54 protein-coding genes and 1 riboswitch (2 of these 55 only partly in view) are annotated in these 56,655 nt (G+C 63.2%); of the genes, 32 read left to right on the top strand and 22 right to left on the bottom strand.

The features are described 5' to 3' along the window. The 5 genes from ruvC to BLW25_RS01170 all read left to right on the top strand — a co-directional run. Positions 1–142: the end of a crossover junction endodeoxyribonuclease RuvC gene (gene ruvC, locus BLW25_RS01150; protein ID WP_092901263.1), read on the top strand. 371 nt of this gene lie to the left of the window's left edge; 142 of the gene's 513 nt are visible here — the last part of the coding sequence; the start codon falls outside the window, past its left edge; the stop codon is at positions 140–142. A 13-nt stretch (positions 143–155) separates the two neighbouring features. Further along, positions 156–839 carry a Holliday junction branch migration protein RuvA gene (ruvA, locus tag BLW25_RS01155; protein ID WP_092895598.1) on the top strand — a complete coding sequence of 228 codons (684 nt, stop codon included), beginning with the start codon at positions 156–158 and terminating at the stop codon, positions 837–839. Positions 840–920: 81 nt separating this feature from the next. Next, on the top strand, positions 921–1,832 hold the full coding sequence (gene htpX / locus BLW25_RS01160; protein WP_092895600.1) for a zinc metalloprotease HtpX: 912 nt from the start codon (positions 921–923) through the stop codon (positions 1,830–1,832). A gap of 170 nt (positions 1,833–2,002) precedes the next feature. After that, positions 2,003–3,034 carry a Holliday junction branch migration DNA helicase RuvB gene (gene ruvB, locus BLW25_RS01165; protein WP_092901266.1) on the top strand — a complete coding sequence of 344 codons (1,032 nt, stop codon included), beginning with the start codon at positions 2,003–2,005 and terminating at the stop codon, positions 3,032–3,034. A 133-nt stretch (positions 3,035–3,167) separates the two neighbouring features. Further along, positions 3,168–3,353 carry a zinc-finger domain-containing protein gene (locus tag BLW25_RS01170; protein ID WP_092895602.1) on the top strand — a complete coding sequence of 62 codons (186 nt, stop codon included), beginning with the start codon at positions 3,168–3,170 and terminating at the stop codon, positions 3,351–3,353. A 223-nt stretch (positions 3,354–3,576) separates the two neighbouring features. Here BLW25_RS01170 and polA read toward each other — a convergent pair whose 3' ends face one another. Beyond that, complete coding sequence (gene polA / locus BLW25_RS01175) at positions 3,577–6,393, bottom strand: DNA polymerase I (RefSeq protein WP_092895604.1); 2,817 nt, start codon at positions 6,391–6,393, stop codon at positions 3,577–3,579. A 112-nt stretch (positions 6,394–6,505) separates the two neighbouring features. Here polA and BLW25_RS01180 point away from each other — a divergent pair, with 112 nt between their 5' ends. From BLW25_RS01180 to BLW25_RS01225, 10 genes are all read left to right on the top strand, one after another. Next, positions 6,506–6,916 carry a metallopeptidase family protein gene (locus tag BLW25_RS01180; protein WP_092895606.1) on the top strand — a complete coding sequence of 137 codons (411 nt, stop codon included), beginning with the start codon at positions 6,506–6,508 and terminating at the stop codon, positions 6,914–6,916. 152 nt (positions 6,917–7,068) lie between these two features. Then, positions 7,069–8,010, top strand: coding sequence for an MBL fold metallo-hydrolase (locus BLW25_RS01185; RefSeq protein WP_092895608.1), 942 nt, complete (start codon positions 7,069–7,071; stop codon positions 8,008–8,010). Between the two features lie 163 nt (positions 8,011–8,173). Beyond that, positions 8,174–9,517 (top strand): glutamate--tRNA ligase, encoded by a 1,344-nt coding sequence (gene gltX, locus BLW25_RS01190; RefSeq protein WP_092895610.1) that lies wholly within the window; start codon positions 8,174–8,176, stop codon positions 9,515–9,517. 112 nt (positions 9,518–9,629) lie between these two features. Next, positions 9,630–11,033 carry an MATE family efflux transporter gene (locus tag BLW25_RS01195; RefSeq protein ID WP_092895612.1) on the top strand — a complete coding sequence of 468 codons (1,404 nt, stop codon included), beginning with the start codon at positions 9,630–9,632 and terminating at the stop codon, positions 11,031–11,033. A gap of 113 nt (positions 11,034–11,146) precedes the next feature. Further along, positions 11,147–11,251: riboswitch (glycine riboswitch) on the top strand. A 156-nt stretch (positions 11,252–11,407) separates the two neighbouring features. Further along, on the top strand, positions 11,408–12,529 hold the full coding sequence (gcvT, locus tag BLW25_RS01200; RefSeq protein WP_092895614.1) for a glycine cleavage system aminomethyltransferase GcvT: 1,122 nt from the start codon (positions 11,408–11,410) through the stop codon (positions 12,527–12,529). 19 nt (positions 12,530–12,548) lie between these two features. Beyond that, positions 12,549–12,908, top strand: a complete 360-nt coding sequence (gene gcvH / locus BLW25_RS01205) for a glycine cleavage system protein GcvH (protein WP_092895616.1) — start codon at positions 12,549–12,551, stop codon at positions 12,906–12,908. Positions 12,909–13,052: 144 nt separating this feature from the next. Then, positions 13,053–15,899: an aminomethyl-transferring glycine dehydrogenase gene (gcvP, locus tag BLW25_RS01210; RefSeq protein WP_092895618.1), complete on the top strand. Its 2,847-nt coding sequence runs from the start codon at positions 13,053–13,055 to the stop codon at positions 15,897–15,899. Positions 15,900–16,039: 140 nt separating this feature from the next. Continuing rightward, on the top strand, positions 16,040–16,744 hold the full coding sequence (locus tag BLW25_RS01215) for an AzlC family ABC transporter permease (RefSeq protein ID WP_092895620.1): 705 nt from the start codon (positions 16,040–16,042) through the stop codon (positions 16,742–16,744). Further along, on the top strand, positions 16,741–17,079 hold the full coding sequence (locus BLW25_RS01220; protein ID WP_171909447.1) for an AzlD domain-containing protein: 339 nt from the start codon (positions 16,741–16,743) through the stop codon (positions 17,077–17,079). Before BLW25_RS01215 ends, BLW25_RS01220 begins: the two co-directional genes overlap by 4 nt. Before the next feature lie 36 nt (positions 17,080–17,115). Beyond that, positions 17,116–17,433, top strand: coding sequence for a DUF3775 domain-containing protein (locus BLW25_RS01225; protein WP_092895624.1), 318 nt, complete (start codon positions 17,116–17,118; stop codon positions 17,431–17,433). Positions 17,434–17,443: 10 nt separating this feature from the next. Here BLW25_RS01225 and xylB read toward each other — a convergent pair whose 3' ends face one another. The 8 genes from xylB to BLW25_RS01265 are packed head-to-tail and all read right to left on the bottom strand — an operon-like array spanning position 17,444 to position 27,040. Then, positions 17,444–18,889 carry a xylulokinase gene (gene xylB / locus BLW25_RS01230; RefSeq protein WP_092895626.1) on the bottom strand — a complete coding sequence of 482 codons (1,446 nt, stop codon included), beginning with the start codon at positions 18,887–18,889 and terminating at the stop codon, positions 17,444–17,446. 54 nt (positions 18,890–18,943) lie between these two features. Continuing rightward, a complete protein-coding gene (locus BLW25_RS01235; protein WP_092895628.1) occupies positions 18,944–19,885 on the bottom strand; it encodes an ABC transporter substrate-binding protein in 942 nt (313 codons plus the stop codon). Positions 19,886–19,920: 35 nt separating this feature from the next. Further along, positions 19,921–20,907 carry an ABC transporter permease gene (locus BLW25_RS01240; protein WP_092895630.1) on the bottom strand — a complete coding sequence of 329 codons (987 nt, stop codon included), beginning with the start codon at positions 20,905–20,907 and terminating at the stop codon, positions 19,921–19,923. After that, entirely contained in the window at positions 20,904–22,415 is a 1,512-nt protein-coding gene (locus tag BLW25_RS01245) for a sugar ABC transporter ATP-binding protein (RefSeq protein WP_171909448.1), read from the bottom strand. The genes BLW25_RS01240 and BLW25_RS01245 overlap by 4 nt, the downstream gene beginning before the upstream one ends. Beyond that, positions 22,412–23,545, bottom strand: a complete 1,134-nt coding sequence (locus BLW25_RS01250; protein WP_216279308.1) for a Gfo/Idh/MocA family protein — start codon at positions 23,543–23,545, stop codon at positions 22,412–22,414. Before BLW25_RS01250 ends, BLW25_RS01245 begins: the two co-directional genes overlap by 4 nt. 15 nt (positions 23,546–23,560) lie before the next feature. Continuing rightward, positions 23,561–24,613, bottom strand: a complete 1,053-nt coding sequence (locus BLW25_RS01255; protein ID WP_092895634.1) for a sugar phosphate isomerase/epimerase family protein — start codon at positions 24,611–24,613, stop codon at positions 23,561–23,563. A gap of 25 nt (positions 24,614–24,638) precedes the next feature. Further along, positions 24,639–25,955: a xylose isomerase gene (gene xylA / locus BLW25_RS01260; RefSeq protein WP_092895636.1), complete on the bottom strand. Its 1,317-nt coding sequence runs from the start codon at positions 25,953–25,955 to the stop codon at positions 24,639–24,641. Continuing rightward, positions 25,952–27,040 carry a LacI family DNA-binding transcriptional regulator gene (locus BLW25_RS01265; protein WP_092895638.1) on the bottom strand — a complete coding sequence of 363 codons (1,089 nt, stop codon included), beginning with the start codon at positions 27,038–27,040 and terminating at the stop codon, positions 25,952–25,954. The genes xylA and BLW25_RS01265 overlap by 4 nt, the downstream gene beginning before the upstream one ends. 214 nt (positions 27,041–27,254) lie before the next feature. On the opposite strand from BLW25_RS01265, the gene BLW25_RS01270 reads away from it, so the two are divergent. The 4 genes from BLW25_RS01270 to BLW25_RS01285 are packed head-to-tail and all read left to right on the top strand — an operon-like array spanning position 27,255 to position 32,320. Continuing rightward, entirely contained in the window at positions 27,255–28,508 is a 1,254-nt protein-coding gene (locus tag BLW25_RS01270; protein ID WP_092901272.1) for a sarcosine oxidase subunit beta family protein, read from the top strand. 11 nt (positions 28,509–28,519) lie between these two features. Further along, positions 28,520–28,807 (top strand): sarcosine oxidase subunit delta, encoded by a 288-nt coding sequence (locus tag BLW25_RS01275; protein ID WP_092895640.1) that lies wholly within the window; start codon positions 28,520–28,522, stop codon positions 28,805–28,807. Further along, complete coding sequence (locus BLW25_RS01280; protein ID WP_092895642.1) at positions 28,804–31,755, top strand: sarcosine oxidase subunit alpha family protein; 2,952 nt, start codon at positions 28,804–28,806, stop codon at positions 31,753–31,755. Before BLW25_RS01275 ends, BLW25_RS01280 begins: the two co-directional genes overlap by 4 nt. After that, a complete protein-coding gene (locus BLW25_RS01285; protein WP_092895644.1) occupies positions 31,748–32,320 on the top strand; it encodes a sarcosine oxidase subunit gamma in 573 nt (190 codons plus the stop codon). The genes BLW25_RS01280 and BLW25_RS01285 overlap by 8 nt, the downstream gene beginning before the upstream one ends. Before the next feature lie 175 nt (positions 32,321–32,495). On the opposite strand, the gene BLW25_RS01290 is transcribed toward BLW25_RS01285, so the two are convergent. Continuing rightward, a complete protein-coding gene (locus BLW25_RS01290) occupies positions 32,496–33,503 on the bottom strand; it encodes a GlxA family transcriptional regulator (RefSeq protein WP_092895646.1) in 1,008 nt (335 codons plus the stop codon). A gap of 134 nt (positions 33,504–33,637) precedes the next feature. Here BLW25_RS01290 and BLW25_RS01295 point away from each other — a divergent pair, with 134 nt between their 5' ends. The 5 genes from BLW25_RS01295 to acs all read left to right on the top strand — a co-directional run bounded on the left by BLW25_RS01295 (position 33,638) and on the right by acs (position 38,749). Beyond that, a complete protein-coding gene (locus BLW25_RS01295) occupies positions 33,638–34,300 on the top strand; it encodes a helix-turn-helix domain-containing protein (protein WP_092895648.1) in 663 nt (220 codons plus the stop codon). A 39-nt stretch (positions 34,301–34,339) separates the two neighbouring features. Further along, positions 34,340–35,320 carry a methylmalonyl Co-A mutase-associated GTPase MeaB gene (gene meaB, locus BLW25_RS01300; protein WP_092895650.1) on the top strand — a complete coding sequence of 327 codons (981 nt, stop codon included), beginning with the start codon at positions 34,340–34,342 and terminating at the stop codon, positions 35,318–35,320. Positions 35,321–35,506: 186 nt separating this feature from the next. After that, the gene (rpmB, locus tag BLW25_RS01305; RefSeq protein ID WP_092895652.1) at positions 35,507–35,794 is read left to right on the top strand and encodes a 50S ribosomal protein L28; all 288 of its coding nucleotides are present in this window, start codon (positions 35,507–35,509) and stop codon (positions 35,792–35,794) included. A gap of 171 nt (positions 35,795–35,965) precedes the next feature. Next, complete coding sequence (locus BLW25_RS01310) at positions 35,966–36,625, top strand: pyridoxamine 5'-phosphate oxidase family protein (protein WP_171909449.1); 660 nt, start codon at positions 35,966–35,968, stop codon at positions 36,623–36,625. Positions 36,626–36,793: 168 nt separating this feature from the next. Further along, entirely contained in the window at positions 36,794–38,749 is a 1,956-nt protein-coding gene (gene acs / locus BLW25_RS01315) for an acetate--CoA ligase (protein ID WP_092895656.1), read from the top strand. 85 nt (positions 38,750–38,834) lie between these two features. On the opposite strand, the gene BLW25_RS01320 is transcribed toward acs, so the two are convergent. After that, complete coding sequence (locus BLW25_RS01320) at positions 38,835–39,281, bottom strand: pseudoazurin (protein ID WP_092895658.1); 447 nt, start codon at positions 39,279–39,281, stop codon at positions 38,835–38,837. Positions 39,282–39,461: 180 nt separating this feature from the next. On the opposite strand from BLW25_RS01320, the gene dcm reads away from it, so the two are divergent. Next, positions 39,462–40,658 carry a DNA (cytosine-5-)-methyltransferase gene (dcm, locus tag BLW25_RS01325; protein ID WP_092901275.1) on the top strand — a complete coding sequence of 399 codons (1,197 nt, stop codon included), beginning with the start codon at positions 39,462–39,464 and terminating at the stop codon, positions 40,656–40,658. Next, positions 40,651–41,163 carry a very short patch repair endonuclease gene (locus BLW25_RS01330; protein WP_092895660.1) on the top strand — a complete coding sequence of 171 codons (513 nt, stop codon included), beginning with the start codon at positions 40,651–40,653 and terminating at the stop codon, positions 41,161–41,163. The genes dcm and BLW25_RS01330 overlap by 8 nt, the downstream gene beginning before the upstream one ends. On the opposite strand, the gene BLW25_RS01335 is transcribed toward BLW25_RS01330, so the two are convergent. Beyond that, on the bottom strand, positions 41,097–42,161 hold the full coding sequence (locus tag BLW25_RS01335; RefSeq protein WP_092895662.1) for a 3-deoxy-7-phosphoheptulonate synthase: 1,065 nt from the start codon (positions 42,159–42,161) through the stop codon (positions 41,097–41,099). The genes BLW25_RS01330 and BLW25_RS01335 overlap by 67 nt on opposite strands. 311 nt (positions 42,162–42,472) lie before the next feature. On the opposite strand from BLW25_RS01335, the gene BLW25_RS01340 reads away from it, so the two are divergent. Continuing rightward, on the top strand, positions 42,473–42,778 hold the full coding sequence (locus BLW25_RS01340) for a hypothetical protein (protein ID WP_143040411.1): 306 nt from the start codon (positions 42,473–42,475) through the stop codon (positions 42,776–42,778). Here BLW25_RS01340 and BLW25_RS01345 read toward each other — a convergent pair. Beyond that, entirely contained in the window at positions 42,747–42,950 is a 204-nt protein-coding gene (locus tag BLW25_RS01345; protein ID WP_092895666.1) for a hypothetical protein, read from the bottom strand. The two genes, BLW25_RS01340 and BLW25_RS01345, sit on opposite strands and share 32 nt — an antisense overlap. A gap of 255 nt (positions 42,951–43,205) precedes the next feature. Here BLW25_RS01345 and BLW25_RS01350 point away from each other — a divergent pair, with 255 nt between their 5' ends. Continuing rightward, complete coding sequence (locus BLW25_RS01350; RefSeq protein WP_092895668.1) at positions 43,206–43,463, top strand: GlsB/YeaQ/YmgE family stress response membrane protein; 258 nt, start codon at positions 43,206–43,208, stop codon at positions 43,461–43,463. Positions 43,464–43,766: 303 nt separating this feature from the next. Here the strand turns inward: BLW25_RS01350 and uvrB are convergent, their stop codons facing one another. Beyond that, a complete protein-coding gene (gene uvrB / locus BLW25_RS01355) occupies positions 43,767–45,956 on the bottom strand; it encodes an excinuclease ABC subunit UvrB (RefSeq protein WP_092895670.1) in 2,190 nt (729 codons plus the stop codon). 201 nt (positions 45,957–46,157) lie between these two features. Between uvrB and BLW25_RS01360 the strand changes: the two genes are divergently transcribed. Next, on the top strand, positions 46,158–46,469 hold the full coding sequence (locus BLW25_RS01360; protein WP_092895672.1) for an ETC complex I subunit: 312 nt from the start codon (positions 46,158–46,160) through the stop codon (positions 46,467–46,469). 306 nt (positions 46,470–46,775) lie between these two features. Here the strand turns inward: BLW25_RS01360 and BLW25_RS01365 are convergent, their stop codons facing one another. Further along, entirely contained in the window at positions 46,776–47,969 is a 1,194-nt protein-coding gene (locus BLW25_RS01365) for a DegT/DnrJ/EryC1/StrS family aminotransferase (RefSeq protein ID WP_092895674.1), read from the bottom strand. Between the two features lie 93 nt (positions 47,970–48,062). Between BLW25_RS01365 and BLW25_RS01370 the strand changes: the two genes are divergently transcribed. Continuing rightward, on the top strand, positions 48,063–48,815 hold the full coding sequence (locus BLW25_RS01370) for a cephalosporin hydroxylase family protein (protein ID WP_092895676.1): 753 nt from the start codon (positions 48,063–48,065) through the stop codon (positions 48,813–48,815). A gap of 94 nt (positions 48,816–48,909) precedes the next feature. Then, positions 48,910–49,596: a DapH/DapD/GlmU-related protein gene (locus BLW25_RS01375; RefSeq protein WP_092901278.1), complete on the top strand. Its 687-nt coding sequence runs from the start codon at positions 48,910–48,912 to the stop codon at positions 49,594–49,596. A gap of 49 nt (positions 49,597–49,645) precedes the next feature. Here the strand turns inward: BLW25_RS01375 and BLW25_RS01380 are convergent, their stop codons facing one another. Together BLW25_RS01380 and BLW25_RS01385 are read right to left on the bottom strand one after the other, a co-directional pair. Beyond that, a complete protein-coding gene (locus BLW25_RS01380) occupies positions 49,646–50,527 on the bottom strand; it encodes a glycosyltransferase family 2 protein (protein WP_092895678.1) in 882 nt (293 codons plus the stop codon). 21 nt (positions 50,528–50,548) lie between these two features. After that, positions 50,549–51,472 carry a glycosyltransferase family 2 protein gene (locus BLW25_RS01385; protein ID WP_171909450.1) on the bottom strand — a complete coding sequence of 308 codons (924 nt, stop codon included), beginning with the start codon at positions 51,470–51,472 and terminating at the stop codon, positions 50,549–50,551. Positions 51,473–51,623: 151 nt separating this feature from the next. On the opposite strand from BLW25_RS01385, the gene BLW25_RS01390 reads away from it, so the two are divergent. Further along, positions 51,624–52,427, top strand: coding sequence for a glycosyltransferase (locus BLW25_RS01390; RefSeq protein WP_171909451.1), 804 nt, complete (start codon positions 51,624–51,626; stop codon positions 52,425–52,427). A 3-nt stretch (positions 52,428–52,430) separates the two neighbouring features. On the opposite strand, the gene BLW25_RS01395 is transcribed toward BLW25_RS01390, so the two are convergent. The 5 genes in view from BLW25_RS01395 to rfbF are tightly spaced (at most 17 nt apart) and all read right to left on the bottom strand, a layout consistent with a single transcriptional unit that may run on beyond the window. Beyond that, positions 52,431–53,207: a glycosyltransferase family 25 protein gene (locus tag BLW25_RS01395; RefSeq protein ID WP_092895684.1), complete on the bottom strand. Its 777-nt coding sequence runs from the start codon at positions 53,205–53,207 to the stop codon at positions 52,431–52,433. Positions 53,208–53,224: 17 nt separating this feature from the next. Continuing rightward, positions 53,225–53,758, bottom strand: a complete 534-nt coding sequence (locus tag BLW25_RS01400) for a dTDP-4-dehydrorhamnose 3,5-epimerase family protein (RefSeq protein WP_092895686.1) — start codon at positions 53,756–53,758, stop codon at positions 53,225–53,227. After that, positions 53,755–54,987, bottom strand: a complete 1,233-nt coding sequence (locus BLW25_RS01405) for a class I SAM-dependent methyltransferase (protein ID WP_092895688.1) — start codon at positions 54,985–54,987, stop codon at positions 53,755–53,757. The genes BLW25_RS01400 and BLW25_RS01405 overlap by 4 nt, the downstream gene beginning before the upstream one ends. Further along, on the bottom strand, positions 54,984–56,054 hold the full coding sequence (gene rfbG / locus BLW25_RS01410; RefSeq protein ID WP_092895690.1) for a CDP-glucose 4,6-dehydratase: 1,071 nt from the start codon (positions 56,052–56,054) through the stop codon (positions 54,984–54,986). Before rfbG ends, BLW25_RS01405 begins: the two co-directional genes overlap by 4 nt. Then, a protein-coding gene (gene rfbF / locus BLW25_RS01415) for a glucose-1-phosphate cytidylyltransferase (protein WP_092895692.1) crosses the window boundary here: on the bottom strand, positions 56,051–56,655 show its 3' portion. 166 nt of this gene lie beyond the right edge of the window; the window shows 605 of its 771 coding nt (coding positions 167–771); its start codon lies beyond the right edge, outside the window; it ends in the stop codon at positions 56,051–56,053. The genes rfbG and rfbF overlap by 4 nt, the downstream gene beginning before the upstream one ends.

Here is a 56,655-nt window from a genome sequence, read left to right on the forward strand (position 1 = left end):
TCATATGGTGCGGCTGCATTTGCCGGGCGCGCAGGTGGCGGGGCCGGATGCGGCGGATGCGCTTGCGATCGCCATCTGCCACGCCCATCACACGCAAAGCGCGGGCCGGTTGCAGGCCGCCGTGAAAAGGGCCGCCGGTTGAAAGGATTTGGGGGATGATCGGAAAAATTTCGGGGCGGCTGGACTGGAAGGGGCTCGATACGGTGCTGATCGACTGCCGGGGCGTCGGCTATATTGTCCATGTCTCGGACCGCACGCTGGCGGGTCTGCCGCCCGAGGGCGAGATGGTGGCGCTTTATACCGACCTGCTGGTGCGCGAGGATCTTTTGCAGCTCTTCGGCTTTCCGACCATGATGGAAAAGGAATGGCATAAGCTTTTGATGACGGTGCAGGGGGTGGGCGCCAAGGCCTCGATGGCGATCCTCGGTGCGCTCGGGGCCGAGGGGGCCGCGCGGGCGATCACGCTGGGGGATGCGCGGGCGGTGCAGGCGGCGCCCGGCGTTGGTCCGAAACTGGCGCAGCGCGTGATCCTCGAGCTGAAATCGAAAGCGCCATCTCTCATGGCGCGTGGCGCCGGCCTCGCTCATGGCGATGCACCGGTTCTGGAAGAACCCGAAGCCGCGCCTGCGCCTGCGCCGCGCAAAGCCGCAAAGCCGAAACCCCCGTCCGAAGGGGCGATCCGCGCCGCTTATACCGCCGATGCGCTCTCGGCACTGGCCAATCTCGGCTATGGGACGTCGGATGCGGCCGAGGCCGTGGCGCGGGTCTCGGGCGAAAACCCCGAAGCAGATACGGCGGCGCTGATCCGGCTCGCGCTGAAACTTCTCGCGCCGCGCTGATATTCTCTCCGATCTTGCGGGCGATCTTGCGACCGGCCGCTTCTTCTCCATATCTTTGACAGAGAAGGAGACCGTATACAGATGGGAAATATCCGCACTTTCGCCCTGATGGCGGTGCTGACAGCGCTGTTTATGGGGCTGGGCGCGTTGCTCGGAGGCGCGACCGGCGCCGTTGTCGCGCTTTTGATCGCGGCGGCGATGAACCTCTATACATATTGGAATTCCGATAAATCGGTCTTGCGGATGACCGGCGCCCGGGCCGTAGATGAGCGCTCCGCCCCGGATCTCGTGGGCATGGTGAACCAGCTGGCGGATGCCGCCGGAATGCCGCGCCCGAAGGTCTATATTATGGAGACCGCGCAACCCAATGCCTTTGCCACCGGGCGCAACCCCGAGAATGCCGCAGTGGCGGCGACGACGGGCCTGTTGAACAGCCTTTCACGCGAAGAGATCGCGGCGGTGATGGCGCATGAGCTGGCACATATCAAAAACCGCGACACGCTGACGATGACAGTGACCGCGACTTTCGCCGGCGCCATCGCGATGCTGGCGAATTTCGGCATGTTCTTCGGAAATTCCGACCGCGAGCGCCCCGGTGGTATGATCGGGACCATCGCGCTGATGATCCTCGCCCCGATGGCGGCAGGGATCGTGCAAATGGCCATCTCGCGCAGCCGGGAATATGAGGCGGACCGGCTTGGCGCCGAAATCTGCGGCCGTCCGGACTGGCTCGCCTCTGCGCTGCGCAAGATCGACGGGCTGGCGCGGGGACGGATGAATGTCCAGGCCGAGAAGGATCCGGCGCTGGCCCATATGTTCATCATCAACCCGCTGAACGGGCGCGGCGCCGATAACCTCTTTTCCACGCATCCCGCGACGGAAAACCGGATCGCGGCCCTGATGGAGCTGCGCCCGACCCGTCAGGAGGGCCATATCGGCCGCAGTTCCGTTCCGAAATCCGGGCGCAAAATCCGCCAGGACCCATGGGGCTGAGAGCGGGCCTCTTTCCGGCTTCAGTTGAGTAACTGGATCAGGGGGAAATGAACGCCCCCTGACTTAAATGCTTCTGCCCGAGGCAGCGCGCCGCCGGGTACGACAAGCTGCCCGGATTTGCCTCTTCCGGCGGCTTGCAAAGCGCGCGCCGTTCGGGGATTGTTCCGGCCATGACCCAGCCCGACCCCTCGCTTCGCCCTGACCGCCTGCCAGAAGACAGTGACCGCGCGCTGCGCCCTCAGGCATTGGAGGATTTTACCGGCCAGGCCGAGGCCCGTGCCAATCTGCGCGTCTTTATCGAAAGCGCGAAGATGCGCGGCGAGGCGATGGATCACACTTTGTTCCATGGCCCGCCTGGCCTTGGCAAGACCACCCTGGCGCAGATCATGGCGCGCGAACTTGGCGTGGGCTTTCGCATGACATCGGGGCCAGTGCTGGCGCGTCCCGGCGACCTTGCCGCCATCCTCACCAATCTTGAGCCGCGCGATGTGCTTTTCATCGACGAGATCCACCGGCTGTCTCCGGTGGTCGAAGAGGTGCTTTACCCGGCGATGGAGGATTTCGCGCTGGATCTGGTGATCGGCGAGGGGCCGGCGGCGCGCACGGTCCGGATTGATCTGCAACCCTTCACTCTGGTCGGCGCCACCACGCGCCTTGGCCTCCTGACCACGCCGTTGCGCGACCGGTTCGGCATTCCGACCCGGCTGCAATTCTACACCGAAGATGAGCTGTTTCGCATCGTCTCGCGGGGCGCAGGCCTCCTTGGCATCGAGGCTGACGAGCCGGGCTGCCGCGAGATCGCGCGGCGCGCGCGCGGCACGCCCCGTATCGCCGGCCGTCTTCTGCGCCGGGTGGTCGATTTCGCACTGGTCGAGGCCGGTGGCCGCATCAGCCGCGAGCTTGCCGACCGCGCGCTGACCCGGCTTGGCGTGGACACGATCGGGCTTGATGGGGCCGATCGCCGCTATCTCTCGCTGCTTGCCGAGAATTATGGTGGTGGCCCGGTCGGCGTGGAGACCATTGCCGCCGCGCTGTCAGAGCCACGCGACGCGCTGGAAGAGGTGATCGAGCCCTATCTGTTGCAACAGGGGCTGATTCAGCGCACCCCGCGCGGGCGGATGCTTGCCGCCAAAGCCTGGCGCCATCTCGGGCTCGTGGCGCCGCGCCCGCCTCTGGGGCAGAGTGATTTCTTCCAGGATTGATCTCATTCACCCTGGGCATGACCATCAGACCCGAGGCTCCGGGCCTGCGCTGCAGCGACGGGGCTTCTTGCACCCGGCTGGGCCATATGGGTATTATAGGCGCAGAGCCGTTAAGCCCCCAAGGATGCCCGCTATGACCCTGCCAGCCCCTGACACCAAGATCGTCACCACCTGGAAAGTGGCCTGCGACGGCGGCGAGGGCGCTCTGGGTCACCCGCGCGTCTGGCTTGCCATCCCGCAGGACAGCGGCTTTGTCGAATGCGGCTATTGCGACCGCCGGTTCGAGATCGACCGCGCCCATGCGCATGATGATCACTGAAAAAGCCCGGTAACCCCGACCTTTATTTCGCAAATCAGCGATGCAGTTTTCGTTCCGACACCGCGTCGGAGAGGGCTGTCTGCGCTGATCGACTTTTATACCTTTGGCCGCAGGCCATTTCGTGCAGCGTTTCTCCAGGGAGATGGCGCTGCAACAGAGGTGTTTCGCAGACCTGATCCCCGCGCAATGCGCTTTGCGCCGTGCAACGCGGGGAACAGGGGGCTCAATGCGCCTCGGCCCAGTTGCGGCCGGTTCCGGCCTCGACGACAAGGCGCACATCCAGCTTTACCGCCGGGTCAGAGGCGGTTTCCATCACCTCTTTCGCAACCGCAATCAGACGGTCTGCCTGGTCTTCCGCCACCTCGAACAAAAGCTCGTCATGCACCTGGAGGAGCATCCGCGCGTCGATACCCGCAATCGCGGCCGGCATCCGGATCATGGCGCGGCGGATCACATCGGCAGCTGTGCCCTGGATCGGCGCGTTGATCGCGGCGCGTTTGGCGAAACCTGCGCCGGGGCCTTTCGCATTGATCTGCGGTGTGTTGATGCGGCGCCCGAACAGGGTCTGCACGAATTCATGCTTTTTCGCGAAGTCGATGGTCTCGTCCATATAGGCGCGGATACCGGGGAAGCGTTCGAAATAGCGGTCGATAAAGCCCTGGGCCTCGGCGCGGGGAATGCGCAGATTGCGCGCCAGACCAAAGCCCGAAATCCCGTAGATCACCCCGAAATTGATCGCTTTCGCCTGGCGGCGGATCATCGGGTCCATGCCTTCAACCGGCACGCCGAACATTTCGGAGGCGGTCATCGCATGGATGTCCAGCCCGTCTTTGAACGCCTGTTTCAGCGCCGGAATATTGGCGATATGGGCGAGGATCCGCAATTCGATCTGGGAATAGTCGAGCGAGACCAGCACCCGGCCTTCCGGCGCCACAAAGGCCTCGCGGATGCGGCGGCCTTCTTCGGTGCGGACCGGGATATTCTGCAGGTTCGGATCGGTCGAGGCGAGGCGCCCGGTATTGGCGCCGGCAATCGAATAAGAGGTATGAACGCGACCGGTTTCCGGATTGATCGCCTGTTGCAGCGCATCGGTATAGGTCGATTTCAGCTTTGCGATCTGGCGCCAGTCAAGGATCTTGGCCGCCAGCTTCGCGCCCTGCGGATGGCTGTCTTCCAGGGTGGTGACGTCTTCGAGAATATCGGCGCCGGTGCCATAGGCGCCGGTCTTGCCCTTTTCGCCCCCCGGCACGCCGAGCCGGTCAAAAAGCACCTCGCCAAGCTGTTTCGGAGAGCCGGGATTGAATTTTTCTCCCGCAATCTCAACGATCTCATCTTCATATTGCGCGAGCTTTTGCGCGAAGGCATTCGACATGCGCGACAGCGTGTCGCGGTCGACCTTCACCCCCGCCATTTCCATCTCGGCCAGCACTGTGACCAGCGGGCGTTCCAGCGTCTCATAGACGGTGGTGACTTTTTCGCGGTGCAGGCGCGGCTTAAACTGCTGCCAGAAGCGCAGGGTTACATCGGCATCTTCCGCCGCATAGGCCGCTGCCGCCGCGATCTCGACCTTGTCGAAGGTCACCTGCGATTTGCCGGTGCCGATCAGATCCTTGATCGGTTTGGTGTGATGGCCGAGATATTTCTCGGAAAGCTCGTCCATGCCGTGATTGTTGAGGCCGGCAAACATGGCATAGCTCATCAGCATCGTATCGTCGAAGGGCGCGATCCGGATTGACGGATGCTGGCGCGCGAAAATCTTCCAGTCATATTTGATATTCTGACCGATTTTCAGGATCGACGGATCCTCCAGCATCGGTTTCAGCTTTGCCAGCACCTCGGCAGGATCCAGCTGGCCCGCAACCCGCTCGGCCGCACCGAAGAGATCATCGCCGCCCTTCACATGCGCCAGCGGGATATAGGCCGCGATGCCGGTATCGACCGAAAGCGAGATCCCGACCAGATCGGCCTGCATCTCATCAAGCGAGGTGGTCTCGGTATCGACGGCAACATGGCCGATCTCGCGAATTCGGGCGATCCAGGCATCCAGCGTGGCATGATCGGTGATGGTGACGTAGCCGGCCTCGCTGATTGCGGGCACTTCCACCTCGGTCGCGACGGCGGTGGCGGGTTTCGCTGCCTCGATCACCGGCACCTCGACCTTCAGCTTTTCGGCCACCCGGCGCGACAGACCGCGGAATTCCATATGGGTCAGAAAGCCCAGCAGCTTTTCAGCGTCAGGCTTCAGTACTTCCAGCTGATCCAGCGTCACCTCCAGCGGCACATCAGCATCCAGCGAGACGAGCTGTTTCGAGGTCAGGATCTGGTCGCGATTGTCGATCAGCGTCTCGCGCCGCTTGGGCTGTTTGATCTCGCCCGCGCGCTCCAGAAGCTCTTCAAGCGAGCCATATTCATTGATCAGCAAAGCCGCCGTTTTCAGCCCGATGCCCGGCGCGCCCGGCACATTGTCGACCGCGTCCCCCGCGAGCGCCTGCACATCGACCACCCGGTCCGGCCCGACGCCGAATTTCTCGAATACCTCATCCGGGCCGATCTGGCGGTTTTTCATCGGTTCGAGAATATCGACGCCTGGGCGCACCAGCTGCATCAGATCCTTGTCGGATGAGATGATCGTCGCCGAGCCCCCGGCCTCGACGGCAAGCCGCGCCAGGGTCGCAATGATGTCATCGGCCTCATAGCCCGGCTGTTCGATACAGGCGACGTTGAAGGCCCGCGTCGCCTCGCGCGTCAGCGGGAATTGCGGGCGCAGATCCTCGGGCGGCGGCGGACGGTTTGCCTTGTAATCGGGGTAGATATCGTTGCGGAAAGTTTTGGACGAATGGTCGAACACCACCGCGATATGGGTGGCCGCGCCCGAAGAGCGCTCTTTCGTGATTTCGCCCCAGAGGATATTCGAGAACCCCTGCACCGCACCCACCGGCGTGCCATCGGATTTCGTCAGGGGCGGCAGCGCATGATAGGCCCGGAAAATATAGGCCGAGCCGTCGATCAGATGCAGGTGATGGCCTTTGCCGAACGTCATGTCATGCTCCCCGTTCTGTCAGGCGGCAGATATGGCAGAGACGGGCGGCGCGGTCCAGCCGGGCGGCATTCCGGGCCTTTTCCCGGATGCGCGCCGGGGCTAGTCTGGGCATATGACAAATCCCTCGCCCGATGCCATCGCCCCTTCGCTTGACCTGATCGAAAGCCTCGCCCGCGAGGCGGTCGCGACCCTGCCGGAACCCTGGAGGCTTCCCGCGACCCATGTCGTGCTGAGGGTCGAGGATTTCGCGCCTGAAGAGATGCTCGAGGCGATGGATCTCAATGATCCGTTCGAGCTGACCGGCCTTTACGAGGGCATTCCCCTGACCGAGAAATCGGTTTCGGACCAGGCGCTGCATCCGGATATGGTCTGGCTCTTCCGCCGCCCGATCCTTGATGAATGGGCCGAGCGCGGCAATGTCTCGCTCCAGGAACTGGTCAGCCATGTGGTGATCCATGAACTGGCGCATCATTTCGGCTGGTCGGATGCGGAAATCTCCGAGGTCGACCGCTGGTGGGAATGATCCCGCCTACAGCCCTCCGCCTGACGGGACTGTGATGTGCCTCTGTCACATGGGGCGGCTATCTTCTGCGAGCCGCCCGCCCGACGCGCTTGTCTGAAGACCTGCGCATCGGCCGGGGGAGCCATCCGCCGATCCGCCCAGAGGAAATCCGAATGTCAGGACTGACCCGCCGCCACGCGCTTTTTGCGACTGCCTCCCTGCCTTTTGCCGCCGCCGCAACCCTTGGCCTGCCGCAAAAAGCCAGCGCCCAGGCCGAGTTGCAGGGCGCCGGAGGCGGCCTCTTCCGCCGCTTCCGCCATGGCGCATTCGAGGTGACGACGCTCCTTGCCGGCACGGGCGAGAATTCCAATCCGAAAGGCACTTTCGGGCTGAATGTCAGCGACGCGGATTTCGCTGCGTCGTCGCAGGCGGCGTTTATCCCTGTCGACCGCGCCGTGAATTTCTTCACGCCGGTCCTCGTCAATACCGGCAAAGAACTCATCCTCTTTGACACCGGGCTCGCGGCCGAAGGCGTACTGGCGGCGCTCGGCCAGGCGGGGATCTCACCGCAACAGGTGGATGCGGTTGTGCTGACCCATATGCATGCCGACCATATCGGCGGGCTGACCATGTCGGATGGCGCCACGCCGGTTTTCCCGCGTGCACGCTACATCACCTCGCAGATCGAATATGACTACTGGGCCGGCCAGGAGAATGAAGGCTTTGAGAAAAAGGTCCGCCCGTTGCGCGATCTGACGAGGTTCGTCACCGATGGCGGCGAGGCCGCTCCCGGCATCACCGCGCTTGCCGCCTATGGCCATACGCCAGGCCATATGGCCTGGATGATCGAGAGCGAGGGCAAGCTGCTCGTTCTCACCGCCGATACCGCAAATCACTATGTCTGGTCTTTGGAAAACCCCGACTGGGAGGTGCGGTTCGATCTCGACAAGACCGAGGCCGCCGCCACCCGCAAGCGCATCTTCGGCATGATCGCCGCCGACCGCCTGCCCTTCATCGGCTATCATATGCCGTTCCCGGGCCTTGGCTATGCCGAGCCAAAAGGGGCGGGCTTCCGCTTCGTCCCCCACAGCTATCAGCTGGCTTTTGATGCTTAAGCCGCTTTCATCTGTCTGAAAGTATCCCGGGGGTGAGCCCGGAACGGGCGAGGGGGCTGGCCCCCTCCCTGTTTTTGCCCCGCGCAAAACTGGACAAAACCGGGCGCCTGTGACAGAGGAAAGCCTTTGCAGGCCCCCATCTGTCCTGCCCGAGGATCCGCCCATGTCGAAACCCGTGTCGAAACCTGTCGTCACCCGCTTTGCCCCGTCGCCCACCGGCTATATCCATGTCGGCAATCTGCGCACCGCGCTGATGAATTACCTGATCGCCCGCAAGGCCGGTGGTACCTTCATCCTGCGGCTCGACGATACCGACCAGGAGCGCTCGAAACAGGAATATATCGACGGGCTGAAACAGGATCTCGACTGGCTCGGCCTGCATTGGGACCGGATCGAGCGCCAGTCCGCGCGCTATGACCGCTATCACGAGGCCGCCGAGAAGCTGCGCGAAAACGGACGTTTCTACGAGGCGTTCGAAAGCCCGACCGAGCTGGACCTCAAGCGCAAGAAACAGCTGAATATGGGCCGCCCGCCGGTCTATGACCGCGCATCTTACGGGCTCACGGAAGAGCAGAAGGCCGCGTTCCGCGCCGAAGGCAAGGCCGGCTACTGGCGCTTCCTGCTGAACCAGAACCGCATCGAATGGCATGACGGGATCATCGGCGATATCTCGATCGACGCGGCCTCGGTCTCGGATCCGGTGCTGATCCGTGCCGATGGCCAGGTGCTTTATACCTTCGCCTCCTCGGTCGATGACGTGGAAATGGGCGTGACCCATATCGTGCGCGGCGCCGACCATGTGACCAATACCGCGACCCAGATCCAGATCATGGAAGCGATGGGCGGCACCCCGCCCGAATTTGCCCACCACTCGCTGCTTTCGGGCCCGAAAGGCGAAGAGCTGTCCAAGCGCCTCGGCGCACTTTCGCTGCGCGATCTGCGCGCGCAGGGCGTCGAGCCCATGGCGCTTTTGTCGCTGATGGCGCGGCTGGGGTCTTCGAAACCGGTCGAGCCGGTTTCCTCGATCGACGAGCTGGCCGAGGGTTTCGACATCGAAAGCTTCGGCGCGGCGCCGACGAAATTCGACCCGGCCGATCTTTTCCCGCTGACCCGGCATTACGTTCAGGCCTGGCCCTTTGATCAGGTGCGCGAGCGCATTCTGGCACTTGGCGTCCCGGAAGATCAGGCCGCGCAGTTCTGGACCGTGGCCAAAGACAATATCACCGTGCCGGCGGATCTCGAGGGCTGGTGGAAGCTCTTCTCGGAAGGGGCGGAGCCGGTCATTGACGAGGCCGACCGCGACTTCCTGCGCGAGGCTCTCGCGCTTTTGCCACCGCGGCCCTGGACAAAAGAGACCTGGGGGCAATGGACGGGCGCCGTGAAAACCGCCACCGGGCGCAAGGGCAAAGACCTGTTCATGCCGTTACGAAAAGCCCTGACGGGCCAGGCGCATGGGCCGGATATGTCGGATGTCCTGCCGCTTTTGCAAAAACTTCCGGTGCTCTGAGGCCGGGAAAGCGGGGGCACCTGCTGCCCCCGCGTCGCGGGCAAAGCCCGCGCCTCACCCGGGAGTATTTTCATCAGGACAGGGGCGCGGCCCTTAATCTTGGGGGTGAGGGATGGCTGAGGCGAAATTCGTTCAGGGAAATCTCTTCCGCCACATCGTGGTGATGTCGCTGACCTCTTCCATCGGGCTGATGGCGGTCTTTGTCGTCGATCTGATCAATATGGCCTATATTTCCTGGCTCGGCAGGTCCGAGCTGGCGGCGGCTGTTGGCTATGCCGGGGCGGTGTTGTTTTTCACCACCTCCTTCGGGATCGGGCTGTCGATTGCGGTTTCGGCTCTGGTGAGCCGGGCCATCGGGCAGCGGGATCTGCGGCTTGCGCGCGAGAAGGCGACGACCGGGATGCTGCTCGGGCTGCTGTTCGGGGTGCCGTTTGCGGGGCTGGTCTGGCTCTTGCTGTCGCCGATGGTGCGGCTTTTGGGCGCTGAGGGCGAGACCCATGATCTGGCGGTACATTATCTGCAGATCGTGACCCTCGGGCAGCCGATGCTGATGCTGGGGATGATCGGTTCGGCCGTTTTGCGCGCCCATGGCGATGCCCGGGCCGCGATGATGGCAACGGTCTGGGGCGCGGTGGTGACGGCGGCACTGGATCCGGTGCTGATCTTCGGCTTCGGCCTTGATCTGACCGGTGCGGCGCTGGCCGGGCTGGTGAGCCGCGCGGTGATCCTTTTCATGGCGGTGCGGCCGATTGTGACGCGCTATGGCGGGTTTGACCGGCCTTCGCTGCGGCAGGTCTGGCATGATATGGCGCCGGTCTGGGCGATTGGCATTCCCGCGATCCTGACCCAGGTGGCGACGCCGGTGGGGCAGGCATTCGTGACCCGCACGGCCTCGGGCTTTGGTGAGGCTGCGGTGGCGGGGATGGCGATTGCCGGGCGGCTGACGCCGGTCGCCTTCGGGGTGATTTTCGCACTGGCGGGCGCCATCGGGCCGATCATCGGCCAGAATATCGGCGCGGGGCGGATGGACCGTGTCAGGCAGGCCTTTCGCGATGCGGTGATCTTTACCGGGCTGGTGATCCTTGTGGTCTCGGGGCTTTTGTTCCTGCTGCGCGCGCCGATTGCCGATCTGTTCAATGCGCAGGGCCTCACGCGCGAGATCGTCTATCTGTTCTGCGGACCCCTGGCGCTGATGTGGTTCTTCAATGGGCTGATCTTTGCGGGGAATGCCGTCTGCAACAATCTTGGCCGGCCGTTCTGGTCGACCGTGGTGAATTGGGGGCGCCATACCCTGGGCACGATTCCCTTCGCGATCTGGTTCGGCCAGATCTGGGGTGCCCAGGGGGTGCTGATCGGGCAGGCGGTGGGCGGGGTCGCCTTTGGCCTTCTGGCGGTGGTCTTTGCGCGCCTCGCGATTGCGCATCCGAACCTGCCGACGGGGCGCGGTGCGCCGGCCCCGGTCGCGGTCAGCCAGCCCGAGGCGGAAGCCGCCGCGCCGGGCGAGCGGCGGGCCTGATCTGAGCCACAGTTTCACCGGCCCCTGCCGCATCACGCATGTCGTCTTGCGGGGGAATACCGTCGTATACGGATTTTCACTTGCCTGATGGGGGAGCCTCGGGTTAGTCAGAACGGGCAGGATCGGGAGAATCCGGGCAGCCCCTGACAGGGCGGGTCCGGTGCCGAAGGAGCAACCGCCCCGGTAAACTCTCAGGCGCAAGGGACCGTTTCTGCATTTGAAGACTCTGGAGAGTGGCGCGTGAGGCGCCCGCCGAAGGGATAACGATCTCAGGCGCCCCAATTGCGGGCAAGGACAGAGGGGGCACCGGGCGGCAGGGGAACTGCCGTGTGCGGTGCCGGATATTTTCGGCCGACAGACAGGGGAGAGGCGGTTTGACCGACCTTTTGCGCCTTCCGTTGCACGGGCTCCATCTGGAGCTTGGCGGGAAAATGGTGCCCTTCGCGGGCTATGAGATGCCGGTGCAGTATCCGGCCGGGGTGATGGCGGAACATCTGCATGTCAGGGCGGCAGCCGGGCTGTTCGATGTGAGCCATATGGGCCAGGTTGTCCTGCGCCCGAAAGGCTCGATGGAGAGCCTCGGGCTGGCGCTGGAGCGGCTTATGCCGGTCGATGTGCTGGGTGTTGCACCGGGCCGCCAGCGCTATGGCATTTTCACCAGCGAGACCGGCGGCATTCTTGATGATCTGATGTTTGCCAATCGCGGGACGGATTACCTTCTGGTGGTGAATGCGGCGCGCAAGGAACATGATTTCGCGCATCTCACCCGGCATCTCGCCGATGAGGCTGAGATCGACATCCAGACCGGGCGCGGCCTTCTGGCGCTGCAGGGGCCGGGTGCCGAGGCCGCGCTGGCGGTGCTGGTGCCGGAAGTGACGGCGATGCAGTTCATGGATGTGGTTTCGCTCGACACGGTGTTCGGTGATCTCTGGATCTCGCGCTCGGGCTATACGGGAGAGGACGGGTTCGAGATTTCTGTCCCCGGGGCTGCGGCGCTGGATCTGGCGCGGGCGCTGCTGTCGCTGGACGGCGTGGCGCCGATCGGCCTTGGCGCGCGCGACAGTCTGCGGCTTGAGGCAGGGCTTTGCCTTTACGGCCATGATATTGACGAGACCACCAGCCCGGTTGAGGCGGGCCTGACCTGGGCAATCCAGAAGGCACGTCGCACCGGTGGCGCGCGGGCGGGCGGCTTCCCGGGCGAGACGCGGATCCTTGCCGAGCTGGCGGATGGCCCTTCGCGCAAACGCGTGGGGCTGCGGCCCGAGGGCCGTGCGCCGATGCGCGAAGGCGTGGAACTCTTTGCGACGGATGGCACGCCGCTTGGCGCGATCACCTCGGGTGGTTTTGGCCCCTCGGTCCAGGCACCGGTTGCCATGGGCTATGTTGCGAGCGCCTTTGCGGCCCCCGGCACCGCCATCGAGGCGGAGCTGCGCGGCAAGAAGCTTCCGGTTGTGGTTGCGGCCACGCCTTTCCATCCAACCCATTACAAACGTTAAGTCCCAGGGGATCGAAAAGATGAAATTCACCAAGGAACATGAATGGCTGCGCGTCGAGGGTGACCTGATCGTGGTCGGGATCACCGAACATGCGGCCGAAGCGCTTGGCGATGTTGTATTCGTGGAACTGCCCGAAACGGGGGTCCAGGTGGCGGCCGGAGATGAGGTCTCGGTGATCGAGAGCGTCAAGGCGGCGTCGGATATTCTGGCGCCGGTCGAGGGCGAGATTGTCGCGGTGAATGAGGCCCTGTCGGATAATCCGGGGCTGGTGAACGAGGATCCGCTGGGTGGTGCCTGGTTCTTCAAGCTGAAGGTTGATGACCTTTCGGTGGTCGATCAGTTCATGGATGAGGATGAATATAAGGACTTCATCGGCTGAGGCCGGTGAGGGCTAGCTGAGCGCCGGGGGGCAGCCCCCCGGACCTGCCTGAACGCCGGGGGACCAGTCCCCCGGACCCCCTGGGATATTTAAGGACAGATGAAGTGGGGCGCGGTGCGTCGCCCGGCTGTCCGGAGGTGCGAGATGAGTTTCACTCCGACCGATTATAACCCCTATGACTTCGCCAATCGTCGCCATATCGGGCCATCTCCGGCCGAGATGGAGGAGATGCTGAAGTCGGTGGGCGCGGCCTCGCTGGACGCGCTGATCGCCGAGACGGTGCCGCAGTCGATCCGCCAGGAAAAGCCGCTGTCCTGGGCACCCCTGGCCGAACATGAGCTGCTGGCGAAGATGAAAGAGGTGGCGGGGAAGAACCGCGTCATGACCTCGCTGATCGGGCAGGGCTATTATGGCACGGTGACGCCGCCGGCGATTCAGCGCAATATCCTCGAGAACCCGGCCTGGTATACCGCCTATACGCCGTACCAGCCCGAGATCGCGCAGGGGCGGCTTGAAGCGCTCCTGAATTACCAGACCATGATCTGTGATCTGACGGGTCTTGATGTTGCCAATGCGTCGCTTCTGGATGAGGCCACGGCGGCGGCGGAAGCCATGGCGATGGCGGAGCGTTCGGCGAAATCCAAAGCCAAAGCGTTCTTTGTCGACCGTTTCTGTCATCCGCAGACGATTGCGGTGATCCGCACCCGGGCGGAGCCTCTGGGGATCGAGATCATCGAAGGCGATGTCGGCCTGCTGGAGCCGGAAAAGGTATTCGGCGCGATCTTCCAATATCCGGGATCTTACGGCCATGTGACGGATTTCACGGCGAAAATCGCGCATCTTCATGAGGCGAAGGCGCTGGCGATTGTCGCGACCGATCTCCTGGCGCTGTGCATGCTGAAAGAGCCGGGCGCGATGGGGGCGGATATTGCCATCGGCTCGTCGCAGCGCTTTGGCGTGCCGATGGGATATGGCGGCCCGCATGCGGCTTTCATGGCGTGTCGCGATGATCTGAAGCGCAATATGCCGGGGCGGATTGTCGGCGTATCGGTCGACAGCCACGGGACGCGGGCATATCGGCTGTCGCTGCAGACCCGTGAGCAGCATATCCGGCGCGAGAAGGCGACGTCGAATGTCTGCACGGCGCAGGCACTTCTGGCGGTGATGGCCTCGATGTATGCGGTGTTTCACGGGCCGAACGGGCTCAGGGCGATTGCCGAACGGGTGCATTTCCTGACCCAGCGGCTGGCGCGCGCGCTGATGGCCGCGGGGGCCAGGGTCTCGCCGAAGGCCTTTTTCGACACGATCACGGTTGAGGTCGGCGTGGGTCAGGCCGGCATTCTTGCTGCGGCACGGGCCGAAGGGCTGAATTTCCGCAGGATCGGCAATGACCGGATCGGGATCAGCCTTGATGAGACCACCTCGGAAGAGGTGCTGAGCCGGGTGTTGCGGGCCTTCGGGATCGAGGGTGTACCGCCGCATCGCGGAGGCCTCGGGTTCCCAGAGACGATGCTGCGGCAAAGCGCCTATCTCACCCATCCGGTGTTCCAGATGAACCGGGCCGAGAGCGAGATGATGCGCTATATGCGCCGGCTTTCCGACCGCGATCTGGCGCTTGACCGGGCGATGATCCCGCTCGGATCCTGCACGATGAAGCTCAATGCCGCCGCCGAGATGATGCCGATCACCTGGCCGGAATTTGGCTCGCTGCACCCGTTTGTGCCGCGCGATCAGGCGGCGGGATATGGCGAGGCGATTGCGGATCTGACCGCGAAGCTTTGCGAGATCACCGGCTATGATGCGTTTTCCATGCAGCCGAATTCCGGCGCCCAGGGGGAATATGCCGGGCTTCTGACCATCCTCGCCTATCACAAGGCGCGTGGTGATCATGACCGCCGGATCTGCCTGATCCCGATTTCGGCGCATGGCACCAACCCGGCCTCGGCGCAGATGGCCGGGATGGAGGTTGTGGTGGTGAAATCCTCGCCGAACGGGGATGTCGATCTGGATGATTTCCGCGACAAGGCGGCAAAGGCCGGTGACCGGCTGGCAGCCTGCATGATCACCTATCCGTCCACGCATGGCGTGTTCGAGGAGACCGTGCGCGAGGTCTGCAAGATCACCCATGACCATGGCGGCCAGGTCTATATCGACGGCGCCAATATGAATGCGATGGTGGGCCTCGTGAAGCCGGGCGAGATCGGCGGCGATGTGAGCCACCTGAACCTTCATAAGACATTTGCCATTCCGCATGGCGGCGGCGGTCCGGGAATGGGGCCGATCGGCGTCCGCGCGCATCTCGCGCCGCATCTGCCGGGCGATCCGCAAGGCGTAAGTGAGGACGAGGCGGGCCCGGTCTCGGCGGCGCCTTATGGCTCGGCGAGCATTCTGCTGATCTCCTGGGCCTATTGCCTGATGATGGGCGGGGCGGGGCTGACCCAGGCGACGCGGGTGGCGATCCTGAACGCCAACTATATCGCGGCGCGGCTGAAAGGGGCGTATGAGGTTCTGTACATGGGGAACCGGGGCCGTGTGGCGCATGAATGTATTCTCGATACACGCCCCTTTGCCGATCATGGCGTGACGGTGGATGACATCGCCAAGCGGCTGATCGATAACGGCTTCCACGCGCCGACCATGTCCTGGCCGGTTTCCGGCACGCTGATGGTGGAGCCGACAGAATCCGAGACCAAGGCCGAGATCGACCGGTTCATCACCGCGCTGCTGGCGATCCGCGAGGAGATCCGGGCGGTAGAGGCGGGCGAGATTTCGGCCGAGGAAAGCCCGCTCCGGTTCGCACCCCATACGGTGCAGGATCTGGTGGCGGACTGGGACCGGAAATATTCGCGCGAACAGGGATGTTTCCCGCCGGCCGCATTCCGGGTCGATAAATACTGGCCGCCGGTCGGTCGGATCGACAACGTTTATGGCGACCGGAACCTAGTCTGCACCTGCCCGCCGCTGGAGAGCTATCTCGACGCGGCGGAGTGATGTGACCCGGGCACGGGGGGCTGTCTGCCCCCCGGGAAGCGGCTTTGGCCGCTTCCTCCCCCCGAGGATATTTTCAGACAGATGAAAGACCGGGTGGGGGTTTTGACATTGGTGTTATGGCGGGGTAGCGCTGCATCATCATGAGTGACAAACCAGCCTCGTTTCGCGGTGGCCTTCTGGCCGCTTTGCCCATCGTGATGGGTTACTTCCCGATTGCGTTTTCTTTTGGCGTCGCGGCCACCCGAGGCGGGCTGAGCCAGGCCGAGGCGGTGATGCTGTCGCTGGTGGTCTATGCCGGGGCCTCGCAATTCCTTGCGCTGACATTGTTTGCCAGTGGCGCGCCGGTGCTGGTGGCGGCCTTTACCCTGATCGCGATGAATGTGCGTCATGTGCTTTACGGGCCGGCGCTGATGAAGGAGGCGGGGGCGGAGGGGTCGCGCCGCTTTGCCTGGGCCTGGGCCTGGGGGCTGACCGATGAGGTTTTTGGTCAGGCGCTGGGGGCGCTGGCGCGGGGCCAGCGGTTCTCCGAGGCCTATATGTTCGGGCTGGGGCTTGCGGCCTATGCGTCCTGGGTGCTGGGAACGGCGGTCGGCGCATTCGCCGGCGGTGGCGCGCTGGATGGCTGGCCGGCGGTGAGTGCGGGCCTTGATTTCATGCTTTCGGCATTGTTCCTGGCGCTTTTGCTGTCGATCCTGTCGCGGCTTGCGATGCCGGCGATCGTGGTTGCGGTGATCGCGACATGCCTTGGCACCGTGTTCTGGTCGGCGACGGCGGGGATCCTTGCAGGGATGATCTGCGGCGCGCTGGCCGGAATGGCCGGCGGGCTGGTCAGGAGGCGCGGATGAACCCGGATCTGGTGCTGATGGCGGTGCTTTCGGGGCTGGCGAACTGGGCCTTCCGGGCGCTGCCGGTCCTGTTGATGCGGGGCGAGGCGAAGCCGGGCGGGCTGATGGCGGGGTTTCTGGCTTCGACCGGGCCGGCGGCGATTGCGACGCTGTTCGTGGCCTCGGTCCTGCCGCGCCTCTGGCCGCAGCAGACGGATCTCGTGCCACTGGCGGTTGGCGTGGTGGTCACGGTGCTGGCCTTCCTGCCGAAACGCTCGGTCGTGGTGGCGACGCTCGCGGGGTCACTGGCTTACGGCATCGCTTTTGCGCTGATGCATCCGGCGCTTGCACCCTGAAGGGGAAAGCGGGATCATGGCGGCAGGAGGTGTCCCATGATCGAAATCTCTCCCAGCAAAGTGGTGCAGGTGATTTTCCTGTCGCGCGAGGGGCCGGCAGGCCAGGCGCAGCTATACGCCTTTATCGACGGGCTGAATGACGAGGAGAAGGCGCATCTGACCGCCATTGCCTGGGTCGGTCGCGGGGCGTTCGAGATCGAGGATTATGCCGAGGCGCTGCGCACCGCCTATACCGAAGCCACCACCCCCACCGCGGATTACCTGATGGGGATGCCGCATCTTCCGGAAAATCTCGAAGCCGGGCTGGAGGCGCTTGGCGTCGATGTTACGGGCGAGGAAGAGGATCTGCTGTAAGGCTGGTCCCTTACCCCGCCAGCGCGGGGTAGAGGCTGCGATAGCGCGAATAAGCCTCATCAAAGGCCGCGATGAGGCCCGCGTCCGGCGCGATGCTGGCTTTGGTGGCGGGGGCGGTGCAGATGCTTTCCGGGCTTGCGCCGGTGGCCGCCATCAGGCCGAGCCGCGCCGCGCCGAAGGCTGCGCCGAAATCGCCGCCGACCGGCAGATCGACCGGGATGCCGAGCGTGGTCGCAATCACCTTCAGCCAGTAGCCGGAGTTTGAACCGCCACCGACTGCGGTGACGCGCCCGATCCGGGCCCCGGCCTGGCGCAGTGCGTTCAGATTGTCTTTCAGCGCGAAGGCGACGCCTTCCATCACCGCGCGGGTCAGCGCCTTGCGGTCGGATTCGTGGCCGAGGCCGGTAAAGGCGCCGCGGATCTTTGCGTCATTATGCGGCGTGCGCTCGCCCGAGAGATAGGGAAGGAAGCTGGCCGAACCCGGCGCGACCAGATCGTCGCCGAGTTCGCGCGCGAGATCGGCGGCGGCACTGCCGGTGATGCCGGCATACCAGTTCAGCGCATCGGTGGCAGACAGGATCACGCCCATCTGATGCCAGCGGTCCGGCAGCGCATGGCAAAAGGCGTGAACTGCGCTTTCGGGCAGCGGGCGGAAAGCGTCATTGGCGGCAAAGATCACACCTGAAGTGCCGAGCGAGACAAAGGCCTGGCCTTCGCGAATGGTGCCCATGCCGATGGCCGAGGCGGCATTGTCCCCCGCACCGCCGGCGACGATCACCGGGCCGGTGAGGCCCCAGTCTGCCAGAAGGTCCGCGCGCAGCTGGCCACCTGGGGCCGAGCCTTCGACCAGACGCGGCATCTGTGCACGCGAGAGGCCGGTCGCGGCCAGGAGGTCATCTGACCAGTCGCGCGCCGCGCAATCAAGCCAGCTGGTGCCGGCGGCATCCGACATCTCGGAAATATGCTCGCCCGTCAGCCAGAGGCGCAGCGCGTCTTTCGGCAAAAGCACCATGGCGGTCTGGTCAAAGAGGGCGGGCTCGTGCTTTGCCACCCAGGCCAGTTTCGGGGCGGTAAAGCCCGGGAAGACGATATTGCCGGTCACCTGGCGAAAGCGCGGATCGGCATCCATCGCGGCGGCCTCAAGGCTCGCGCGGGTGTCATTCCACAGGATCGAGGGGCGCAGCGCGCGGTCGCTGCGGTCAAACAGCGTGGCGCCATGCATATGGCCAGACAGGCCGATGCCGCGAACAGCGGCGAATTCAACGGGATGGGCAGCACGCAAGGCCGCCACGGCCTCTTTGCAGGCGCCGGTCCAGTCTTCGGGATCCTGTTCGGACCAGCCGGGATGGGGGCGTGACACCGGGGTCGCGGCGCTGGCCGAGCCGATGATCCTTTGTTCCGGATCCATCAGCAATGCGCGGATGCCAGAGGTGCCGAGATCGAGACCGAGATACATATTCACCTCATGGAATTGCCCCGGCCGGCGCGAACCGGCCGGGGTCGTAATGCCTCAGAACGGGCTGTCGGGGTAGTAATAGGTGGCCGCATTGTCCGGCGTGACCAGAACCGAGCCGATGATGAAATCGCCCGAGACCGGCGCCGGCGAGACGAGGCCGACCGCAGTGATTTCGATCGCGGTGGCGATCATCGACGGCGGGTAGGTCACATTGGCAGGGATCATCGCATCGCCGTCCATGGTGCGTTTGATCATCTCTTTCATACCGGCGCCGCCGAGCACGAATTTGATGTCTTTGCGGCCGGCGGCTTCGATCGCTGCCAGTGCGCCAAGCGCCATATCGTCATCAGAGGCCCAGACCGCGTCGATCTCCGGATATTTCGACAGGAAATCCTGCATCACGGTAAAGCTCTTGTCGCGGTTCCAGTCGCCATGTTCGGCGGCGAGAACTTCGATCCCCGACCCTTCAATGGCGCCCTGGAAGCCTTCGAGGCGCTCATTGTCGATGGTGGTCGGGATGCCGCGCAGCACCACAATCTTGCCGCCATCGGGCATGTTGGATTTCATGAATTCGCCCGCGACGCGGCCAAAGCCGGGGTTGTCGCCCGCGACATAGAGGTCTTCGATGCCGTCAACCGCCAGACCACGGTCGACCACGGTGACCCAGGCGCCCGAGGCTTTCACATTCTGCACCGGGCCGGTCAGCGGCTCGGATTCAAAAGGCAGCACGACGAGTGCGCTGATCTTGCGGGTGGCCAGCATGTCTTCGATGTCATTGACCTGCTTGGCCGGGTCCGAGGCGGTTGCCAGCACGAAATCCAGCTCGGGATAGGTGGCTTCCAGCCGCTCTACCGTGGTTTTGGCGAAATAGTTCATGCCGCCCGCCCAGCCATGGGTCGCCGCCGGGATCGACACGCCGATCACTTTGGTGTCCTGAGCCAGGGCAGGCCCGCCAAGCGCAACCGCAAGCGCCAATGCCGATACGAAATGTTTCATAGTTTCTCCTCCCTTGAGTAATTCGGGGCCAGGGGTCACTGGCCCGCTTTGCTTCCGCGCTGCAAAACGACAGCGAGAACGATGATCGCGCCCTGGATTGCTCCGTTCAGATAGGGCGAGACGTAATCCGTCAGGTTCAGCAGGTTGCCGATCAGCACGAGGATCAGCACCCCCACAACCGTGCCCCAGACGCGGCCGAAACCGCCCTTGAGGGCCGTGCCACCGATGATGACGGCGGCAATCGCCTCCAGCTCCCACAGGAGGCCGGTGGCGGACGAGGCCGAGCCAAGGCGCGGCACATACATGATGACGGCCAGCCCGACGAGGGCACCAAGCATCACATAGGTCAGAAGCCGCACGCGGCCGACGCGGACGGATGAATATTTCGCCACCTGATCATTCGATCCGATGGCGGCGCAATGGCGGCCAAAGGCGGTGGAGCGCATCAGCAATTCGCCGAGGATCACCACCACGGCAAAGACGATGATCGGCCAGGTGACGCCGAAAATGCCGCCGTAATAGACCGGCTGGTAGAAGGTGCGCAGGCCGAAATCGAGGCTCAGCGTGCCGCCATCTGCAAGCCAGGTGACAAGGCTGCGATAGATCCCCATCGAGCCGAGCGTGACGATGAAGGCCTCGATCCCCAACCGCGTGATCAGAAGACCGTTGATCAGCCCCGCGATGATCCCGGCGCCAAGCGCGACCAGCATCCCCACAAGAACAATCGGCACGCCCACGCCCATCGAGGGCAGCATCTTGTTCATCACAAGGATCATCAGCCCGGCGATAAACGCCGCCATCGAGCCGACCGAGAGGTCGAGCCCGCCTGCCGTGATCACGAAGGTCATCCCCACCGCGATGATGCCGATAAAGGCCGACCGCGCCAGAACATTGGTGATATTGTCGAGGCCGAGGAAATTCGGGTTCATCATCGCGCCCATGATCACGAGGATCACCAGCGCGAGGATCGGGCCGATCACGCTCATCTGCACCCGGCGCGCCGGAGCTGCCGCAACACTCATTCCTGTAACTCCTTTGCGAGAGGGGCGGCCTGGCCGACCCCCATGGCGAGGCGCACGATGGCGTCCTCAGTGATGGTATCGCCGGTCACCTCGCCCCGGATCCGGCCCTGGCGCATCACCAGAACGCGGTCGGCAAGGCCGATGACTTCCTGCATTTCAGACGAAATCACCACGATGGCGCGGCCCTCGCGGGCAAGGCGACGGATGAATTCGTACATCTGTTGTTTGGTGCCGATGTCGATGCCGCGGGTCGGTTCGTCGATCACGATGATCTGCGGGTCCGAGAGCATGGTTTTCGCAAAGAGGAGCTTTTGCTGATTGCCGCCGGAAAGATGGCCGACATTGATCCCGCGCGCGCCACGGATGTCGAAATCGCGGATTGCCTGATCAAGGGCCGCCTCTTCAGCGCGTTGATCCAGAAGCCCATGCGAGAACCGGTGCAGGGCCTGGAGGGTGAGGTTCTCACGCATCCCCTTTTGCAACAGCAGCCCGCGCGTCTTGCGGTCTTCGGTCAGGTAGCACAGGCCAAGCTCCAGCGCTTCCCAGTTGTGGCGGATGGTGACCGCGCGACCTTTGACTTTGACCGCGCCGGTGGCAGGGCGCAGCCCCGCAAGGCCCTCGAATGTCTCGGTCCGCCCCGAACCGATCAGCCCGGCAACGCCGAGGATCTCGCCCGCGCGCAGGCTGAAGCTGATATCTTCGGCAAAGCCCGGCACCGTCAGGCCCGCGACCTCAAGCACGATCTCGCCGGGGGTGCCGTCTTTGGCCGGGTAAAGCTGCGACATCTCGCGCCCGACCATCGCTTCGGCCATGCCATGTTCGTCCATCGCATCGGCGGGGCCGGAATAGACCACTGCGCCATCGCGCATGATGGTCAGGTCGTCTGCGATCTCTTTCACCTCGTCGAGCTTATGCGAGGTGAAGAGAATGGCCGTGCCGGCGGCCCTGAGCGCCCGGACCTGATCCATCAGGATCCTGGTTTCCGCCTTTGTCAGCACCGCGGTCGGCTCGTCCATGATCAGGACGCGGGTCTCGCGTGACAGGGCTTTCGCGATCTCGACCATCTGCTTGTCGGAGTTCGACAGGCTCGAGATCGGGCGGTCCGTCGCGACCCGGCATTGCAGCCGGTCCAGAAGCGTCCGGGCCTCGGCGCGCATCGCGGCTTTGTTGAGGAAAAGGCCGCGCTTCAGCTCGCGGCCAAGGAAGATGTTTTCCTCGACGGTCAGCTGTTCGGCGAGGTTGAACTCCTGATGGATCATCGAGATCCCCGCCGCCTCGGCCTCACCCATGGTGGCGAAGGCGACCGCGCGACCATCCAGCTGCACTTCGCCTGACGATGGCGGCTGGTAGCCCGCCAGGATCTTCATCGTGGTGGATTTCCCCGCGCCATTCTCGCCGATCAGCGCATGGACGCGGCCCGGGGCGAGCGCGATCGAGATGCCATGCAGCACCTCGATCGGGCCGAAACTGCGGCTGACGCCGTTCAGGGCGAGAACGGGTGTGGTCACAGCGCCACCCATGCCGCATCTGCCCGGGACGAGCGGATCGCGGCGTCGATAAAGCGCATCCCGTCCATCCCGGCCGCAATCCCCGGCAGAAGGCCGGTATCCGGGATCTGGCCGCTGTCTGCCGCGCGAATGGCGCGGGCGGCCTCGGTATAGAGATTGGCGAACCCTTCGAGATAGCCCTCGGGATGGCCACCCGGGGTGCGGCTGACGGCATTCGCCGCCGCATTCGCCCCGGCGCCGCGCCGGGTCACGAGGCGTTTCGCCTCACCAAAGGGGGTGTGCCAGAGGTAATTCGGGTCCTCCTGGCTCCATTCCAGCCCGCCTTTTTCGCCAAAGACGCGCAGCCGCAGCCCGTTTTCGCAGCCCGGCGCCACCTGGCTGCACCAGAGCACGCCACGCGCGCCGCCCTGCATCCTGAGAAGGATATTCGCGTTGTCATCGACCCGGCGCCCGGGGACAAAGCTTTGCAGATCGGCGGCGAGGCTTTCGACCGCCAGCCCGGTCACGAAACAGGCGAGGTTATGGGCATGGGTGCCGATATCGCCGATCGCGCCGCCTGCGCCAGAGCGTGCGGGGTCGGTGCGCCAGTCTGCCTGCTTGTTGCTGTCATCTGCGGCTTCGGTCAGCCAGTCCTGGGCATATTCAACCTGAACGACGCGGATCTTGCCCAGCTCGCCCGAGGCCACCATATCCCGCGCCTGGCGGATCATCGGATAGCCGGTATAATTATGGGTCAGGATGAAGAGCGCTTTTGACGCTTTGACCGCAGCCTCAAGGTCGCGCGCCTGGTCCATCGTGGCGGTCAGCGGCTTGTCGCAGATCACATGGATGCCGCGCTTCAGAAAGGCCATCGCAGGGCCGGCATGCATATGGTTCGGCGTCACGATGGACACGGCGCGGATGCCATCCTCGCGCGCGGCCTCGCGTTCGGCCATTTCTTCATAACTGCCATAGGACCGATCCGCCGCCAGCCCGAGGGCCAGCCCGCTTTCCAGCGCCCGCTCCGGCGTCGAAGACAGCGCGCCGGCGACAAGGTCATATTCGCCATCGATGCGGGCCGCGATCCGGTGGACGCCGCCGATAAAGGCATCCTTGCCGCCGCCGACCATCCCCAGTCTGATCTTTGTCATGCTGTCAGAACCCCCTCAAAGCCCGAGCATACGGCGGTTAGCGGCCTCATCAGTGCCACCATCCGCGAAATCGTCAAACGCTTTATCGGTGACGCGGATGATATGGTGTTTCACGAATTCGGCCCCTTCGCGCGCGCCGTCTTCGGGATGCTTGATCGCACATTCCCATTCCACGACGGCCCAGCCGTCGAAATCATTCGCCGCCATTTTCGAGAACACCGCGCCGAAATCGACCTGGCCATCGCCCAGACTGCGGAACCGCCCGGCCCGGTTCACCCATGACTGGAAGCCGCCATAGACCCCCTGGCGGCCGGTCGGGTTGAACTCGGCATCCTTGACATGGAACATCCGGATACGGTCGCGATAAATGTCGATATTGTCCAGATAATCCAGGCATTGCAGCACATAATGCGAGGGATCGTAGAGCATGCAGGCCCGGGGATGGTTGCCGGTGCGTTCCAGAAACATCTCATAGGTGATGCCGTCATGCAGGTCTTCGCCGGGATGGATCTCGTAGCAGATGTCGACACCGCAGTCGTCGGCATGGTCGAGGATCGGCTTCCAGCGGCGGGCGAGTTCATCAAAGGCGGTTTCCACCAGGCCCGCCGGTCGCTGCGGCCAGGGGTAGACATAGGGCCAGGCCAGTGCGCCGGAAAATGACGCCTGGGCCGTCAGCCCCATATGTTTGCTGGCGGTCAGCGCGTTTTTCACCTGGGTCACGGCCCATTCCTGGCGTGCCTTCGGATTGCCGCGCACTTGCGGCGCGGCAAAGCCGTCGAAGCCCTCGTCATAGGCCGGATGCACCGCGACCAGCTGGCCCTGGAGATGGGTCGAAAGCTCGGTCACCACGACGCCATTCGCCTCGGCCACGCCCTTGAATTCGTCGCAGTAATCCTTGCTGGATGCGGCGCGGTCGAGGTCGATCAGCCGCCCGTCCCAGCTGGGCACCTGGACGCCTTTATAGCCGATATCGGCGGCCCATTTCGTGATGCTGTCCCAGGAATTGAACGGCGCCGCATCGCTTGCGAATTGCGCGAGAAACAGTCCCGGCCCTTTGATCGTCTTCATGGTCTTTCCTCCCCAGGGCTGGTGCTCAGACGTAGCGGTTAACCAGATTTTCCAGAATTTCCTGCCGCCCCGAAACCGGCTGCGGATCGAGCCCCGAGGCCTCTGCCGCATCGGCAATCGAGGCGAGGGTGGCAGTTTTGCCCAGCATCGCCTGGGCGTCAGCGCTCTGCCAGCCTTTGTACCTTACCGTACGGGCGGCTTCGAGCCGGCCCTCTTCCAGCATCTTCGCCGCCGCTTTCAGGCCGCGCGCGCAGACATCCATCGCGCCGACATGGGCTGCGACCAGGTCTTCTGCATCCAGCGACTGGCGGCGGACTTTCGCGTCGAAATTGGTGCCGCCCGTGGTGAAGCCGCCCGCTTTCAGCACTTCATAATAGGCCAGTGCGGTTTCGGGCACATTGTTCGGGAACTGATCGGTATCCCAGCCGGACTGGTAATCGTTGCGGTTCATGTCGATGGAGCCGAGGATCCCCAAAGTCGCCGCCATCGCCAGCTCATGTTCGAACGAATGACCGGCAAGGATCGCGTGACCCTGTTCGATGTTCAGTTTTACTTCGTTTTCAAGGCCGTAGCGCTTGAGGAAGCCGTAGCAGGTGGCGACGTCATAGTCGTATTGGTGCTTGGTCGGCTCCTGCGGTTTCGGCTCCAGCAGGATGGTGCCTTTGAAGCCGATCTTGTGCTTATGCTCGACAACGAGGTTCAGGAAGCGACCCATATGGTCAAGTTCCTGGCCGAGATCGGTGTTCAGAAGCGTCTCATAGCCTTCGCGCCCGCCCCAGAGGACGTAGTTTTCACCGCCCAGACGATGGGTCACTTCCATCGCGCCGCGTACGACGGATGCCGAATAGGCGAAGACATCCGGGTCGGGGTTCGAAGCCGCGCCCGACATATACCGGCGATTGGTAAAGAGGTTCGCAGTGCCCCAGAGGAGTTTCGGCCCGCCTGCCTCCATCTTCGCCTGGAAGTAATCGGCGATTTCTTCAAGCCGGGCGCGGCTTTCGCGCAGAGTTGCACCTTCGGGGCGGACATCATGGTCGTGGAAACAGTAATAGGGCACGCCGAGGATGCGGAAGAGGTCGAAGGCCTCATCTGCCCGCTGCTTTGCCAGCGCCATCGTATCGGCGGGGAACCAGGGGCGGTCAAAGGTGCGGCCGCCAAAGGGGTCGCCGCCTTCCCAGGCAAAGGAATGCCAGTAGGCGACGGCGAACCGAAGGTGATCCTCCATCCGCTTGCCCAGCACGATTTCATCGGGGTTGTAGTGATGATAGGCGAGACCCCCGGATTCATGGGCAGCTTCGGGGGCGAATTTCACCGGGGCGATGGAGTCGAAATAACCGCTCAACGGGGGTCTCCTGTGGGCAAAAGGGCAGGCTGAAGTTCGGTCGGGGGCGAGGGCAATGCCGCCGGCAGGTTGTCTTTCAGAAAGATGGTCGGCGTGATGTCGCGCGTCGGGTCAGGAAGCTCGCGCCCATCCGAGAGCGCCTTCATCACATCGACCGACAGCGCGACCTCCTGCGCCGGTTTCTGGTCGATCACCGCATCGACAAGGCCGGCTTCAAGACCGCCGCGCGTTGTGGGCGTCAGGTCATGCATGATGGTGAAGGGGCGCGCATCGGGCCTGTGCGCGAGGATCTCGATCAGCCCTCGATTGCCGGCGCCGATGGAATAGATGCCGGTGATGCGGGGTTCCTGTTCCAGCGCCTCTGAAACGCGCAGGCGCATCAGGTCGGGGCGGTCATCCACCACAACAGGGGCCATAAGCTGCGGCCCGCCTTCAAGCACAAGGCGCGCGCCCTCAAGCCGGTCACGGTGGTCGCGCGCGCTCAGCGCACCGATCACCGGCAGGATCAGCCCGGGCGCAGAGGCCGGACGCGCAATATGGGCCATCCGGATAAGGCGCCCGGCGGTGCGTCCGGCCATCTGGTTGTCGATGCCGACATAGGCTGCGCGCAGATCTGGCGCAGCGTCGCCCACCAGCGTCACCACCGGAATGCGCGCTTCGCGCAGCGCGCCGATGGCCTCGGCGATCCTCGGCGTTTCGGTGGCTACAACCGCCACGGCATCGCAATCGCGCGGCAGTTGTTCCAGCGCGCGTGCCAGCGCGTCGGAATCAAGCGTCGGCACTTCGGTCAGGGTGAAGCGGACGCGGTCGGTGCGTCGGGCAGAGGCTTCGGCGTCAACCGCCTGGCGCAGGGCACGAAAGAAGCTGTGATCGCCGCCCGGCAGCAGGAAACGGAAATGATAGATGCGCCCGCGCGACAGATTCGCGGCATGGAGATCGCGCTCATATCCGAGCGTTTCGATGGCGTGCAGGACCCGGCGCGTGGATTTTTCGGCGACATTTCCGCGCTCATTGAGAACCCGGTCCGCAGTCGCGTAGCTCACGCCCGCAGCCCGCGCCACATCCTGCAGCGTCGGCTTGCGCATTTGATTCTCCTCCCGCCCGCAGAAGAGATGAGGAAATGACATACGTCAATCATTTTTTGATATACGTCTGTCATTCTGCCATGCTTCCGGGATCCGTTACCCCGCTGACAGAATTTTGTGACATGTCCGAAATGAAAGGGTCGCTGTCTGAAACAAGAGGGGTGGGGCCAGTGAAAATCCTGACACTGAGGTGAAGTTTCGGCGCGGGGATATGATGCGGTATTCAGGCTTCAAAGTGATCAAAGAGGCCCTGACGGGCCATAAAGGCTGGACGCCCGCCTGGCGCGACCCAGAGCCAAAGAAACACTATGATATCATTATCATAGGTGGCGGTGGCCATGGGCTTGCGACCGCCTATTACCTGGCGAAGATCTTCGGCAAGGCCAATGTCGCCGTGCTGGAAAAGGGCTGGATCGGGGGCGGCAATGTGGGCCGCAACACGACGATCATCCGCTCGAACTATCTGCTTGATGGCAATGAGCCGTTCTATGAGTTTTCCATGAAGCTCTGGGAAAATCTCGAGCAGGATTTCAACTATAACGCCATGGTCAGCCAGCGCGGCGTGCTGAATCTCTGCCATACCGATGCGCAGCGCGATGCCTTCCGCCGTCGCGGCAATGGCATGCGCCTGAACGGGGTCGATGCCGAACTGCTTGACCAGGAAGGTGTACGCAAGATCGCGCCCTTCCTGAACTTCGACAATGCGCGCTTCCCGATCAAAGGCGGCCTGTTGCAGCCACGTGGTGGCACCGTGCGCCATGATGCGGTCGCCTGGGGCTATGCGCGCGGCGCCGATCAGCGCGGCGTCGACATTATCCAGAATTGCGAAGTCACCGGGTTTAAGATCGAGAACGGCAAGGTGCTGGGCGTCGAGACCACCCGCGGGTTCATCGGCGCGAACAAGATCGGCTGTGCGGTGGCGGGCTCGTCGGGCAAGGTCATGGCGCAGGCCGGGATCGAGCGTCTGCCGATCGAGAGCCATGTGCTGCAGGCCTTCGTCTCGGAAGGGCTGAAGCCGGTGCTGCCGGGCGTGATCACCTATGGCGCGGGCCATTTCTATGTCAGCCAGTCCGACAAGGGTGGCCTCGTCTTCGGCGGCGATATCGACGGCTATAATACCTATGCGCAGCGCGGCAATCTTCCGGTCGTGGAAGATGTCTGTGAGGGCGGGATGTCGATCATGCCGATGATCGGGCGGGCGCGCCTGCTGCGGATCTGGGGCGGTGTCATGGATATGTCGATGGACGGCTCGCCCATCATCGACAAGACCGATATCGACGGGCTCTATTTCAACGGCGGCTGGTGCTATGGCGGCTTTAAGGCAACGCCGGCCAGCGGCTGGTGCTTTGCGCATCTGCTCGCCAATGACCAACCGCATTCCGTGGCGACCGCCTATCGGTTCGACCGGTTCCGCAAGGGGCTGATGATCGACGAAAAGGGCATGGGCGCCCAACCGAACCTGCATTGAGGACCTGAGCGATGATTATCAATCACCCCCTGCTGGGGCCGCGAGATTCGCAGGAATTCGTCTATCTTGGCGATGCGAACCTGATCGACCGGCCAGACTGGGCCGCCGAGGGCGCCGTAGATACCTTTCACGATTATCTCTATCAGCGCAAAAACCCGGCGGGGCTTCACCAGGAGCTGTGGTTCCACGAACAGGGCGACCGGTCCTGGCTTGTGGTGACCCGTAACACGCTGACCCATGAAATCACCAAAGTCGAGCTGGCCCGAGATGTGGCCCGCGCCCGGGGAAGGTCGAAATGAGCCAGAAGAACCGTCTGTCCGGTGGCCAGCTGAACCGCTCGAAACCGCTGAACTTCACCTTCGATGGGGCCACCTATCAGGGTTATGAAGGCGATACGCTCGCCTCGGCTTTGCTCGCGAATGGCGTGCGGCTGATGGGCCGGTCGTTCAAATATCACCGCCCGCGCGGCCCGATCTCTTCGGGTTCGGAAGAGCCGAACGCGATTGTCGAACTGCGCCAGGGCGCGCGGCAGGAGCCGAACACCCGCGCGACCATTGCGGAACTGTTCGAAGGCCTCAGCGCGAAAAGCCAGAACCATGTCGGATCGCTGAAATTCGACTTCCTCGCGATCAATGACCGGCTGTCGTCCTTCTTCGCGGCGGGGTTCTACTACAAGACCTTCATGTGGCCGAAAGCGTTCTGGGAGAAGCTTTACGAGCCGATGATCCGCCGCGCGGCGGGGCTTGGCAGCCTCTCGATGCAGGACGACCCGGATGCCTATGACAAGGGCTTCCTGCATTGCGATCTGCTGGTGATCGGGGCAGGGCCTTCGGGTCTGGCGGCGGCGCTGACGGCGGCGCGGTCTGGTGCGCGGGTGATCCTCGCAGATGAGGATTTCACCCCGGGCGGGCGGCTGAATGCCGAGACCTTTACGCTTGGCGATGCCTCGGGTGCCGACTGGGCGAAATCTGCGATTGCAGAGCTTTCGAGCCTGCCGAATGTCCGCATCCTGACGCGAACGGTTGTGATCGGCTCTTTTGATCACGGTATCTATGGTGCGCTGGAGCGGGTGTCGGACCACATCGCGACCCCGGCCTCAGGCAAGCCGCGTCAGATCCTGTGGCGGATCTATTCACAGCGCGCCGTGCTGGCCGCAGGCGCGACCGAACGCCCGATTGCGTTCAAAAACAACGACCGTCCCGGCGTGATGCTGGCCGGTGCCATGCGCGCCTATGCCAATCGCTGGGCTGCGACGCCGGGCCAGACGGTCGCGGTCTTCACCAATAATGACGATGGCTTGCGCACGGCGTCGGATCTGCTCGCTAAGGGCGTCAAGGTTGCCGCCGTGATCGACAGCCGCGCCGATGGCCCCGCCTTCCAGGGGGCTGAACATCTGCGTGGCGCGGTGGTGACCGATGCGCATGGCCGCCTTGGCCTGTCCTCGATCAGGGTGAAACTTGCGAATGGCGAGACCCGCCAGATTTCCACAGAGGCGCTTGGCGTCTCGGGTGGCTGGAACCCGAATGTGCATCTGACCTGTCATCAGCGCGGCCTCCCGGTCTGGAATGCGGACCTTGCCGCTTTCGTCCCCGGCACCCTGCCGGTGGGCATGGTAGTGGCGGGCGCAGCGAATGGCCGGCTTTCAACCGCCGGCGCGCTGGCCTCGGGTGCTGAGGCTGCAGCCGGGGCGCTGGAAGGCCTTGGTCTGACGGTGAAATCCGCCGATCTGCCCCAGGCCGAGGATGCGCCGGTGCGCGTCACGCCGCTCTGGTATGTGCCGCATAAGGGCCGCGCCTGGCTTGATCAGCAGAACGACGTCACCGTCAAAGACGTCAAACTTGCGCATCAGGAAGGCTTCCGCTCGGTCGAGCATCTGAAGCGCTATACCACGATGGGTATGGCGACGGATCAGGGCAAGACCTCGAACATTTCGGGCCTTGCCGTGATGGCGGAAATGACCGGAAAGTCGATCCCGGAAACCGGCACCACCATCTATCGCCCGCCCTATACGCCGGTGCCGATTGCGGCCTTCGCGGGCCGGTCTGCCGGTGCGGATTTCCGCCCCAAACGCCTGACGCCCTCGCATAAATGGGCGGCGGAACAGGGTGCGGTCTTTGTCGAGGTCGGCATGTGGCTGCGCGCGCAGTGGTTCCCGAAAGCGGGCGAGACCACCTGGCGGCAATCCGTGGACCGCGAAGTGCTGGCGACCCGTGGTTCGGTCGGCATCTGTGACGTGACCACGCTGGGCAAGATCGACGTTCAGGGGCCGGATGCGGCAGAGTTCCTCAACCGCATCTATTGCAACCCCTTTGCCAAACTCGGTATCGGCAAGGTCCGTTATGGTCTGATGCTGCGCGAAGACGGTATCGCGATGGATGACGGCACCACGGCGCGTCTGGCCGAGGATCACTTCGTCACCACCACCACCACTGCGAATGCGGTCGGCGTCTACCGCCATATGGAATTCGCGCGGCAGTGCCTCTGGCCTGATCTTGATGTGCAGATCATCTCGACCACCGAGGCCTGGGCGCAGTTTTCGGTCGCCGGACCCAATGCCCGGAAGCTCCTGCAAAAAATCGTCGATCCGGAATTCGACATCTCGAACGAGGCCTTCCCCTATATGGGCTGCGGCGAGATCACGGTTTGTGGCGGCCTCAGGGCGCGGCTGTTCCGGATCTCCTTCTCGGGAGAACTGGCCTATGAAATCGCGGTGCCAACCCGTTACGGCGACGGGCTTGTCCGCGCCATGATGGAGGCCGGGCGCGAGTTCAATGCCCTTGTCTATGGCACCGAGGCGCTCGGCGTCATGCGGATCGAGAAAGGCCATGCGGCGGGGAATGAGCTGAACGGCACCACCTCGGCGCTGAACCTCGGCATGGCCGGCATGGTCAACAAGAAGAAGGACTCGATCGGCTCGACCTTGTCGGAACGTGAGGGGATGAACCGCGAGGGCGCCTATAATCTTGTGGGCTTCCAGCCGGTTGATGCGACGAAACCCCTGCTTGGTGGGATGCATTTCATCAACCAGGGCGCGCCGGCCGATGCGAAAAACGACCAGGGCTATATGACCTCGGTCGCGTTTTCGCCCTCGCTCGGGCATTCCATCGGCCTTGGCTATCTGAAAGACGGTGCGGCCCGCAAAGGCGATACGCTGCGCGCCGTGAACCCGCTGGCGGGAGAGGAGACGCTGGTCAAAGTCGTTTCCGCCCATTTTGTCGACCCGGAAGGAGAACGTCTCCGTGGCTGATCATCGTCTCAAACCGATCACCCAGCTGGGGGGTGACGCGCCCCGCAAGGACAGCTTCCCCGGCCTGACCATTACCGAGCGGACCGAAACCGCGCTGGCGTCGCTTTCGGCGCGGCAGGGAAAACTGGCAGCGTTCCATGCGGCAGCCAGTGCTTTCTTCGGCTTCGATCTGCCCGCACCGGCGCGCAGTGCCACGGGCGGCGTCTTTACCGCGATCTGGACCGGGCCGGAACAATGGTTCATCGAGGCGCCTTTCGCCACGCATGAAGACATCGCGCCGATCCTGAAAAAGGGCTTCGGAGATACGGCTTCCATCACTGAACAGACCGATGGCTGGGGTGGGTTCGATCTGGAGGGCGAGGGCGTTCTTGCCGTTTTCGAACTTCTTTCGAACCTCGATCTGGGGAAACTGCCCTCTGGCGGTGCCAGCCGTACAGTTATCGAACATCTGGGCTGTATCCTGGTCTGTCGTGCCGCGGGGAAAAGCTACACGGTCTATGGCGGGCGTTCCTCGGCGGCCTCGCTGCATCATGCGCTGATGACGGCTGCTAAATCGGCGCTCTGATGCGCGGCGCAGCACAAGGTTGAAACTGTGGCGAGGGGGCACTGTCCCCTCGCCGCCCGGAATATCCAGAGACAGAAACCAGCGTGGTTTCTCCGATATTGTTGTCAGTCTCCTGAATATCCCCGCCGGAGGCTTCTGCGGCCTGCCAGAAGCGGGCGGCCCTCATCGCAACGGATCAGATTGCGGGGAGCGGCGCGTTTTCTTTCACACGGAACTGGTTGGCCTGTTTGCGATCCTCTTGTGGGGTGACGCCGAAGGCCTGACTGTAATGGCGCACAAGCGGGGTGGTGCTGGCATAACCCACCGCCAGCGCGATTTCCGTGATCGTGTCGTTGGAATAAAGCGCCATCTGACGCGCTTTTTTCAGCCGGAGCAGCCGGTAATATTTCAGCGGGCTCTGGCCGGTTGATCGTTTGAACGAGCGGTCAAGCTGGCGTGAGGACAGGTCCACGGCCTCGGCGACTTCGGCGATCTGGATCGGGTCTTCGATATGTTCGGCGAAAAGCCGGATCGCGCGGGCGACGGGCGGCGGCAGCATATCCTCGGTGCGGTCCGAGCGGAGCGTCGGGGTCTTTTGTTCGACTTCCTCGCCGCGCATGAAAGGGTGCTGGAACCAGCAGGCCACTTCCGTCATCGCCTCGGGGCCAAGCTGTTCCTCGATCAGCCGCAGCATCAGATCAAACACAGCGGTGGCGCCTGCGGCGGTCAGGCGGCCGCGGTCGATGGTGATCACCTTTTCCGACGCGATCACGCCGGGAAATTCGGTTTTGAACGCGGCCTCATAACACCAGTGGACCGAGGTTTTATGTCCGTCGAGCAGGCCGGAGCGGGCCAGCGGAAAGATTCCGCCCGAGAAGGCGCCGATCCCGGTGCCATGGCGCGCGAGCCGGCGCAGCACCGCGTTTGAGCTGCGGGCATTGGTGAACTTTCCCGCCGGGCCCGACAGGATGTAAAGCTGGTCGCAATCCGTGAGATCGGCCAGCGCCAGATCGGGATCGAAACCGACCTCGGCAGACGAGACCACGCGGCTCGCGGTTTCGCCCACGACACTCCAGCGGAACGCGCGTTTGCCGATGATCTCATTGGCTGCGCGCAGGGGCTCGATGGCCGAGGTCAGGCAGGCCATCGGAAAGCCCGGAAAGATCAGAAAGCCCAGATGCAGGCCGCTTTCATCCTGGTTCATGTTTCTTATTCTCTCAGGAAACATTTATCGCTAGCATAGTCATATTTTACGGCCATGATACAAGCTCCGTCAGTGGACCGGCAGGTCCGGGCCGGCAAGGTCTGACGGCAAACTGTGGGAAACAGAGGGATTTGATGAGCAGCAGACCGAAGAAAGCAGAGCCCGCCAAGCCACTTCGCTCCCTCTCCCAGGATCCGCACCGGGTCTCTGAACCACGCGAGAAAGTGCTCGAGGTGGCCATCGGACGCGCCGTCCGCAGCTTTCGTCGCCAGAAGGGGATGACGGTCGCCGATCTCTCAAAGCAGACCGGTCTCTCGATCGGCATGGTCTCGAAGATCGAAAACGGCATCACCTCGCCCTCGCTCACGACGCTGCAGGTGCTGGCCCATGCGCTTTCCGTGCCGCTGACCTCGTTCTTCCGTCGCTATGAGGAAAATCGCCAGGTCATGCATGTGAAGTCGGGCGAAGCGGTGATCACCGAACGCGCCGGCACGCGGGCGGGCCATCAATACAGCCTTCTTGGCCATATCGGCGAGAATGCCAGCGGCGTGATCGTCGAGCCCTATCTGATCACGCTCAACGAGCAATCCGATATCTTCCCGACCTTCCAGCATGACGGGATCGAGCTTCTCTATATGCTGGAAGGCGAAGTGGTCTACCGCCATGGCGAGCAGACCTTCCTGATGCAACCCGGCGACAGCCTGTTCTTTGACGCCGATGCACCGCATGGGCCTGAAAAGCTGAACACGCTCCCGGCGCGCTATCTTTCGGTGATCTCCTATCCGCAGGCGAATTGAGGCTGGCAGATGCGGGAGGGGGGTGCAGGGGTGAAGTCTATGGATATTGGCGCAATGGCCGGGGCGATCCTCGCCTGTGACCGGCGGGCGCTCGCGCGGGGGATCACGCTGATCGAAAGCGCGCGCCCTGATCACCGTGAACAGGCGGTGGAACTGATTTCCGCGCTGCGCGCTTCCGGGCGTCAGGCGTTGCGGCTGGGGCTTTCGGGCACGCCAGGGGTGGGGAAATCCACCTTTATCGAGGCTTTCGGCATGAACCTGGCCGAGACCGGCAAGAAGATCGCGGTCCTTGCCGTGGACCCGTCTTCGGCGCGGTCGGGGGGCTCGATTCTCGGTGACAAGACCCGGATGGAGCAGCTCTCGCGCCATCCCAACGCCTATATCCGCCCCTCGCCCAGCCAGGCCCATATGGGCGGTGTGGCGCGGCGCACCCGTGAGGCGGTGGCGCTGTGCGAGGCGGCGGGGTTTGACCTCGTGCTGATCGAGACGGTGGGGGTCGGCCAGTCCGAGACCATGGTGGCCGAGATCTGCGATGTCTTTCTGCTACTCATGGCGCCGGCGGGCGGCGATGAGCTGCAAGGGGTCAAGCGCGGCATCATGGAAATGGCCGATATGATTCTGGTCAACAAGGCGGATGGCGACCTGCTGGCGACCGCGACCCGGACGGTGGCCGATTATGCCGGCGCGCTGCGGCTGTTGCGCAAACGCGCGCAGGACCCGGAAGGTTTCCCCAAAGCGATGCCGGTTTCCGCCTATAGCGGCGCAGGCCTCGACAAGGCCTGGGACGAGATGACCCTGCTTGCCACCTGGCGCAAGGACCAGGGCCATTGGGCGCGCAGGCGGTCTGAACAGGCGGCGCATTGGTTCGGGGAAGAGGTGCGCCACGGGCTTTTGTCGGTGCTGGAGCGGGAACCGGCAAAGGGAATCCTCGCCCGGCTCGGAGCTCAGGTCGCAGCCGGAGAAGTCACGCCCGAGGCTGCCGCGCGGCAGATGATGGCAGCGCTCGGGCGCCCGATATGAAAGCAGCCTGACAGCCGCGTTTCCCGGCGGCTTCTCGCGGTGAATCGCTTGACGCCGGAGCGGATTCCCCGTATTTGCCCCAGGATCGAATTCGGACAGCGGGGGGATTCCCTTGGGTTTGTCCTTTGAACACAGCGCAAGCTGACCCAATACAGCGAAAGCTGAACAGACCTGAAGGATACCGCAATGTCGCGCGTTTGCGAACTGACGGGCAAAGGCCCGATGACCGGCAACACGGTCAGCCATGCGAATAACAAGAACCGTCGTCGTTTCCTGCCGAACCTGAATGAGGTTTCGCTGGCATCCGACGTGCTCGGCAAAACCTACACCCTGCGCATCTCGGCAGCCGCTCTGCGGACCGTGGATCACCGCGGTGGTCTGGACGCGTTTCTCGCGCGTGCCAAGGATGCAGAGCTCTCCTCGGATGCGCTGAAAATCAAGCGCGATATCGAGAAAGCACAAGCCGCCGCCTGAGGCGTGCCGGGCTTTACGCTGCAGCGTGGCCCTGGTGATATTTAAACCCCGTCCGGTATGCCCGGGCGGGGTTTTCTTCTGTCGGATCCGGCCGATGCGCTGGCTGAAACGGGGTGGACGTCAGGGCGGCGTCAGAGAAGATTGCGCGAACAGCCACCGCCTGGAGCCAGCATGTCCGACCATAAGCCGCCTTCGACCCTGACCCGTGCCCGCCGTCAGCATGGGATGGCCAGCTATGACCCTGAGGTGATCCGCGATTTGCTGGACCGCATTCCGCTGGCCCATATCGGCCATCTGATTGACGGCCAGCCGGTGGTGACCGCGACGTTGCAATGGCGGATCGGTGACCGGATTTACTGGCACGGATCTTCGGCCAGCCGGATGATCAAGGCGGCATCGGGCGCGAAGGTCTGTGTCACGGTGACGGCGGTCGATGGGATGGTTCTGGCGCGGTCAGGGCTGGAACATTCAACGCAATATCGCTCGGTGATGGTCTTTGGCGAAGCGGTCCTGCTGCGCGACCCGGCCGAAAAAGAGGCTGCGCTGAAGGCGATGATGGAGCGGCTTTTCCCCGGCCGCTGGGACGCTTTGCGCCCGATGACGGTGCAGGAACTGAAGGCGACGGCGGTCTTGTCGCTGCCGATTTCGGAGGCTTCGGCGAAGATCAGCGCCGGTGATCCGACCGACCCGCCGGAAGATGCGGGCTGGCCGGTCTGGGCCGGGGTCCTGCCGATGCAGATGGTGACGGGGGCGCCGCGCCCGGCCCCAGACCTGGCGCCCGGGCTTGCCGCAGAGCCGCCCTCTTATCTGCGCGATTTCACCTTCGGTTGAACGGTAAGTCGCTCGACGCTTATTGACCTTTCCGCTCCTGAGTCCCCCTATCGCGTTCAGGGGGGCGGTCATGGATCCGGCCCCGGCCAGCAGATCGGGGCGGGAGCCGGGCCTTGGGGAAATCCCGGCCAGGGGCACAGACCGCCCGAAGCAAGGGAGGAATGTGTCATGTCAGGTCCGGTTACGAGCCGCGCGCCATCATTGGAATTTTCGGCGGGTGCGCATGTTGATGCTGCGGGTTACGCGCGTCTTTACGGCGAATCGGTTGCGTCTCCTGATGCTTTCTGGGGGCGCGAGGGGCTTCGTCTGGACTGGATCCAGCCCTATAGCACGGTGAAAGAGACCAGTTTCGCGCCGGGGAATATCTCGATCCGCTGGTTTGGCGACGGCTCGCTGAATGTGGCGGCGAATTGCATCGACCGCCATCTGATCGACCGGGCGGAGCAGACCGCGATCATCTGGGAGCCGGATGATCCGAAGGAGCCGGCGAAACATATCACCTATCGCGCGCTGCTCGAGCAGGTCTCGCGCATGGCCAATGTGCTGAAATCGCATGGTGTGAAAAAGGGCGACCGCGTCGTGCTTTATCTGCCGATGATCCCCGAGGCGGCCTATGCGATGCTGGCCTGCGCCCGGCTCGGCGCGGTGCATTCCGTTGTTTTCGGGGGCTTTTCCCCGGATGCCCTGGCGAACCGGATCAATGATTCCGAGGCGAAGCTCGTGATCACCGCCGACTGGGCACCGCGCGCCGGCAAGAAGACCGGGCTCAAGGACAACACCGATAAGGCGCTTTTGCATTGTTCGGACCGGGTGAAATGCCTGGTGGTGAAACGCACGGGCGAGCAGATCTCCTGGGTCTCGGGCCGCGATTTCGACCTGCTGGCGGAAATGGCTGAAGCGAAGCCCTATTGCCCCTATGTCGAGGTCGGCGCCGAGGATCCTTTGTTCATCCTCTATACGTCCGGCTCGACCGGCAAGCCGAAGGGCGTGGTGCATACATCGGGCGGCTATCTCACCTATGCCGCGATGACGCATCAATATACGTTCGACTATCATGACGGCGATATTTACTGGTGCACGGCCGATGTCGGCTGGGTCACCGGCCACAGCTATATCGTCTATGGGCCGCTGGCGAATGGCGGCACCACGCTGATGTTCGAAGGCGTGCCGACCTGGCCCGATGCCGGCCGTTTCTGGGAGGTCTGCGCCAAACACCGGGTCAATCAGTTCTATACCGCGCCGACCGCGATCCGGTCGCTGATGGGGATGGGGCCGGAATTTGTCGAGCGTCACGACCTGTCGTCTCTGAAGCTGCTTGGCTCGGTTGGTGAACCTATCAACCCCGAAGCCTGGGCCTGGTACGACAAATATGTTGGAAAAGGGAAACTGCCGATCGTCGACACTTTCTGGCAGACCGAGACCGGCGGCCATATGCTGACGCCCTTGCCGGGGGCTGTGGCGACGAAGCCCGGCTCGGCGACGGTGCCGTTTTTCGGGGTGAAGCCGGTGGTGCTTGACCCGCAGACCGGGGCAGAGCTGAGCGAAACCGAATGCGAGGGCGTGTTGTGCATCAGCGACAGCTGGCCCGGGCAGATGCGGACGCTCTGGGGGGATCACGCGCGATTTGAAGAGGCTTATTTCAGCCAGTATAAAGGGTATTATTTTACGGGCGACGGCTGCCGTCGCGATGCGGATGGCTATTACTGGATTACCGGCCGTGTCGATGATGTCATTAACGTCTCCGGCCACCGGATGGGCACGGCAGAGGTGGAATCCGCCCTTGTCGCGCATGAGAAGGTCGCCGAAGCGGCAGTTGTCGGCTATCCGCATGACCTCAAGGGGCAGGGCATCTATGCCTATGTCACGCTGATGAACGGGGTGACGCCGACCCCCGAGCTGAAGCGCGAGCTGGAGGCCTGGGTCCGCGCCGAGATCGGCCCGATCGCCAAACCCGACCTGATCCAGTTCGCCCCGGGCCTGCCGAAGACGCGTTCCGGCAAGATCATGCGCCGCATCCTGCGCAAAATCGCCGAAAACGACTTTGCCGCCCTCGGGGATACCTCAACCCTCGCAGACCCGACCGTCGTCGAAGACCTCATCGAGAACAGGATGAACAAGGGATGAGGCTTTAACGCCAGATCCGGAAGAAATGTTGAAGAAGGGAAAACGCTGCTCGTAATCGGGCGGCGTTTTCCATATGGATGTTCGATTATTGAACCTGATCCAGTGCCAGATCCATCCGCTCACGCGCTTTCTTTGGCAGTTTCACCGCCTTGAGCTTTTCGATCTCGTCCGCCAGATCTGCAGGCGCCGCGCCCACCTGGATCACCATCACCATGCCCATGGCCAGATGCGGCGTGCATTTGACGCCGTAAATGCCTGGCTCGGTCACCGTCACGTCAAGTTCTTCATTGATTTTGCCTTTGAACACCGCGGCGCCGGGCGGCAACATATCTTTGATTGCCTCGACATTGTGGCTCTTGTCGGTTGGGATGAACCTGATCACATCGCCCGGTTCGGCGCGCACGTAATCCGGCTCGAAAACCATTGTGCCGGCGGCGCCTTTGTTCAGCATATGCACCTCGATTTCGGCGGCAAAGCCGGGGGCTGCGAGGCCGCAGGCGATCAGGGCGGCGAAAAGGATGCGGGATGTCATGGTGAACTCCTGTGTCACAGAAATGACCGGCAACCGGCCATTCCCCATGCGCTAAGCGGAGTTGTCCTGCCCGACCTTGAGCGAGGTCAAACCGGACCTGCGGCGGGGCGTCGCAGTCCCGGTTGCGGCGGGGCGTGTATCGCCATAATGTCAGAAAAATTCCCAGAGATGAAAGCCGCGATGCAAACCGAATTTGACAGGCTTCTGGCCCAGGCGGGGTGGTCTGTGCCCGATGCCGCGAAACGTCTTGGCTATTCCGAGGGCCATATTTACCGCTGGAAACGTGGCGAAGAAGCCCCGCGCGAGGCTGTCCTGACGGTATTGCGTGCCGAGGCCGGGCGCCATCCGGACCCTGAAGGCTCTTTCACGTTCATCGACCTCTTCGCCGGAATCGGGGGCCTCAGGCGTGCCATGGAGGCGGCGGGGGGGCGCTGTATTTTCACCTCGGAATGGGATCAGTTCGCGCAGAAAACCTATCACGCCAATTATCCTGACAACCGCCCGATTGCCGGCGATATCCGCGAAGTGGCTGAGGCCGATGTGCCCGACCATGATGTGCTGGTTGCGGGCTTTCCCTGCCAGCCGTTCTCTATCGCCGGGGTCTCGAAGAAAAATGCGCTCGGCCGGGCGCATGGTTTTGCCGATGAAACCCAGGGCACGTTGTTTTTTGACGTGGCGCGGCTGATAAAACACCATCGCCCGGCCGCGTTCTTGTTGGAAAATGTAAAGAACCTGCAAAGCCATGATAAGGGCAATACCTTTGCTGTCATTCACCGGACACTGACTGAAGAGCTGGGCTACCAGCTTTTTACCAAAGTGATTGATGCCGGTCATTTCGTGCCGCAACATCGCGAGCGGATCGTGATGGTGGGTTTTCGCGAGACCACCTCTTTCAGCTGGGCTGACCTTGAGCTGCCCACTTACGGCGGGCGTCGGCTGGGCACGATCCTGCATCCCGAGAACGGCACTGAGGCTCCGGAAGGGCATTTCACCACCGGCCCCGATGCGGTTGTCAGCGAGAAGTACACGCTGACCGATAAGCTCTGGCGCTATCTTCAGGACTATGCCGCCAAGCATCGCGCAAAGGGCAATGGGTTCGGATTTGGCCTTTTCGGGCCGGATGACATCGCCCGCACGCTTTCGGCGCGCTACTACAAGGACGGCTCCGAGATCCTGATCCGCCAGCGGCCCGGTGAAAACCCGCGCCGCCTGACGCCCAGGGAATGCGCGCGACTGATGGGCTATGGTGAGAATTTCCGCATTCCGGTCTCGGACACCCAGGCCTATCGCCAGTTCGGCAATTCGGTGGCGGTCCCGGTCTTTGCCGAGGTCGCGCAGAAAATGCGGCCACATATCCTTTCGCTGATCCATGGCTGACGTTCATTCGCCTGATGTGCGGCGGCGCAATATGCAGGCGATCCGGGGCGCGGATACAAAGCCCGAGAGGGTGTTGCGCAAGGGGCTGCACCGACTCGGGTTCCGCTACCGGTTGCAAAGGGGTGACCTGCCCGGGCGGCCCGACCTGGTGCTTGCGAAATACCGGGCGGTGATCTTCGCGCATGGGTGTTTCTGGCACGGCCATGGCTGCGATCTGTTTCGCTGGCCCAGGACGCGGGAAGAGTTCTGGCGCGGCAAGATCGGCAGCAATATGGCGCGCGACGCCCGCGTCCTGGCCGCGCTTGAGGCACAGGGCTGGCGGGTTGCCCTGGTCTGGGAATGCGCGCTGAAAGGGCGGGGGCGGCAGCCGGAAGCTGCTGTACTGGCAGAGCTGGCCGCCTGGATAACCGGGGGCGGCCAGCATATCGAGATTATGGCTCAGGCGGCGGCCATATCGCCCGCTTTGACCGCATCGGCGAGTCCGTCAAGCAGTTCGACCGTCTGATCCCAGGAGATACAGCCATCGGTGATCGACTGGCCATAGACAAGCTTTTGGCCAGGAACGACTTTTTGCGCACCGGCGACCAGGTTGCTTTCGACCATCAGCGCACGGATACGGCGCTCGCCCGCGCGGATACGGGCGGCGACATCGGCAACAACGCCGGGCTGGCGGGCCGGGTCTTTGCCGCTGTTGGCATGGCTCGCATCGATCATGATACCCGGATCAATGCCGGCCTTTGCCGCAGCCGCAGCCACCGCATCGACATCGGCGGCACTGAAATTCGGCCCATTCGACCCGCCGCGCAGCACGACATGACAATCGGGGTTGCCGGTGGTGCGCGCGATCGCCGCCCGGCCGTCTGCCGTGATCGCCGGGAAAGAATGCTGGCCGCGTGCCGACAGAATCGCATCCAGCGCCATCTGGACCGAGCCATCGGTGCCGTTCTTGAAGCCGACCGGGCAGGACAGGCCCGAGGCCAGCTGGCGATGGATCTGGCTTTCCGTGGTGCGCGCCCCGATCGCGCCCCAGGCGATCAGATCTGCGAAATATTGCGGCATGATCGGGTCGAGGAATTCGGTCGAGGCGGGCAGACCCATGCGGTTGATATCGAGCAGCAGCTTGCGCGCCAGGGGCAGCCCGTCTTCGATCCGGTCCGAGCCGTCGAGATGCGGATCATTGATCAGACCCTTCCAGCCGACCGTGGTGCGCGGCTTTTCGAAATAGACCCGCATCACGATTTCCAGCTTGTCCTGGTGGCGCTTGCGCTCGGCCGCGAGGCGGCGGGCGTAATCCATCGCGGCCTCGGGGTCATGGATCGAACAGGGCCCGATCACGAGGAGGAGCCGCTCATCACGGCCCGCCAGAATCTCGCGGATGGCATTGCGGCTTTGTGCTACGGTCTCGGATATGGCGGCATCGCGCGGGATCGCCACGGCGAGCTCCAGCGGCGAGGGCAGGGGGCGCAATTCCTCGATACGCAGATTGTTGGTTTCGGTCGGCATTTCGGTCTTCCTGTTCTTTGCCTCAGGATCTGACCGGTACCCCCGAAAACGGAAAGCCGCCGGTCTAACCAGCGGCTTGGGGGTTTTTGGTGAGTATCGCCTGTCTCGCGTTACACAGCCGCCCGCATCCGCTGGCATGAGCGGAAGTAATAAAACCAGACGGGGGCGCAGGACATCGACATGTCGGGAAAGCTAAGCGCGAAAAATCACTTTGTCACCAGAAAAATAGTGGGGATTTTCAGGGGCCTGGTGGGTCGGGCAAAGATCTTCAGGAATTATTAACCCTGGTCGCAGAGCATCGGATCATGCGAGTGACCCTGATCCTGCCCCTTTTTCTTGCCGCCTGTGGTGCCCAGCCTGCGCCGCATATGTTCGGGGCCGAGCGCTTTGACGCCAGCCGTGGCGGGCATGACTATGTGGTCTTTCTGAAGGGCAGCAGTGTCGAGGTGATCCGTCTCGGCTGGGCCTCACCGGGGGAGCATCAGGCGATTCGGGCCACAATGATCGACCTGATCCCCGAGCTCACCGGCTGCAAATTGCGCGAAAGCGCTCTTCAGGGCGATTCGGGCGAGATGCGGGGGCTGGTCACTTGCCCCCGTCCGGCCCCTTTGGCCTGACGATATAGAGCATATAGCCGGCATAAAGCCCCGCCACGAGGAAGACCGCCCCCCAAAGCGGCGCGTTGAAGACAAAGAACTCCAGACCCGACCACAGGATCGGCAGGACCGTGGTCAAGAGCCGCGTGACGGGGCGCTCGAACATCGGGTGAAACGGGTCGAGGATCTGCATGGGCACGGGTCCGGTCTTTAATGAGGTGAAGCGGCGGCGGATGAGGCGTCGAAAGTCGGAGCAAAGCACATTCGGCGGATGCGGCGGCAAGGTCAATCGCCGTGAGCCAGGGTCATTCTGCGAGAGGGAACCAAATCGCTCCGGCTGCGTTAATCTTCCGGCCATAGTGAGGCTCTGCAACAGAACCGCCGATCTTCGGGCGGGGCGGCATCGCCCGACACCCTGACGGCGCTTCGTTAAAGTGAGGGAGAGATTATGGGTATCGAAAGCATTCTGATTCTTCTGGTCATCGGCGCAATTGCCGGCTGGCTGGCGGGACAACTGGTCAAAGGCTACGGCTTTGGCCTGGTCGGCAATATCGTGGTTGGTGTGGTGGGCGCCTTTATCGCCGGGCTGATCCTGCCGCGGATCGGTCTGACCTTTGGCGGCAATGCAATTCTTGCCTCCATCATCCATGCCACCATCGGTGCGGTGATTCTCCTGCTGCTGATCCGCCTGGTGAGGACAGCCTGAAATCATTAATGCGACGGGGGCAGCGGTCGCAGCCGACCCCGTCGCCACCCCGGTCAGGATCGTAAATATCCTGGCCGATGACCCTGACCAGCCCTTCGACAGCAGCAGGGCCGTCGAAACTTCGGTCGGCGTAATCTTCGCCAGACTGAATCGTTGTCCGACATCTGGCGCGACGGGCGCGCAGGCGCCTGAACAGGTCTGGACATTGCGCGGATCACAGCCCCGGACGGAAACCCGGCTGAACCGCCGCAACGCAGCACGCAGGCGTCAATCAGGCTCAACAGCGGGGGACAAGTGGGCTTGTTATCGCCGCTTGCTCCTTTTGGTGCCGCCACGTTGGCCCGCGCGCCCGGCAGTCGAGCGGCCCGAAGCTCTCACGGCCTCATCCACCGCCTCATCGACCGCCGATTGCCGTGCCAGCGGGTCGTCGGCCACGGCCAGTTCTACCGCTTCGAGCCGTTTGACCTCGTCGCGCAGCCGCGCCGCTTCCTCGAATTCGAGGTTTTCGGCCGCCTTGCGCATCGCCACCCGCAGCGCGTCGAGATGCGCCGCCAGATTTTGGCCCACCGCCGGCCGGTCGATTTTCGCCGTCACCCGCGACTGATCGGTATCGCCCGACCACAGCCCCGCCAGCACATCCTCGACGTTTTTCTTCACCGTCTGCGGCGTGATGCCATGTTCACGGTTATAGGCTTTTTGCTTTTCGCGCCGCCGTTCGGTCTCGGCCATGGCTCGGCTCATCGAGCCGGTGATCTTGTCGGCATACATGATCACCCGCCCCTCGGCATTGCGCGCGGCCCGCCCGATGGTCTGGATCAGCGAGGTTTCCGACCGCAGGAAGCCCTCCTTATCCGCATCGAGAATCGCCACCAGTCCGCATTCGGGAATATCGAGCCCCTCGCGCAGAAGGTTGATACCCACCAGCACGTCAAAGGCACCCAGCCGCAGATCGCGCAGGATCTCGATCCGTTCGATCGTGTCGATATCGGAATGCATGTAGCGGATGCGGATCCCCTGTTCATGCATATATTCGGTCAGATCCTCCGCCATGCGCTTGGTCAGCGTGGTCACCAGAACGCGCAGGCCCTTTGCCGCGACCCGCCGGACCTCGTCGAGAAGGTCATCCACCTGCATGTCGACCGGCCGGATCTCGATCATCGGATCGATCAGACCCGTCGGGCGGATCACCTGTTCGGTGAAAACACCACCGGCCTGTTCCAGCTCCCATGCCGCGGGAGTGGCCGAAACGAAGACCGATTGCGGCCGCATCGCGTCCCATTCCTCGAATTTCAGCGGCCGGTTGTCCATGCAGGAGGGCAGGCGGAAGCCATGTTCCGCCAGCACCGATTTGCGCCGGAAGTCGCCCCGGTACATGCCGCCGATCTGCGGCACAGAAACGTGGGATTCATCCGCAAAAACAATGGCATTGTCAGGGATGAATTCAAAAAGCGTCGGCGGCGGCTCGCCAGGTGCGCGCCCCGTCAGATAACGCGAATAGTTCTCGATCCCGTTGCAGACGCCGGTGGCTTCCAGCATCTCCAGATCAAACCGCGTGCGCTGTTCAAGACGTTGCGCCTCCAGCAGCTTGCCCTCATCGTTGAAGCGTTTCAGCTGCTGGTGCAGCTCGGCACGGATGCCCTGGATCGCCTGGGCCATGGTCGGGCGCGGCGTCACATAATGGCTGTTGGCATAGATACGGATCTGGCTGTAGCTGCCGGTTTTCGCGCCGGTCAGCGGGTCGAATTCGGTGATACTTTCCAGCTCTTCGCCGAAAAATGAGAACCGCCATGCGCGGTCTTCAAGGTGGGCGGGCCAAAGTTCGATCACATCGCCCCGGACGCGGAACCCGCCGCGCTGAAACCCGACCTCCGAACGCCGGTATTGCTGCGCCACCAGTTCCTGGATGAATTTGCGCTGATCATAGAACTGGCCCTGAACCATGTCCTGGGTCATCGCCGAATAGGTCTCGACCGAGCCGATGCCGTAGATACAGGACACCGACGCCACGATGATCACATCGTCACGCTCCAGCAGTGCCCTTGTCGCGGAATGGCGCATCCGGTCGATGGCTTCGTTGATCTGGCTTTCTTTCTCGATAAAGGTATCGGTGCGCGCGACATAGGCCTCGGGCTGGTAGTAATCGTAATAGCTTACGAAATACTCAACGGCATTATCGGGGAAGAAGCCTTTGAATTCCCCGTATAATTGCGCGGCCAGCGTCTTGTTTGGCGCAAGGATGATCGCCGGGCGCTGCGTCTCTTCGATCACTTTCGCCATGGTGAAGGTCTTACCGGTGCCGGTTGCCCCCAGCAGCACCTGGTCATGTTCACCTGCGGTCACACCCTGCGACAGTTCGGCAATTGCGGTCGGCTGGTCGCCCGCCGCGGTGAAGGGCGTGTGCATGACAAAGCGCTGCCCGCCTTCGAGCTTTTCGCGCCGGACTGGCGTGATATGGGAAATGTCGGGCAGCTTGTCGGGCGCGTTGTTATGCATCTCGGGCCTCGGGAGGGGCAGGGGGGCAGCGGGCAGTCTGTCGCTAATTTGATCTGTTTTTGTTCCAGTTCAACCCCAGTTCAGCGCCGCGCTGTCCTTGTGGCGCGAGATGCGCCGGCGCGATGGTCCGGTCTGTCGGCATCCCTTGCACTTTCGCAGCGTTTCGGCCAGAACGGCGGGGCTATTCCGGAGGTCAGCCCAATGCGAGCCCGTATCTATCAGCCCAGCCGCAATGCCATGCAATCTGGTATGGGCAAAACCCATGTCTGGCTGCTGGAATTCGCGCAGGATTCGGCACGTGAAGTGGATCCGCTGATGGGCTGGACCTCATCTTCGGACACCCAGACCCAGGTCAAGCTGCGGTTCGAGACCCGCGAAGAGGCCGAAGCCTACGCCCAACAGCATGGCATCGCCTATACGGTGATCGAGCCGACCCCGCGCAAGGCAAATATCCGCCTGCGTGGCTATGGCGAGAATTTCGCCACAGACCGGCGCAATCCGTGGACCCATTGACCGGGGCTAATTGCAGTAACGTTCGTTCCGGCTGACAGCCGCTTGCCCCAAACTTGCGCTGTCGCAGATATTGCGCGCCGCGCAACTGACGCTTGGCTATGCCATGGAGCATGACAGCCCAGGCCTGTCCCTTGCAGGACCCTTGAGTGCGATTTCGTCCTCAGGGCCGTCGAAAATGTCGACCGCTATACTCTTATCAGCTAGTGCGGCGAGAATACGATGTATGCCCATCCCCTTGCCCATGGGGAGGAGTGCCGAAAGAGCTGCAGCTTTGGGTCGGTGAGGGTGGAGAAGGAGCGCGTTGCCTCAGCGCCGGGCGCATCTCTGCAGGATCTCTTTCAGCGTTTCGCAAATATAGCTCACGGTTGCTTCATCGAGGCCATAGCCCGAGGGCAGATTGATCCCGGCATGGACGATCCGTGCGGTCTCTGTGCGCGGCGTCATCAGGGGGCGGCAGTCTGTGTCCGCATAGGCCTTGAGCGATGAGAGGCTTGAGAAGAATGGTCTTGAATCAATGCCTTGTTCGGCCAGCGCGGTTTGCAGGGCGAATTTATCCAGATCATAGCGTTCATCGGGGATGACCGTGACCATCCAGAATGAGTTCTTCACCTCTTGCGGTTCGGCATTGATCGCGAGGCCGGGCACATCGCGCAACCGGTCGGCATACCAGCCGAACAATTGCCGCTTATAGGCGATCAGCGCGTCCAGCCGCTCCATCTGTGCGATGCCAAGGGCGGCCTGGACGGCGCTCATCTTGTATTTGAATGCGACCTCGTCATTTAGGAAAAACCGGTCTCCCGGCGGGCGGCCATGGTCGCGCAGCTTTTGCACCCTTGCATGCAGGGCCGGATCATTGGTGACCAGCGCACCGCCTTCGCCGGTGGTGATGGTTTTCGAGCCATGGAAGGAAAACACCGCCACATCGCCGAGGCTGCCGGCCGGGCGCCCGCAATATGTCGAGCCAAGCGCTTCGGCCGCATCCTCGATCAGTGCGATTCCATGGCGGTCGGCAAGGGCACGCAGCGCCTCCCAGTCACACATCGAACCATAGAGATCGACGCCGATGATCGCCTTTGTCCGGGGTGTGATTGCGGCCTCGACCGCCACCGGGTCAAGACACCAGGTATCGGGCAGGATATCAACGAAAACCGGCACCGCGCCTACATAAGTGACCGGCGCCATCGAGGCGATCCAGGTCACATCCGGGCCGATCACCTCATCACCGGGCCCGACCCCAAGTGCCGCCAGCGCCAGATGCAGCCCGGAGGTCGCATGGGGCAGGCTGACCGCATGGGCAACTCCGCAATGGGCGGCGAGCATCTCTTCGAACCGGCGGTTATAGCGGTAGTGATCCGCGCCCCAGGCGTTCAGCGCGGCCTCACGCGCCAGCTCGCCCTCGCGTTCAGTAATCGACGGCGCTGCCACCGGGATCTGGCGGGCGGGCTTTGCGGCGGAAACGGGCGCGTCTGGATTGGGGCCCAATGGCCGATCAGATGTCATTCGACGTTTCTCCCTGACCGGTTTTCTCTTGACCGGTGGCCGGTCCTGGTCGTCTGATCCCGATACCCAGATCCAAGTCGTATCGAGGCCAAAGTGACCGTACAAGACGACCGTTTAGAGTTCGAAGCCCATAAACGCAAGCAAGCGCTCGCGCTCGGAGAGGACAAGGCGGTTTTCGCGCAATCGCTTGATATGCTCACCGCGCTGGACCGCTATGATTACTCCTATCTCTGGAGCTGGATGGGCGTTCCGATCATCCAGATGCCGGCCGATATCATGGCCACGCAAGAGGTGATCTGGGAGACAAAGCCCGATGTGATCATCGAAACCGGTGTGGCGCGCGGCGGATCGGTGCTGTTCATGGCCTCGCTTCTGGAGGTGATGGGCAAGGGCAAGGTGATCGGTGTCGATATCGACATCCGCGCCCATAACCGTGACACGATCGAAAGCCATCCGATGTCGAAACGGGTGGTGCTGATCGAGGGCGGTTCGGCCGATGAGGATACGCTGGCAAAGGTGCGGGCCGAAATCCCGCCGGGGTCGCGTGTGATGGTGGTTCTCGACAGCGACCATTCGCGCGCGCATGTTCTGGCGGAATGCCGCGCCTATGCCGATCTGGTGACCGAAGGCTGCTATCTTGTGGTCGCGGATACGGTGATTGGCTTCATGACGCCGGATCAGACGCCGAAGAAACGGTCGAAAATCTGGTATCCGGGTGATGAGCCGCTGAGTGCGGTCGGGGATTTCCTTGCCGGAACCGACCGGTTCGAACCGGATCCGCTCATCAATGGCAAATTGCAGCTCTCCTCGTCGCCGGGGGGGTATCTGCGTTGCGTTAAGGAGTGATGGCGGACAGGCGCGCAGCATCGGCATTGAAGATCCCCTGTTGCTGCCGGTCGCGGCAGGGAATACCAGATCTCCTATGGCAAGGAGGACCGATGTGAAGCTTTGTTTTCTTGGCGCATCCAACCCCGAGACGATCCGTATGCTACGCGCGCTGGAACGCGCGGGTCAGAGGTGCGAGGTGGCCGGGTTCATCGATAATGATCCGTCCCTGCAGGGAAGCGACTTCTACGGCTATCCGGTGCTGGGTGGCTCCGACCGGGTTGCCGGGCTCGCCACCGAGGGCGTGCACTTCGTGAACCTGATCACCGGCAGCGCTCTGGTGCGCTACGAGACGAGCCGGGATATCATCCGGCGCGGTGGCCGGCTGGCGAATTTTCTGCATCCTTCCGTCGATCTGGACATGGTCAGCCTCGGCTGCGGGAATTACATCCAGGAAGCCGTGGTCTTGCAGGCCGGTGTAGTGATCGGAGACAATTCGAGTCTGCATATGGGCGCGAAAGTGGGGCATGAGACGTTGATCGGCTCATCGACCTTCATTGCGCATGAGGTCAGCGTCTCGGGCTGTTGCCGCATCGGGGATGGGGTGTTTGTGGGCACCAATGCAACCATTCTGCCGCGGGTCCGGATTGGCAATTTTGCGATGATCGGTGCCGGGGCGGTGGTAACGAAAGACGTGCCCGATGGGGCGGTCGTGGTCGGCAATCCGGGGCGGATCCTGCGTATCGATGAGGCGAATGCCGCGCGTCAGCATGATCTGGGGCTGAATGGTCAGGGCCATTGATGGCGGATCGCCCGAGCGCTGCACGGGGTATGTAGTTCCGGCGCGGCAACTATCTTTCTATGCCGAGCAGCATGCGCAGTCTGGCCTTCGCGACGCGCCGCCATGGATAGCAGCGCTTATAGGTATATCTGACCAGAACCTGATCAACTGCCCGTCTGGTTGCCGGAGTCATATCCGTCTCGGCAAGCAGGTCGCGGGCACAGGCGAGGAAGCGGGTGTTGCGGTCTTTCATCACGGACCAGCGCGGCCGCCGCGATGAGCCATAATGGCTGGGGCCAGGCAATATACCCTGGATGAACTCAACATCCGGATCTGAGGTGCCTGCCACCCCATCTGCAAGCATGGCATGCAGCAAGATCAGGTGATCGCCAGCCCAGAGATCGTCATACTGTGACAGCACACGGTCAAGGGCCTGAGTGAGTGCCTTTTTCCGCCATAGCCCATAGAACCAGCCCGCCTGGCAGGCAAACATGCGGTATGGAATGCGTTGCTCAGGCGCTGCGGCTTCGATAGCCGGGTCACTGATCCAGGGTGCCTCGCGCATTCCGATCACCGGGCCAAAATCCTGGCGGATATTACCGGCGGCAAGATGCAGATGCGAACCGGCCTGCAGTATCCCGGCGAGCTTTCTGAAATAGTCAGGAGAGCTGATGTCGTCATAGGCGCGAAACGCGAAGTATTCGCTGTCGGCGGCATCGCGCACCCAGCGGAAATTGTCGTTTGCCGATGATGTTTCTGCGTGACGCACATGCCTGAAACGCCGGTCCTTTGTGGCAAATCCGGAGCAGATCTCGCTTGTTCCATCAGTGGAGGCATTGTCGGAAATGATGACTTCGAAATCATCAAAATCCTGGGCCGCAAGATTTTCGAGACATCTTTGGATAAGAGAAACCCCGTTATAAACAGGCACTCCGATAGTGACTTTTGGCATGTTGATCTCCGGGCAGATGTCTTAGGGCCGTGATTTCGACGACAGGAGCTTGACCACGCCATAAAGCCGGAATGCGGGGCGCATCATCCAGGGGCGCACCATTGCGGTGAACGCCCTGATCCGCGCGCGCGCGCCCAGTTTCGCCGCCCGGCGCAGATACCGTGCCCCAAGGAACCAGCGTGCCTCGGACCAGGCGGGAAAGCTTGCCTCATGCCGGGTCCAGGTCCGCAGGTAGCAGTCCAGCACCAGATCCGGGTCCGAGCCTTGCGTCAGCTGCGCGCCGGGCGCATCGGCGGTGCTGTGCAGGTGATAGATCCGCATGCCGGGCCGCGTCTCATACCAGGGCAGGCTGCCACTGGCGATGAGCGCGCAGCACAGGCTGGTATCCTCGTCGATCTTCTGGTCGGGATCGAGGCCGCCCAGGGCGAGAAACCGCGCGCGGCGGATCCAGAAACCGGTGCCAAGCCCGGCGATCTTGTGGCGCAGCGCCGCTTTCGCCGGCACCTGACCCGGGGCGAGGCGGCGGGTGACCGTTTCCTCATGCCCCGAAGCATCGCGCCGGATCACCGCGCTGAAGCCGTAATCCACGGGCTCGCTTGTGGCGATTTCCAGAACCCGGGCGGCGTAGCCGGGCAGGAGTTCGTCATCATCGTCGAGGAAGAGGATGATATCGCCCAATGCCTCGGCGACGCCGAAATTCCGCGCCCCTGCCGCACCACGCAAACCGCTGTTTCGCAGAACCCGGAGAGACGCATCCCATCCGGCCAGAACTTCGCTTGCGGGGAGATCGGAGGCATCATCGATCACCAGCAGTTCAGCCGCCGGTGGCAGATCCGCCAGCGCCGAGGCGACTGAACGTTTCAGCAGATCCGGGCGGTTATGCGTCGGGATCAACACCGTCAGTGCAAGCCCCTCAGTCTTTACCGCATCCCGCCCCTCTGTCACTGCCAGGCCCCCCGTTTCCTGCCTTATGACTAGCGCATTGCGCGGCGAATGGCGAGGCTGCGACGGGGCTGTGCGGCCCGCACTGGCAGCCCGGGCCGAATGGTGACAGAATGGGCCTTTGTGATCCGATGCACGTAAATCCGAGGCAGGTATGGCTCCCCATTCGAAAAGCGGCTCTGGCGAGCGCGTTGTGCTGAGCATGAAATGGGGCAAGCTTTACCCTGCCAGCTATGTGAACGTGCTTTATAATGCCTGCCGCCGGAACATCACCGGGGATTTCCGCTTTGTCTGCCTGACGGATGACGCGACCGGGCTTGGCCCGGAAATCGAGGCCTGTCCGATCCCCGATCTGGGGCTGACCCCCGGCATGTGGAAAAGCGGCGCCTGGGCCAAGCTCGGGGTGTTTCAGCATGACCTTTACGGGCTGAAGGGCCGCGCGCTTTTCATCGATCTTGATATGGTGATCTGCGGCGCGCTGGATCCGTTTTTCGACCATCCGGCACCGGTCCTGACCACGGATATGGGCGAGGGCTGGGGGCGACCGTCGCGGGCCAACGCCCCGCGCGAAGCCGGAACCTGCATCTTCGCCTTCACTCTTGGCGCAGAAGGCCAGATCGTCGACCGCTTTACCGCTGATCGTGAAAAGGCGGTGCGTGACCACGTGATCGAGCAGAACTGGGTCGGTGCCGAAGCCAGCGCAATGGATTACTGGCCCGATGGCTGGGTGATCAGCTTCAAGCGGCATCTGCGCCGTCCGATTGGCCTGGATCTGATCCTGCCCCCGAAAGCACCACCGGCCTCTGCCAAGGTGCTCGCCTTCCACGGCACGCCGCGCCCGATTGACCTTCTGCGCCCGGGCAACCGGTTCTGGGACAGGTTTCCGCATATGGGCCATGGCCAGGTGCGCTGGATGGCGGAATACTGGGTGGAAAACGGCGGCGACCTGCCGCGCTGATCCTCAGCCCTTAGGGGCGGGAAAGCGCCCTTTGCGGATCAGATAGACCAGCTTTCCGATCATATAGCGCAAGCGCAGCCCATAAAGCGGCAGCCGCCGATACCAGGGAAATTTCCGCACATCGCTGTGCGACTGGCCGGTGATGGTGCTGGAATTGCCGTCATCGACATGGCTGGGGAAGGGCTCCAGCCCGTAATGGCGGAAGTCATGGATATGGACGCGGTCGAGCTCGTGGTCGATGGGGCGGGTGATCGGCAGCATCCCGGGCAAGAGCCGCGCCGCCAGATCGCGACGGATGAGGTAGGCGCCAAGGCCCGTTGCGGGGCCAAGATAGGCGTTCAGATCCCAGATACCGAGCTTTTTTTGCCGCAAGGGCTGTTTGGCGCGGATCTTGTTGAGCTTCAGGAAATCCCAGTCTGCCTTCGCGGCCAGCGCCGTTTGCAGCGCAGTCATGAATTCGGGATGGAAAACGACATCATCCTCCAGCACCAGCGCCACATCCTTGCCGGAGTCGAGAAACGCCTGCCAGACCGCAATATGCGAATGGTAGCAGCCAATCTCGCCCGGAAGCACTTCGCGGCCGACATTTCGGCGAAAGGCGGCGAGGTCGACATTCTGCACCAGCCGGTCCCATTCGGCGCGGCCATCAGTGGCCTCATGCAGGCTATAGGGCAGGTTCAGCGCAGAAAGCTGTGCCTCCATAGCGGCGCGACGCTGTGCTGATCGCGGCAGGTTGATCAGCCAGGCGCCGAAATCAGGCAGCATTTGCGAATCTGGCATGGTCACTCCTGTGGTGGTCAGGTCAGGCTGGCAAAGGGCGGCAGGGCGGCGTCAGCCTCCGAGATCACCGCAGGGCGCGCAGGCCAGCTGATGGCGAGATCGGGGTCATTCCAGGCGATACCGCGCCCATGACCGGGGATATAGGCGGGCGCCATCATATATTGAACCACCGCGCCGGGCGTCAGGCTGAGAAACCCATGCGCAAAGCCTTTGGGGATATAGATGCCGTTCATCCGCCCGGCATCCAGCTCCACCGCATGCCATTTGCCGCGCGTCGGGCCGTGGCGAAGATCGACGGCGACATCCCATACGCGACCCGCAACACAGCGGACCAGCTTTTCCTCGGCAAACTCACCGGCCTGATAGTGCAGGCCCCGCAAGGTATGGACCGCCGTATTGGTCGAAAGATTGACCTGCACCGGCTGAAAATCCACCCCGGCCGCCAGAAAGCTGTCACGGCAGTAGACCCGCGCGAACTGCCCGCGCGTATCCTGATGCGGATCAGCCTCGACCTGGATCAGGCCGGGAAGCGGTGTCGGGACCAGTCTCATCCGATGTGAAGCGCCGGGATCGCGGTGACGAATTCGCCACCCCAGGTGCGGATCTGCGCCTGTTGGTCGCGGACCTCGGCTGCGATGTTCCAGGGCAGGATCACCAGGTAATCCGGGCGGCGTGCGGCGATTTCCTCGGGCGCGAAGACCGGGATATGGCTGCCCGGCAAAAGGGTCGCCTGTTTCTCGGGGTTTCGGTCGACAACGAAAGCGATGTCATCCGCGCCGATACCGGCCACGTTGAGGAAGGTGTTCCCCTTGGCGGCGGCGCCGTATCCTGCGACGGTTTTGCCTTCTTCGCGCGCACGCGCCACGAAGGCGCGGAAGGCGCTCGTGATCGCGGCGACCTGGCCCGCAAGATCGGCATATCCGGCAGCCTGATCCAGTTTCAGGCGCGTCTCTTCCGCCGCGACCTCTGCAAGGCCCGGCCCCGGCTGATGCGCGCCCTTATGGCCGACAAAGACCCTCAGCGAGCCGCCATGGGTTGGCAGGCGTTCGACATCGAAGACCTCCAGCCCGGCCTCGTCCATCAGGCGGCGCACAAAGGTCAGCGACAGGTAGGAATAGTGTTCGTGATAGATCGTATCGAACTGTACCTGTTCGATCAGCCGCGCCAGATGCGGAAATTCAAAGGTCGCAACGCCTTCGGGGTTCAGCAGCACGCGGAATCCGGCAGCGAAATCGCGGATATCGGGGACATGGGCCAGCACGTTATTCGCGGCCATCAGGTCGGCGCCATGGCCTTCGGCGCGCAGGCGCCGGGCAGTGTCTTCGCCGAAAAACGCGACAAGAGTGGGCACGCCTTTGGCTTCGGCAAGGCTTGCGGCATGGCCTGCGGGCTCGACCCCCAGAACCGGGATGCCAGCCCCCACGAAATGCTGCAGCAGATAGCCGTCATTCGACGCGATCTCGACCACTTTCGATTGCGGGCCAAGCCCGAACCGCGCCGTCATGGCGGTCGCATAGCGGCGGGCATGTTCGACCCAGCCCTGGGAAAAGGACGAGAGATAGGCATAGCCATGCGAGAAGATCGCGTCCGCAGGCACGGTCTCGGTGGTCTGGGCAAGCCAGCAGCTGTTGCAGACCATGACATGGAGCGGAAAGCGTCGCTCGGCGGCCAGGGCGCCCGCATCCCCTGCGGGCAGGTAGCTGTTTGCAAGCGGGGTCTCGCCCAGATCGACGAGCGTCTGGGTCAGGGCTGCGTTGCAAAAGCGGCAGGAACGGGTCACGGGCGGATATCCTCGTAAAGGGCAATCTGGTGGTCGGTGAGCGCAGTCATATTCTGCCCTTCCGCCCAGGCGGCATACCAGTCAGCGGTGAGGCCGATGGTCCGGGCGGCGTCAAGGCGCGGCGTCCAGCCAAGCACCTTCTGCGCCAGCGCGGAGTTGATACCCAGGAGCGCCATTTCATGCGGGCCGGTCTGACTGTCCTGCGCGAAAGCGGAGGGGCGGCCCATGGCCGAGAGCAGGCGGTTTGTCAGGACGCCGACCGCGACCGGCTCTGCCCCCTCGGCAGGGCCGAAATTCAGCGCATCGGGCAGGGGCGCGTCACCTGTCATCGCCTCAAGCAGGGTGAGATAGCCGTCAAGACATTCCAGCACATGCTGCCAGGGCCGGGTCGAGGCGGGATTGCGCAGCAGCGGCACCTCATCTGCGACCAGCGCACGGATGATATCGGGGATCAGCCGGTCCTCCGACCAGTCGCCGCCGCCGATCACATTGCCGCCCCGCGCGGTCATCAGCCGGGGGCCAGCCTCGGTGCAGAAAGACTGCCGCCACGAGGCCACTGCGATCTCTGTCGCGGCTTTCGAGGCCGAATAGGGGTCATGCCCGCCCAGCCGGTCGCTTTCTTCATAGGCACGGCCGGAGCCGTCATTCTCATAGACCTTGTCCGAGGTGATCACGAGCACCGCGCGCGGGCGTGCCAGCCGGTGCAGCGCGTCAAGCAGATGCAGCGTGCCCATGACATTGGTGGCAAAGGTCGCGACCGGTTCCGCGTAAGACCGCCGCACCAGCGGCTGTGCGGCCATATGCAGCACCAGATCGGGCTGTGCCTGTGCCACGGCCGCGTCAACCGCTGCCGCGTCGCGCAGATCGACCAGATGCGAGGCCGCGAGATGACCCTCGCCCAGAAGCGTCGAGAGGTTGGGCCCGGGCTCCGGCGGCAAAGCGAGACCGGTCACGGCCGCGCCGCGCCGCGCCAGCCAGCGGCCCGCCCAGGCGCCCTTGAACCCGGTATGTCCGGTCAGGAGAACGCGCTTCCCCGCCCAGAAGTCCTTCGCGGAATCAGAGGTCACGACCAGATTTTCCAGGGCGCGGCCCCACCGGCCCAGAGCTTTTCCAGATGGTTGCGGTCGCGCAGCGTATCCATCGCGTGCCAGAAGCCGGGATGGCGCCAGGCCTGCAGCTCGCCGTCGCGGGCGAGCCCCTCGAGCGGGTCGCCCTCGAACGGGGTGGGATCGCCCTCGATCCGGTCCAGAACTTCGCGCTCCAGCACGAAAAAGCCGCCATTGATGCGGCCCTCATCCCCGGGCGGCTTTTCGATGAACCGCTCCACCTGGCCGCTTGCGGTGATCTCAAGCGCGCCATAGCGGCCCGGAGGCGTCACTGCCGCGATGGTCGCAAGCTTGCCATGGGCGCGGTGAAAGGCGATTTCCGCCGTGATGTCGATATCCGAGACCCCGTCGCCATAGGTCATGCAAAAGGTCTGGCCAAGCCAGGGCTTTGCCCGTTTCAGACGCCCCCCCGTCATCGAATTCTCGCCTGTGTCAATCAGCGTGATGCGCCAGGGTTCGGCGACAGAGCCGTGATAGGTGATCTCGCCCGTCCGCGCATCCACCGTCATATCCGAGCTGTGCATGACGTAATTGGCGAAATATTCCTTGATCATATGGCCGC

The organism is Rhodobacter sp. 24-YEA-8 (assembly GCF_900105075.1).
In the GTDB taxonomy this organism is placed as follows: domain Bacteria; phylum Pseudomonadota; class Alphaproteobacteria; order Rhodobacterales; family Rhodobacteraceae; genus Pseudogemmobacter.

Excerpts from the sequence above, each read along its gene's own strand:
- BLW25_RS01310 (WP_171909449.1), top strand. The coding sequence starts at position 35,966 with ATGTCCGACCATAAGCCGCCTTCGACCCTGACCCGTGCCCGCCGTCAG.
- BLW25_RS01220 (WP_171909447.1), top strand. The coding sequence starts at position 16,741 with ATGAACCCGGATCTGGTGCTGATGGCGGTGCTTTCGGGGCTGGCGAAC.
- BLW25_RS01180 (WP_092895606.1), top strand. The coding sequence starts at position 6,506 with ATGACAAATCCCTCGCCCGATGCCATCGCCCCTTCGCTTGACCTGATC.
- gcvH (WP_092895616.1), top strand. The coding sequence starts at position 12,549 with ATGAAATTCACCAAGGAACATGAATGGCTGCGCGTCGAGGGTGACCTG.
- BLW25_RS01295 (WP_092895648.1), top strand. The coding sequence starts at position 33,638 with ATGAGCAGCAGACCGAAGAAAGCAGAGCCCGCCAAGCCACTTCGCTCC.
- BLW25_RS01360 (WP_092895672.1), top strand. The coding sequence starts at position 46,158 with ATGCGAGCCCGTATCTATCAGCCCAGCCGCAATGCCATGCAATCTGGT.
- BLW25_RS01335 (WP_092895662.1), bottom strand. The coding sequence starts at position 42,161 with ATGCCGACCGAAACCAACAATCTGCGTATCGAGGAATTGCGCCCCCTG.
- ruvB (WP_092901266.1), top strand. The coding sequence starts at position 2,003 with ATGACCCAGCCCGACCCCTCGCTTCGCCCTGACCGCCTGCCAGAAGAC.
- BLW25_RS01270 (WP_092901272.1), top strand. The coding sequence starts at position 27,255 with ATGCGGTATTCAGGCTTCAAAGTGATCAAAGAGGCCCTGACGGGCCAT.
- BLW25_RS01265 (WP_092895638.1), bottom strand. The coding sequence starts at position 27,040 with ATGCGCAAGCCGACGCTGCAGGATGTGGCGCGGGCTGCGGGCGTGAGC.
- BLW25_RS01330 (WP_092895660.1), top strand. The coding sequence starts at position 40,651 with ATGGCTGACGTTCATTCGCCTGATGTGCGGCGGCGCAATATGCAGGCG.
- BLW25_RS01275 (WP_092895640.1), top strand. The coding sequence starts at position 28,520 with ATGATTATCAATCACCCCCTGCTGGGGCCGCGAGATTCGCAGGAATTC.
- BLW25_RS01225 (WP_092895624.1), top strand. The coding sequence starts at position 17,116 with ATGATCGAAATCTCTCCCAGCAAAGTGGTGCAGGTGATTTTCCTGTCG.
- BLW25_RS01350 (WP_092895668.1), top strand. The coding sequence starts at position 43,206 with ATGGGTATCGAAAGCATTCTGATTCTTCTGGTCATCGGCGCAATTGCC.
- BLW25_RS01170 (WP_092895602.1), top strand. The coding sequence starts at position 3,168 with ATGACCCTGCCAGCCCCTGACACCAAGATCGTCACCACCTGGAAAGTG.
- acs (WP_092895656.1), top strand. The coding sequence starts at position 36,794 with ATGTCAGGTCCGGTTACGAGCCGCGCGCCATCATTGGAATTTTCGGCG.
- polA (WP_092895604.1), bottom strand. The coding sequence starts at position 6,393 with ATGACGTTCGGCAAAGGCCATCACCTGCATCTGATCGACGGCTCGGCC.
- BLW25_RS01290 (WP_092895646.1), bottom strand. The coding sequence starts at position 33,503 with ATGAACCAGGATGAAAGCGGCCTGCATCTGGGCTTTCTGATCTTTCCG.
- BLW25_RS01280 (WP_092895642.1), top strand. The coding sequence starts at position 28,804 with ATGAGCCAGAAGAACCGTCTGTCCGGTGGCCAGCTGAACCGCTCGAAA.
- BLW25_RS01240 (WP_092895630.1), bottom strand. The coding sequence starts at position 20,907 with ATGAGTGTTGCGGCAGCTCCGGCGCGCCGGGTGCAGATGAGCGTGATC.
- dcm (WP_092901275.1), top strand. The coding sequence starts at position 39,462 with ATGCAAACCGAATTTGACAGGCTTCTGGCCCAGGCGGGGTGGTCTGTG.
- BLW25_RS01365 (WP_092895674.1), bottom strand. The coding sequence starts at position 47,969 with ATGACATCTGATCGGCCATTGGGCCCCAATCCAGACGCGCCCGTTTCC.
- uvrB (WP_092895670.1), bottom strand. The coding sequence starts at position 45,956 with ATGCATAACAACGCGCCCGACAAGCTGCCCGACATTTCCCATATCACG.
- BLW25_RS01195 (WP_092895612.1), top strand. The coding sequence starts at position 9,630 with ATGGCTGAGGCGAAATTCGTTCAGGGAAATCTCTTCCGCCACATCGTG.
- gcvP (WP_092895618.1), top strand. The coding sequence starts at position 13,053 with ATGAGTTTCACTCCGACCGATTATAACCCCTATGACTTCGCCAATCGT.
- BLW25_RS01215 (WP_092895620.1), top strand. The coding sequence starts at position 16,040 with ATGAGTGACAAACCAGCCTCGTTTCGCGGTGGCCTTCTGGCCGCTTTG.
- BLW25_RS01235 (WP_092895628.1), bottom strand. The coding sequence starts at position 19,885 with ATGAAACATTTCGTATCGGCATTGGCGCTTGCGGTTGCGCTTGGCGGG.
- rpmB (WP_092895652.1), top strand. The coding sequence starts at position 35,507 with ATGTCGCGCGTTTGCGAACTGACGGGCAAAGGCCCGATGACCGGCAAC.
- gltX (WP_092895610.1), top strand. The coding sequence starts at position 8,174 with ATGTCGAAACCCGTGTCGAAACCTGTCGTCACCCGCTTTGCCCCGTCG.
- BLW25_RS01380 (WP_092895678.1), bottom strand. The coding sequence starts at position 50,527 with ATGCCAAAAGTCACTATCGGAGTGCCTGTTTATAACGGGGTTTCTCTT.
- xylB (WP_092895626.1), bottom strand. The coding sequence starts at position 18,889 with ATGTATCTCGGTCTCGATCTCGGCACCTCTGGCATCCGCGCATTGCTG.
- BLW25_RS01390 (WP_171909451.1), top strand. The coding sequence starts at position 51,624 with ATGGCTCCCCATTCGAAAAGCGGCTCTGGCGAGCGCGTTGTGCTGAGC.
- ruvA (WP_092895598.1), top strand. The coding sequence starts at position 156 with ATGATCGGAAAAATTTCGGGGCGGCTGGACTGGAAGGGGCTCGATACG.
- BLW25_RS01395 (WP_092895684.1), bottom strand. The coding sequence starts at position 53,207 with ATGCCAGATTCGCAAATGCTGCCTGATTTCGGCGCCTGGCTGATCAAC.
- BLW25_RS01250 (WP_216279308.1), bottom strand. The coding sequence starts at position 23,545 with ATGACAAAGATCAGACTGGGGATGGTCGGCGGCGGCAAGGATGCCTTT.
- BLW25_RS01400 (WP_092895686.1), bottom strand. The coding sequence starts at position 53,758 with ATGAGACTGGTCCCGACACCGCTTCCCGGCCTGATCCAGGTCGAGGCT.
- meaB (WP_092895650.1), top strand. The coding sequence starts at position 34,340 with ATGGATATTGGCGCAATGGCCGGGGCGATCCTCGCCTGTGACCGGCGG.
- htpX (WP_092895600.1), top strand. The coding sequence starts at position 921 with ATGGGAAATATCCGCACTTTCGCCCTGATGGCGGTGCTGACAGCGCTG.
- BLW25_RS01320 (WP_092895658.1), bottom strand. The coding sequence starts at position 39,281 with ATGACATCCCGCATCCTTTTCGCCGCCCTGATCGCCTGCGGCCTCGCA.
- BLW25_RS01345 (WP_092895666.1), bottom strand. The coding sequence starts at position 42,950 with ATGCAGATCCTCGACCCGTTTCACCCGATGTTCGAGCGCCCCGTCACG.
- BLW25_RS01185 (WP_092895608.1), top strand. The coding sequence starts at position 7,069 with ATGTCAGGACTGACCCGCCGCCACGCGCTTTTTGCGACTGCCTCCCTG.
- BLW25_RS01255 (WP_092895634.1), bottom strand. The coding sequence starts at position 24,613 with ATGAAGACGATCAAAGGGCCGGGACTGTTTCTCGCGCAATTCGCAAGC.